Origin of the sequence: Blautia sp. LMAG:89, assembly GCF_008679485.1 — a bacterium.
In the GTDB taxonomy this organism is placed as follows: Bacteria; Bacillota; Clostridia; order Lachnospirales; family Lachnospiraceae; genus Blautia_A; species Blautia_A fusiformis.
The window spans coordinates 173,014-229,080 of the sequence record NZ_NANC01000004.1 but is presented as its reverse complement, the minus strand read 5'-3'; the positions used below and the strand labels follow the sequence as shown (position 1 = coordinate 229,080).

Here is a 56,067-nt window from a genome sequence, read left to right as displayed (position 1 = left end):
TTTGGTGCACGTTATAACTGTACCGATATCTGCGATGGTGAAAGCCAGGGAACAGACGGAATCAACTACAGCCTGGCAAGCCGTGAAATGATCGCAAACATGATAGAGATCCATGCAAATGCAACACCATTTGATGCCGGTGTATATCTTTCAAGCTGTGACAAGGGTGTACCTGGAAATCTGATCGGACTTGCAAGAGTAAATATCCCTTCCGTATTTGTTACGGGCGGAACTATGAACGCAGGACCTGAGATGCTGACTCTTGAGCAGTTGGGAATGTACAGCGCGAAGTTTGAGCGTGGAGAAATCGACGAAGAGAAGCTTGACTGGGCAAAATGCAATGCCTGCCCAAGCTGTGGAGCCTGCTCCTTTATCGGAACAGCTTCAACAATGCAGATCATGGCAGAGGCACTTGGACTTACACTTCCTGGTACAGCTCTGATGCCGTCAACAAGCCCGGATCTTCTTGCTTTCGCAAGAGAGGCAGGAAGACAGGCAGTAAGGATCGCACAGATGGAAAACATGCGTCCTTCGGATATTGTGACTATGGACAGCTTTGAGAATGCGATCCTTGTACACGCTGCAATCTCCGGAAGTACAAACTGTCTGCTTCACATTCCTGCGATCGCACATGAGTTTGGCATTGAGATCACAGGAGATACCTTTGACAGACTGCACAGAAATGCAAGATATCTTCTGGATGTACGTCCTGCAGGACGCTGGCCTGCTGAGTGCTTCTATTATGCAGGTGGTGTACCGGCAATCATGGAGGAGATCAAGGAACATCTCCATCTGGATGTTATGACAGTTACAGGAAAGACTCTCGGAGAAAACCTTGAGGAGCTGAAGAACAACGGATTTTATGAGAAATGCGACAAATGGCTTCAGGAATTTAACAAACGTTACAATGTAAACCTTACAAAGGAAGATATCATCCGTCCATATGACAAGGCGATCGGAACCGACGGAAGCATCGCTGTTCTCCGTGGAAACCTTGCACCTGAGGGAGCTGTGATCAAACACACCGCATGCCCGAAGGAAATGTTCAGATCCGTTCTCCGCGCAAGACCGTTCGACAGTGAAGAGGAGTGTCTGGATGCAGTTCTGAAGCATAAGGTTCAGAAAGGTGATGCAGTATTCATCCGTTACGAGGGACCAAAGGGAAGTGGAATGCCGGAGATGTTCTACACATCTGAGGCAATCAGCAGTGACAAAGAGCTTGGAAAGAGCATCGCACTGATCACAGACGGACGTTTTTCCGGAGCATCTACAGGCCCTGTTATCGGACACTGCAGCCCTGAGGCTGTTGACGGTGGCCCAATCGCACTTGTTGAGGAAGGCGACCTTATTGAGATCGACGTTATGGAAAGAAAGCTGAACATCATCGGGATCGCAGGCGAAAGAAAGTCTATGGAAGAGATCGACCAGATCCTTGCCGAGAGACGTAAAAACTGGAAGCCAAGAGAACCAAAATACAAAAAAGGCGTGCTGAGACTTTTCAGTGAGCATGCTGCAAGCCCAATGAAGGGAGCCTATCTGGAGTATTGATCATGAAACATAAATTTATTACTCTCGGCGAGATCATGCTGCGTCTGACACCGCCGGATTATGAAAAAATCAGAACAGCAACAACCTTTGAGGCAAGATACGGGGGAAGCGAGGCGAATGTAGCCCTTTCCCTGGCAAATCTTGGAATAGATGCTTCGTTTTTTACGGTAGTTCCGGACAACAGTCTTGGAAAAAGTTCTGTACGTATGATGAGAAGCAATGATGTGAACTGTGACAGTGTGGTTTATTCCACAGCGGAAGAAACTCCGACACACCGTCTTGGAACCTATTATCTGGAGACCGGCTACGGGATCCGCCCCAGTAAGGTAGTTTACGACAGAAAACACAGCGCTTTTTCCGAGTATGATTTCAGCAAAACAGATGTGAAAAAACTGCTGAAAGGATATACATGGCTGCATCTGAGTGGAATCACACCTGCTCTTGGAACAAAATGCAGGGATCTGATCTTAAACTGCCTGAAGGCAGCAAAAGAAATGAATATGACCGTAAGCTTTGACGGAAATTTCAGAAGTACGCTGTGGACCTGGGAAGAGGCCAGAGATTTCTGTACACTTTGTCTTCCATATGTAAATGTCCTTTTCGGAATCGAGCCGTACCATATCTGGAAAAATGAAGAAGATCACAGTGCAGGGGATGTAAAGGATGGAATCCCGTTTCAGCCGGATTTTGAACAGCAGGAAAAAGTGTTCCGGGCATTTGCGGACAGATATCCGAATATAAAATGCATTGCAAGACATGTCCGTTTTGCACATAGCTGCAGTGAAAACAGTCTTATGGCATATCTCTGGTTAAACGGAAAGACTTACGAAAGCAAGCGCCTGACCTTCCACATTCTTGATCGTGTCGGTGGCGGAGATGCATTTGTAAGTGGGATCATCTATGGCCTTATGAATGAGTATACACCGGAAGATACCGTGAATTTCGGTGTTGCTGCCAGTGCTGTGAAGCATACGATCCATGGTGATGGAAACATTACCGATGATGTATCTATGATCAGACATGTGATGGAAATGAACTTTGATATAAAAAGATAAAAAGGAAGGGAAATTCAGATGAAAGAGATAGCAGAAAAATTTCAGAAATTTGGTGTGGTTCCGGTTGTAGTGCTGGAAGATACAAAAGATGCAGTACCGCTGGCGAAGGCTCTGGTTGAGGGCGGCCTTCCATGTGCAGAGGTGACATTCCGCACAGAAGCAGCAGAAGAGTCTATCCGTCTCATGGCAGAGCAGTTCCCGGAAATGCTTGTGGGAGCAGGTACCGTACTTACAACAGAACAGGTAGACGCGGCTGTTGGCGCCGGAGCAAAATTTATCGTAAGCCCGGGCTTTGATCCTAAGATCGTAGACTATTGTCTGGAAAAAGACATTCCTGTTTTCCCGGGATGTATCACACCATCTGAGGTTGCACAGGCAGTGAAAAGAGGTCTTAAGGTAGTAAAATTCTTCCCGGCAGAACCGGCAGGCGGAATTTCAATGATCAAGGCTATGGCAGCTCCTTATACAGGAATCCGTTTTATGCCTACCGGCGGGATCAATGCGAAAAACCTTGAGGACTATCTTTCCTGTGACAAAATCCTCTGCTGCGGCGGAAGCTGGATGGTAAAAGGAGATCTTGTGAAGGCAGGAGAATTTGACAAAATAAGAGAACTGACAGCAGAAGCAAAAAAGCTTGCGGATTCCATAAGAAAGTAATCAAACTTAATACACATATTCAATAAAAAAAGCAGAACCCTGCACAACCAGGCAGAGTTCTGCTTTTTTGTCAATTATTGTGAAAATAGATCAATGAAGCAGGATCCGCAGAAGCTTTTTCCGGTTCAACTGCCAGATCAGCGGCAGAATCTGCAGAAGGTTTCTGAAGATCCATTCGGTAAAGATATAAGATTCCACCGAAGAAACCGGGAATCAGTCCGGCGTATCCACCGGCACATAAGATCACAGTCAGCTTCACCATCAGTTCTGTCTGAAGTCCCAGACAAACAAGTAATCCGGCAAGAATTCCGGCTACACTCCATCCAGCTGTCAAAAGTGTAAGAAAAACAGCTGGCGCAGGGGCCTTTTTTTTATTTTGATCTAAGTGATTCCATAGTGTTTTATACATAATCCGTTCCTCCTGTTTTGATGGAATTATACTTCTGCTGTTGTCAGCAACAGTCAGCCATAATATTGATTTCCTTTATCTGTCTGTATTATAGAAAAGAAATGTAAAATACAAATGCGCAGGAATGAAAAATCTTTGTAAAATATAAGTAGAAATTGCATTTTGAATTGAGAACCGATATACTTATAAATATAGTTATTGATAATATTCGATCACAGCCGAAAACATTTTTCTACAGCTGTGATACGTGAGTGAGAGAATTAAAAGGGGGCAGATAAAAGCCCCCTGAAATCATATAGAGAGTAAAGAGGAGGGGTGGAAATGGAGCATACGGAAGAATATGTGAAGCTGGAGAATGTATCCAAAATCTATGGCTCAAAAGAAGTGAAGATCATAGCTGTGGATGAGATCAGTTTCCGGATAAAAAAAGGAGAATTTGTGGTTGTGGTAGGACCAAGCGGTGCCGGAAAGACAACGGTGCTGAATATCCTGGGCGGAATGGATAAGGCCACATCCGGCAATGTCTGGATCGATGGAAAAAATATTGCAAAATATACAGACCGGCAGCTGACCGGATACCGGCGGGAGGATATTGGATTTGTATTCCAGTTTTATAATCTGGTGCCAAATCTGACTGCATTGGAGAATGTGGAGCTTGCTCTTCAGATCTGTAAGGATCCTCTGGATGCCAGGACAGTTCTGGAGGAAGTGGGTCTGAAGGAGAGACTGACTAATTTTCCGGCACAGTTATCCGGCGGTGAGCAGCAGAGAGTTTCCATAGCCAGAGCTCTGGCGAAGAATCCAAAGCTTTTGCTCTGTGATGAACCTACAGGAGCGTTGGATTATCAGACCGGCAAGGCAATCCTGAAGCTCCTTCAGGATACCAGCAGGGAACGTGGCATGACGGTTATTGTCATTACTCACAACTCTGCACTGACACCTATGGCCGACCGTGTGATCAAGATCAAAAACGGCAAGGTTTCCAGGATGACCGAAAATGCACATCCCACACCAGTGGAAGAGATTGAATGGTAGGTGACGGAATGAAAGCATTACACAAAGATTTCTGGATGGAGATCCGGAAAAGCAAAGCACGTTTTATCTCGATCTTTCTGATCGTGGCACTGGGCGTTGCATTTTTTTCCGGGATCCAGGCGTCTTCTCCGGATATGAGATATTCCGGAGATGCCTATTATGAAGCGGCAAAGCTGATGGATCTGAAGATCCAGGGAACACTGGGACTGACTGAGTGTGATGTAAAAGCGGTATCAGACATTGACGGTGTGGAACTGGCTGAGGGCGGTTACTCTACGGATGTTATGAGTGGAGAGGACGATGCCAGGAAGGTTCTTCATCTGGAATCCATCAGCAGCAATTTTAATCTGCTCACAGCAGATGAAGGAAGGATACCGGAAAAAAGCGGCGAGATTTTTCTGGACAAGCCATTTGCAAAGAATCGGGGGTATAAAATCGGGGATACCATATCTGTCAGTGAGGATGGAGACAGTGAGCTTCTGAAAAAAACAACCTATACAGTTGTGGGAATCGGAAGCAGCCCTCTTTATATTTCGTTTAACAGAGGAAATACGACTCTTGGATCCGGTGAGGTCAGCGGTTTCGGGTACATTCTTCCTGAGGATTTTGAGCAGGAAGCTTTTACCCAGATCTATGTTATGGTTCATGAATCCGGGGATGTGATCAGCTATACCGATGCTTACGACAATCTTATCAGGAAAATACAGAAGCGTGTGGAAGGCATTGAAAAAGAACAGTGCAGCCTGCGCTACGAGGAGATCGTCGCAGAAGCCAATGAAAAACTGGATGATGCCAGAAAAGAGCTTGAGGACGGAAAGAAGGAATCAGAGGAAAAACTTGGAAACGCGAAGAAAAAGCTGGATGATGGGCAGAAGAAGTATGAGGATGGAAAAAAAGAGTACGAAGATGGAAAACAGCAGCTCAGCGATGCAAAAAAAGAACTGACCGACGGAAAACAGCAGCTTGCTGACGGAAGAAAGCAGATCGAAGATGGATGGTCTCAGCTTAACAGCGCAAAACAGCAGTTGGAAGACGGTCTGTCCCAGTTAAATGCTGCCAGATCCCAGCTTGCCGACTCCGAAGCACAGATAAATGGGAAGCAGTCAGAGCTGACTGCCGGATATGAACAGCTGACTGCCGCAAAACAGCAGGTAAGTGACGGTGAGGCTCAGCTCCGGGAAGCGGAGAAAACACTGGAAAGCAAGCAGGCTGAGATTGACAGTGGAAGAGAACAGCTGGAAACGGGAAAGAATACGATCAAAGAAACAAAGGCTGCTCTCACCAGTCAGAAAGAACAGTGTGAGGCAGGACTTGTACAGGTTTCCGAGGGAGAATCCCAGATCAGTTCCGGTGAAGAAGCCCTTTCCGGGCAGCAGGCACAGCTGGATGAACTGACCAGTCAGAAAGAGGCATTAAGCAGTCAGGCGGCGGAGCTGCAAGCGCAGTATGACGCCGGTGCGGAAGCAGGAAAAACTGAGGAAGAGCTGGCGGAGCTTTCCACGCAGATCCAGACATTAAATAGTCAGATCAGTGCAATGGAAGAACAGATAAATGCCGGTCAGGCACAGATCGACGGGGCACGGTCAGAGCTTACTGCAAAAAAATCAGAGCTGGCCCGGACAAGAGCTGAACTGGAGAGCAGCCTGGATCAGATCAATGAGGGCTTCAGCCAGATCAAAGAACAGGAAGAAACACTTTCCGGGACAGAGGCACAGCTGAACGAAGGCCAGGAAGAACTGGATAAAGGGAAAAAAGAGCTGGAAACAAAGAAAGCAGAGCTTTCAGCGGCAAAAGAAGAAATTGCGGCAAACCAGGCAACTCTGGATGATGGCCAGAGTCAACTGGATTCGGCCAGAGCCCAGCTCAGCGCAGGGCGGCAGCAGCTGGAAGAAAAACAGGCCCAGTTAAATGCCGGTCAGGCAGAAATCCAGGCCAATACAGAAAAGCTTACCAGCAGTCAGGCAGAACTGGATGCAAATGAACAGAAGCTCCTGGATGGTGAAAAAGAGATCCGGGAAAATGAACAGAAATTAAAAGACGCCAAAAAAGACCTGGAGGACGCCAAAAAGAAGCTTTCCGATGGAAAGAAAGAATATCAGGATGGCAAAAAAGAGGCCGATGACAAAATTGCGGAAGCCCAGCAGAAGATCGAGGATGCCCAGAAAGAGGTGGATGATATTGAAACACCGGAATGGATCATCTCAGACCGCAATGACCTTCCGGAATATTCGGATTTTGGTGATAACGCAGAGCGACTGAAAAACATCGGAAAGGTTTTCCCGATGATATTCTTCCTTGTAGCGGCTCTGATCAGTCTTACCACGATGACACGAATGGTGGAGGAACAGCGAACCCAGATCGGAACCATGAAAGCGCTGGGATACGGAAAAGCATCCATTGCATCCAAGTATCTCAGCTACGCATTTCTGGCTACAGCAGGCGGAAGCGTCGTAGGAGTACTTTTCGGAGAAAAGGTTCTTCCGTTTATCATTATCCAGGCGTATGGAATCATGTACTGGAATATTGGCGATCACATGCAGTTGGATTATGAGTTACAATATGCACTGATCGCTTCCGGGGCAGCGGTGATCTGTACTATGGGCGCTACACTGTTTTCCTGCGCAAAAACCCTGGCAGAAACACCAGCATCTCTGATGCGTCCGCCTGCACCGAAAGAAGGAAAACGGATCCTTATTGAACGGATCAGCTTTATCTGGAAGCATCTGAGCTTTTCCTGGAAATCGTCCATGCGAAATCTTTTCCGTTATAAAAAGCGTCTTTTTATGACCATTTTCGGAATTGCAGGAAGCATGGGACTGATGCTTGTAGGATTCGGACTTTATGACTCCATTATGGATATTGCGATTCTCCAATATGACCAGATCCAGCACTATGATGCCATGGTGATCAATGATGAGGATGCCACAGACAGCCAGGAAAAGGATCTTCTGAAATTTCTGGACGGAAACAGCGAGATCGATCACTATACCCGTGTGCAGCTCACCAAGATGACGGCACCAAAAGAAAAGGGAAGTGTCAGTATCTATGTGTATGTTCCGGAAAATACGGAAAATTTTAAAGAGGATGTAACATTGCGTGACAGAAAGTCCCACGAGCAGTATGAGCTTACCGATGATGGAGCGGTGATCTGTGAAAAAACGGCTTCTCTTATCGGTGTGAAAGCAGGAGACAAGATCATCCTGGAGAAAGACAACAGGAAGTATAAAGTAAAGATCACTGCTGTCACAGAGAACTATATGGGACATTACGTTTACATGACCCCATCCTGCTATGAAAAAACATTCGAAGAGAAACCGGAGTATTCAAGTACAGTATATACTATGAAAGAGGATGCAGAGAGTGATCTGGAAACTCTTGGAAATGCGATCCTGAAATATCCGGCGGCTTTAAGTATCAGCTATACAAGCAGCACAGCAGGTCAGGTAGAGCGAATGCTGGGATCCCTCGGAGCGGTGATCTGGGTCCTGATCATTTCTGCCGGAATGCTGGCATTTGTGGTACTGTATAATCTGAACAACATCAATATCACAGAGCGCCAGAGAGAGCTTGCAACATTGAAGGTCCTGGGATTTTATGATGGCGAGGTTTCCCAGTATGTATTCCGGGAAAATATCCTGCTGTCCTTCATAGGGATCCTGGCAGGCGCAGTGTTCGGAATCCTCCTTCACCGGTATGTGATCACAACCGTTGAGGTAGATGCGGTGATGTTCGGAAGAAATATCAAGCCAATAAGCTTTGTTTACAGTGGAATCATTACCTTTGGGTTCTCCATGTTTGTAAATATGGTGATGCATTTTAAGCTGAAAAAGATCAATATGGTAGAGTCACTGAAGAGCGTGGAATAAAATAATGAAATGCCAGAAAGATCTTCGTATCCGGAAATATGTGAAATCCCAGGAAAAGCAGGCCTCTGTCTTGACAAAAAAAGAAAATTTCATTATAGTAGGAACATGGCAAAGGTGTTGAATAAGAGGAGTATGCAGATCTACGCTGACAGAGAGAAATGCACAGACGCAAGAGAAGCGCAGGCTGAAAGGCATTTTCAGATGGAGGACTGCAGAAGGTAGCTTAGGAGCCGGGAAACTGAAAGCAGAAATGCAGAACAGATGCAGATGCTGCTGTGTAGGTTTTCACGTACCCCGCGTTAAGGGACAAGAGATAGACGGGAATAACAGATGTTTTTTCCGGATAATGAAGGTGGTACCGCGAGAATGATCGCCCTTCGCACATTAGTTATTGGCTTTTGTGTGGAGGGCGTGTTTTTTCTTGCAGAAAACAGGAGCATTTTAAGGTTCCGATAATCAGAAAGATTCAGGAGGAAAACATGAGCAAAGAACTTGCAAAGACTTATGATCCCAAGGGTATTGAGGATCGTCTGTACAAAAAATGGATGGATAACGGATACTTCCATGCAAAAGTTAATCCGGACAAAAAACCTTTTACAATTGTAATGCCGCCGCCCAATGTAACCGGACAGCTGCATATGGGACATGCACTGGATGAGACCATGCAGGATATCCTGATCCGTTTCAAAAGAATGCAGGGCTATGAGGCTCTCTGGCAGCCGGGAACTGACCATGCAGCCATCGCTACAGAGGTTAAGGTAACAGAGAAGCTTCGTAAGGAAGGGATTGATAAGAACGAGATCGGCCGTGACGAATTTATGAAACATGCCTGGGCATGGAAAGAGGAGTACGGCGGAAAGATCATCAATCAGCTGAAAAAGCTGGGAGCATCTGCAGACTGGGAGCGTGAGCGCTTTACCATGGATGAGGGCTGTTCCAAGGCTGTTCAGGAAGTATTTATCCGTCTTTATGAGAAAGGCTATATCTACAAAGGCTCCAGGATCATCAACTGGTGTCCAGTATGCCAGACCTCTATTTCTGATGCAGAGGTTGTACATGAGGACCAGGACGGATTTTTCTGGCACATCAATTATCCTATCGTAGGTGAGGAAGGACGTTTTGTTGAGATCGCGACCACTCGTCCGGAGACACTTCTCGGCGATACAGCAGTTGCTGTAAACCCGGAGGATGAAAGATATAAAGACCTTGTAGGAAAGATGCTGAAGCTTCCTCTTACAGACAGAGAGATCCCGGTTATTGCCGATGAGTATGTTGACAAGGAATTCGGAACAGGCTGCGTTAAGATCACACCGGCACACGACCCCAACGACTTTGAGGTTGGACGCCGTCATAACCTTGAGGAGATCAACATCTTAAATGATGATGCCACCATCAACAGCCTTGGCGGAAAATATGCAGGTATGGACCGTTACGAGGCACGTAAGGCCATGGTAGAGGACCTGAAGGAGCAGGGACTTCTTGTAAAGGTTGTTCCGCACAGCCACAGTGTTGGTACCCATGACCGCTGCGGTACAACGGTAGAGCCGATGATCAAACCACAGTGGTTTGTAAAAATGGACGAAATGGCAAAAGCTGCTATCAAAACTCTGGACGACGGAAACCTTCAGTTTGTTCCGGCACGTTTTGACAAGACTTACCTGCACTGGCTGGAGAATATCCGTGACTGGTGTATTTCCCGTCAGCTTTGGTGGGGACACAGGATCCCGGCTTATTACTGCGATGAGTGCGGTGAGATGGTGGTTGGAAGAGAGATGCCGGAAAAATGCCCGAAATGCGGATGCACACATATGCATCAGGATGAGGACACTTTGGATACCTGGTTCAGTTCCGCACTGTGGCCGTTCTCCACACTTGGATGGCCGGATAAGACACCGGAGCTTGAGTATTTCTATCCTACAGATGTTCTGGTAACCGGATATGATATCATCTTCTTCTGGGTTATCCGTATGGTATTCTCCGCACTGGAGCAGACCGGTGAGACACCGTTCCACCATGTACTGATCCACGGTCTGGTACGTGACTCACAGGGACGTAAGATGAGTAAGTCTCTTGGAAACGGTATCGATCCGCTGGAGGTTATCGACAAATACGGCGCAGATGCCCTTCGTCTGACACTGATGACAGGTAATGCACCTGGAAATGATATGCGTTTCTACTGGGAGCGTGTAGAATCCAGCCGTAACTTTGCAAATAAGATCTGGAATGCTTCCCGTTTCATTATGATGAACCTGGAGGGCAAGACAGTAACAGCGCCGGAAGACCTGAACGCACTGTGCAACGAGGATAAATGGATCCTTTCCAGACTGAACACAGTGATCCGTGATGTTACTGAGAATATGGATAAATATGAGCTTGGAATTGCCGTACAGAAGGTCTATGATTTCCTGTGGGATGAGCTCTGTGACTGGTATATCGAGATGGCAAAGGTAAGACTGTGGAAGGCAGAGGAAAACCCGGCAGCAGCAAACGATGCACTGTGGACACTCCGCACTGCGCTGACACAGGGACTGAAGCTTCTTCATCCGTTCATGCCGTTTATTACAGAAGAGATCTACTGCACACTGCTTCCGGAGGAAGAGTCCATCATGATCTCCGACTGGCCGGTATACAGAGACGAGATGGATTTTGCAGATGCTGAGAAAGCAGTTTCAAGCTTCCAGGAGGTTGTACGTGGAATCCGTAACACCAGAAACGAGATGAACGTACCGCAGAACAGAAAGACCAATATCTATATCGTAGGCAAGGATGCAGAGTGCTGTGCACGTTTTGAGTCCTGCAAGAAATCCTTTACAAACCTTGCGTTTGCAAAAGAGATCCACGTACAGCAGGATAAGAACGGAATCGGTGAGGATGCGGTATCCATCGTTGTGGCAGACGGTGTGGTTTATCTGCCGCTGGAGGATCTGATCGACCGTGAAAAAGAGATCGAACGTCTCACAAAAGAGCAGGAGCGACTTACAAAAGAAATCGCACGCTGCGAGGGAATGCTGAACAATCCGAATTTTGTGAACAAGGCACCTGCAGCCAAGGTAGAGGCAGAGAAGGAGAAACTTGAGAAATACAAAGAGATGAAAGAGAAAGTGAACCTGCAGTTAACACAGATGGTGAAATAACGAAGGAGTGTTTTAATGAAGTGGTGTAACTTTTTCAATAAGATTTCGCTGATACTTCAGGCTCTGGGCTGTGCAGTCCTGTATTTTGTGATCGAGGCCATATGCAGGCACTCGTTCACAGAGGCGTGGACCTACATGACCACAAGGCCGCTTGTATTTGCTTATAATGCAGCGTTTATCTTTACGACGATGCTGATTGTTTATCTCTTCCGAAAGAGAATTTTCTGGCGTATATTTGTGGGCAGCTTATGGCTGTTTCTGGGAATCGTAAACGGTGTGCTTCTTCTCAACCGTGTCACACCGTTTACAGGCCCGGATGTGAAGAATCTGACAGATGGACTCAGTATTGCAAAAAAATATCTGACCCATACCCAGATGACCATAGGTGCAGTTCTTCTGGGGATTGCAGTTCTGATTCTTCTGATCATCCTGATAAGATCGCCGAAGTACAGAGGCAAGCTGAAATATAAGGTAAATATTCCGCTGGTCCTGGTCGGGGTCCTTGCCTTTGGAGGAATCACACAGCTTGCTCTGGAAAAAAGAGTTCTTTCCAATTATTTTGGAAATATTGCCATAGCTTATGAGGATTACGGATATCCTTACTGTCTGGCAACGACGATCTTTAATACCGGAATCAGTGCCCCGAGAGACTATTCCAAAGGCGAGATCAAAAGGATCGAGAAGTCGGAAGAAAATCTTCCGGAAACGAAAGAAGGCAGTCATCCGAATATTCTGTTTTTACAGCTGGAGTCCTTTTTTGATCCTACGCTGGTAAATTATCTGGAGCTGTCAGAAGATCCTATTCCGAATTTCAGAAAGCTGATGAAGGAGTATTCCTCCGGATATTATAAGGTACCTTCCGTAGGAGCCGGAACCGCAAATACTGAGTTTGAATCCATTACCGGAATGAGCCTTCATTATTTTGGACCGGGAGAGTATCCTTACAAGAGTATCCTTAAGGAAACTACATGTGAGAGCGCACCGTATGTTCTGAAGAATCTGGGCTATACTGCCCATGCAGTACATAACAATGAGGCGAATTTCTACGGAAGAAGAAGTATTTTTCCGAATCTGGGATTTGATACCTTCACTTCGGCAGAGTATATGAAGGATGAAAACCAGAAGAACTCGTTGGGCTGGACCAAGGACAGTGTCCTCACCGATGAGATCGTCAAGTGTCTGGATTCTACAGAAGGGCCTGATTATGTATATACTATTTCCGTACAGGGACATGGAGATTATCCTTCAGAACCGGTACTGGAAAATCCGGAGATCACAGTTTCCGGGGCACCTACTGACGAGCTGAACAATAAGTGGGAGTATTATGTAAATCAGATTCACGAGATGGATAATTTTGTCAAGGAGCTTACTGATAAGCTGGAAGATTATCCGGAGGATGTGGTGCTTGTCATGTATGGTGATCACCTTCCAACCATGGGACTGACCGTGGAGGATGTGGAGAATAAATATCTGTTCCAGACAGAGTATGTGATGTGGGATAATTTCGGACTTAAGAAAAAGAAAGAAAATCTTGCGGCATACCAGATGGCAGCAGAGGTTATGGACCGTGTAGGTATCCATGAGGGAAATGTTTTCAAGTATCATCAGGCAAGAAGAAATACCAAAAATTATCAGGTGGATCTGGAGACCCTGCAGTACGATCTTCTCTACGGAAAACAGTATACATATGACGGAGAGAATCCTTTTGAGCGGACAAAGATGCGTATGGGGATCTATGATACCACGCTGGATTCCATTCAGGTTGTGTCTGAGACGGATCACACCTATTATATCCAGGGAACAAACTTTACGCCGTCCAGCCAGGTGAAGATCAACGGAGAATGGTACGATACGGTTTACGTGAATCCTACCAAGCTGATCATTACCGGAAAGGAACTGGATGATTTTGACCGGCTCTCGGTAGTACAGCGAAGCAACAGTTCCACAAGAAAGGCCATGACAAAGAGCCATGACCGGGCGGTCTATGCGCTGCTCGCTGACAGCAAGTGGAAGCTTGACAGTGAAAAGAGCAGTTCTGATACAGGGTCAATGGAGGAAACGGATACAGCGTCAGAAACGGAATCCACAGAAGATTCCGGTGAAGAAAACAGTACAGACAACCAGTAAATGGCATAGAAAAGATACTCCGATACAAAAAATGTCGGATAAAATATTACGATTAGGACTGGACATCTTCCACCACTATTATATAATGGTATCGTAACGAACAGGAGGGGAGAAGCTTTTCTCCCCAAAAGTTCTTTACGAATACATTATAGATAAGTGATGGTTTTTTTTATGAATTACGAAGAAGCAGTTGCGTATATTGAAGATATACCGAGATTTACTACTAAGAACAGCCTGGACCATACCAGAGAATGCTTAAGAAGACTTGGAGATCCGCAGAGGAAATTCCGTGTGATCCATGTAGCAGGAACCAACGGAAAGGGAAGTACCTGTGCTTTTATCACATCGGTCCTTCGGGAAGCAGGATATTCCTGCGGACTTTTTACATCTCCTCATCTGGTGGAGATCAACGAGCGTTTTCAGATCAACGAGGAAGTGATCGATGACGATACTTTCCTTCGTGCTTTTGAAAAAGTTAAAAAGCTTTCCGATGAGCTGGTTGCGGAGGGAAGCTATCATCCCACCTATTTTGAGACACTCCTTCTGATGGGAATGGTGATCTTTGCAGAAGCCGGCGTGGACTATGTAACACTGGAGACCGGTCTTGGCGGACGTCTGGATGCAACCACTGCTGTGGAGAATCCGGCAGCCTGTGTGATCACATCCATCAGCCTCGATCATATGCAGTATCTTGGAAATACAGTTTCCGAGATCGCAGGAGAGAAGGCAGGGATCATGGTGCCGGGTGTTCCGGTGATCTACGATGGAAATGATCCGGATGCGGCCGGAGTGATGCGTGAGCATGCAGAGAAGCTGGGATGTCCATATTATGAGCTGAAACGGGAAGACACAGAGATCCATAAGATCACAAAGGACGGAATCCGGTTTTCTCTTAAGGACGAGACATATGGCGATACCGTATTTGATATACCGTTTATCGCCCGTTATCAGGTTATGAATGCAGCTCTTGCGGTGAAAACCATTCAGGTACTGGAAGATCAGATTCCGGTATCTCTGGAGGCTCTGAAGGCTGGTATGGCAAAAACACGCTGGCAGGGAAGGATGGAAACGGTTCTTCCGGGTGTGATCGTGGATGGCGCACATAACGAAGACGGTGTTGAGAAGTTTGTAGAGACAGCAGAACATTTCCAGAAGGAATTTCCTCTGACTCTGCTGTTTTCCGCAGTGGATGACAAGGACTATACGGATATGATCCGCACGATCTGTAGCAGGATCCGTTTTCGACATGTGATCGTCACACAGGTAGGTGGATACCGTAAAGTTCCGGTAGAAGAGCTTGCGGAGATCTTCCGTGAAGACGGAGTACCGGAAGTGGAAGCAATAGAGGATGTTCCAGCAGCTTTTGAACGGGCAGTAAAGGAAAAAGGTGAGGATGGAATGCTGTTCTGTGTAGGATCCCTTTATCTGGTCGGTGAGATCAAGGCTGTGATCAGGAGGAAAAAATTATGATCGATTACGAAGAGGAACTGAAGAAATTTGAACCATGTCTGGATGTGGCAGATGTAGAAGGTGTCATTTATGACCGGGAGATCACAGATATCATGGATGTACTCCAGGAGATGCTGCGTGAGGTCAAGAGCAACAGACGTGTAAGATAAGGAGAAGTGGATGAACTGCATAAACTGTGGAGCGTTCCTGACGGATACAGATCTGGATTATTGTCCGCACTGTGGAGCCAATGTACTGATCCAGAAGAAGGTGGATTATCTTTCCAAGCTTTATTATAATCAGGGGCTGGAAAAAGCCAGCATCCGGGATCTGTCCGGGGCGATCAGCTGTCTGAAGCAAAGTCTTGCTTATGACAAACGGAATATCCGTGCAAGAAATCTTCTTGGTCTTGTATATTTTGAGACCGGTGAGGTGGTTGCCGCACTGAGTGAGTGGGTCATCAGCAAGAATATCCAGAAGAACCGAAATCTGGCTTCAGAATATATTGCCAGGCTTCAGGCAAACCAGAACAAACTGGAAACAATCAACGAAAGCATCAAGAAATATAACAATGCCCTCGCCATGTGCAGGGAAGGCCATGAGGATATGGCGGCCATCCGCCTGAAAAAGATCCTGTCCCAGAATCCCAAGCTGATCAAGGGGTATCATCTTCTTGCTCTGATCCAGATGAAGAATCAGGAGTGGAATAAGGCGAGAAGAACCTTGAAAAAAGCAGCCAGGATCGACAAGACCAATACCACTACACTTCGTTTCCTGCGTGAAGTTGACGAGCAGACGGGTGTTACCACAAAGATGGAAAAACGGCGTAAGGGCTTGTTTGGAAATGAAAAAAATGAGAATGATAATATTTCAGGAGAAATCGTTGTAAGGCCGTCGTCTTATAAAGAAAGATCAAAGATATCACTTTTCTTTACCACGGTACTTGGATTTGCGGCAGGGGCGGCAGCATTCTGGCTCCTTGTACTGCCGGCTGTGAAACAGGATATTTACAGGCAGGCCAATCAGCAGATCATACAGTACAGTGATTCTCTTTCCAGCCAGAGCGTGGAGCTTACCAAAGCTCAGGGAGAAGCTGCCCAGTCCAGTGATACGGCAGATGCAGTTGCCAAGCAGGCAGAGGAAGAGCAGAAACGCAGTCAGAGCTATGAGGCTTTGTTTAATGCATATACTGCCATGCAGCAGGAGGATCTGGATACAGCGGCGCTGGAACTACAGAAGGTATATGTGGATACACTGTCAGATTCTGCAAAGGGGATTTACAGTACTATCAGCGGAAAGACCGGTGTAAGCGGGATTGAGAGCGGAGCTTCTGACGGAACGTCTAGTGCTGACAGTAGCACAGATGGAACAGCTGAAGCTGGAGCGGATGCCGCAGCTTCGGATGGAGAAGATACACAGAGCTCTGACGGAGATTCCGGAGAAGACAGCAGCTACAGTGACGGAGGATATGAGGATTCCTCTTACGATGGAGGTTATACAGAATAAAAAATATCATAATTCATACAGAGGAGAAACCTCGGATAAGGGGAATGTGCGTTGGCGCATTCCTCTTTTTTTACCCTTTGGTCATGAGAAATGGAATAAAAAATCAAAAATGGGGGAATGATAGAATGACATCAGGTTTTGAAAAATCCGGAACCGTGCTGACTGTACATCTTCCGGCGGAACTGGATCATCCGGCTTCTGATGAGATCCGGAGAGATTCAGACCGGATTATTGGACATAACTATATAAAAAATATGATTTTTGATTTCTCAGAGACCGTTTTTATGGACAGTTCCGGGATCGGTCTGCTGATGGGTAGGTACCGGGCACTTGGCATGAGGGGGAAATGTGTGCAGGTTGTCAATGTGAACAGTCATATTGCAAAGCTTTTACGGCTATCCGGAGTGGGAAAATATATTGAAATCTGTGGAATTAAAAAATCGGCAGGTGAACAGGAGGGTGTTTATGATGGAAAACACAAATGAAATGACGATCATTTTTGACAGCAGACCGGTAAATGAAGCACTGGCAAGAGTTGCTGTGGCTTCATTCTGCACACAGCTGAATCCTACGCTGGAGGAAATTTCGGATCTGAAGACCGCAGTATCGGAGGCAGTGACCAACTGCATCATACACGGGTATGAAGGGGAGATACATAAGATCCGGGTAGAATGTCGTCTCCGGGGGCAGGAGCTTCAGGTAGATGTGACAGATCACGGAGCCGGGATCCCGGATATCAAAAAAGCCATGGAGCCTCTGTTTACCACAAAGGCTGATAAAGACCGCTCCGGTATGGGGTTTACATTCATGGAGGCGTTTATGGATGAGCTTCAGGTGGAATCGGAGGTTGGCCGTGGAACTACAGTGCACATGAAAAAGATCATCAGGAGGTAACTATGGATCGTACTCTTGTCCTCATCGGGCGTGCACACCAGGGGGATAAAGCGGCAAGAGATCTTTTGTTTGAGGAAAATACAGGACTGATATACAGTGTGGCAAAGCGTTTTCTGGGACGAGGGGTGGAGATGGAGGATCTGTTCCAGATCGGCAGCATCGGACTTCTGAAAGCTGTGGATAAGTTTGACATGTCCTATGATGTGAAATTTTCCACCTATGCCGTTCCCATGATCATCGGAGAGATCAAACGTTATCTCAGGGACGACGGGATACTGAAGGTAAGCCGTTCTCTGAAGGAAAACCATTACAGGATCTATCAGGTGAGAGAAGCACTGACACGCCGGCTGGAGCGGGAACCTACGACGGGAGAAATGGCAGAGGAAATGGGAATTTCCATAGAAGAACTGGTAATGACCATGGAATCCGGTGCAGAGGTGGAATCTCTTCACAAAACGATCTATCAGGGTGAGGGAACGGAGATTTCTCTGATGGACAAGCTTCCGGAAAAAGAAAACCGGCAGGAAAAAGTACTGGACAGGATTTTTCTGGAAGAGATACTGGGAACTCTGGAGGCAAAGGAGCGGAGGCTGATCTATATGCGGTATTTTCAGAACATGACCCAGATGGAGATCGCCCATGAGCTTGGCGTATCCCAGGTACAGGTATCCAGAATGGAAAAGAGGATCCTGCGCAGTCTGCAGGAATCCGCAGAGAAAAAATAAAAGAGAGCCATGAGAAATGCTGCTGTTTTCTCATGGCTCCTTTTTGTGGGCAGCAGATTTAGTCAGACTGCTGCTTTTTTATGAAAAAGTACATTTTTGTATTTGGAAAGTGCTCCAAGAAGGATCATACCGATCACACCGGCTGAGATAAATTCGCCGGCTCCTACTGTGAGCATCATAAACGGGATAGGAAGGTTAATGCCATATCCGTAACGAAGCACAAGAGGAACGATCACAATGTTGGAAACGATCGGCGGGATTGGGGCTGTCCATTTGCCTGTATTGCGAAGCTTGTAGGTAAAGAATGCACCGATAAGTGTGGCAATGCTTCCGAAAATGATGTCAACCGGAATCGCACCGCCAAGAAGATTGGCGATGATACATCCCACGAACAGTCCCGGGATGGCAGCCGGTGTGAAGAACGGAAGCACGGTCAGCGCCTCGGAAAACCGGATCTGAACTTCACCGAAGCTAAGTGGCGCGAATACCAGTGTCAGGACAACATATACAGCTGCAATGGCAGCTCCCTGTACCAGAAAATGAGTACCTTTGTTTTTCATGTTTTTTATTCTCCTTTAGTTTTGTTTTACGAGTGGAAGGTCACGAACACTCGGCACATTTATAGGCGGTGACCGCCTTGTAAGCCCTGTACGACCTTGGTTTTTGCGGGCTTTTGCAGCGAAACTGAGTATAGCATAAGGGGCGTGGAAATGCAAGGTACGATCCTGACTATTTGATAACCCTGGCCTGTGTGGACAGACCCTGGCTCTGAAGCAGCTTTTTGTAAGAGGAAAGCCTGCTTGCCGGAACTTTTACGGTCAGTTTTTTGTAATTATTCTGACCTGCTCTTGTGAAGATATATTTACCTGAGCTTTTGGAAGTAAGACGTCCTGTCTGTATGGTGACAGAGGTAAGGGCCTTACAGTCACAGAAAGCTTTCGTGCCGATCACAGAAACTCGGGAACCGATTTTTACAGTACGAAGACTTGTGCATCCCTGGAAGGCTCCGGCACCTATGCTTGTGATATTTCCTGAAATCGTTACCTGTTTCAGGTTTTTACAGTTTTTGAAGGCATTGGCTGCAATGGCTGTGACTTTGTAGGTTTTTCCATTAGCTTTGACAGTGGCCGGAATCTTTGCAGTGACAGTATTGCGTGAACGCGGTCCCTTCAGTGCTACGGAAGTCCCGGTGGCGTTGACTGTGTAGACATTATAAGCATCCCGGAATGTTTTTGCAGTCTGTGGCTTTGGTGTGGCTGCAGGAGTGATCTGGAAATTTAAGGTGATGGTTCCGTAGAAATGGTAATCACCGATGATCTTCAGGGTAGCAGTTCCTGCTTTTTTATTGTTCTGGTATGTCACATGATAATCATTGATGCCAGAAAGCTTTGCTTTTCCAAGAGTTACGGTTGGAACGGGCCTTATGTCAGAGCCTGTATAGGTATATGTTTTTTTGATCCCTGTTACAGCTGCATCGGAAATATTGCATGCATAGCTGATATTGTTTTTCTTGGCATATGTAACTGCGTAAGAGCCGTACGGAGCATGGATCTTGCAAAAATATGCATGAGAGTTGACATACCCGTAGCCGCCCCACACAGCATCCGTTCCAATGCTTTTAACAGTATCAGGTATGTTGATCCTGGATAGCTTGTCACAGTAGGCGAAAGCTTCTTTTCCGATCTTTGTGACCCCTTTCTGGATGTCCACTTCTTTCAGCTCAGGAAGATAAACAAAGGCCCTTTCGGAAATACTTGTGATCCCGGGCTTTATTATTACCTTTCTGATCTGGTTTTTGATAGCTTTCCAGGAGGAATCGCTGTAGAAGGTAAACCAGCCTTTTGTTGAAGAGACCGGGTATCGGTGGTTTTCCTCTGTGGAAATAGAAAGTGGTCCGTAGCCGGAGATCGTAAGGATACCGTTTTTGAAATTCCAGGTTGCGTTGTCACCTGCGATATGGTAAGTTTTTTTGTCAGCTTTTCCGTTGTCGGAATTAATGGAATAAAAGTTCAGGGTGTTGGAGTTTGAAGCATAATAAACGACCCTGGAATCCTTTACCACAGGCTGACAGTCAGAAATCGGAGCAGCTGTTGTAAACTCTTTGCTGAGACTCTTTCCCTTTCCGTCCACAAAAAGATAATGAAGGGTGCTGGAAGAGAGCGGATCGTTAGCGGAAGAGTTTTTCTTGTTATCGTCGGAGACGTATTCTTCCCAGGAAATCATAAAACGGTTGTCATTTATTTTGGTGATCTTTACGCCCGCAAAGCTTTTTCCTCCGCCTGTAAAGTTGGTAAGCTTCCTGGTAGTGGTTGCTTTTTCGGAAAAGTCAGACATTGGTGTGACGGATAGATAAAGGTTATGAGGCGTGTTTTCAGATACCTTATCATATTTGGACTGATCGATGGAAGTGCCAACGCATAATACACTGTCAGAGGAAACAGCCATGCCGTCAACGCTTGCGTAGCAGGCCAGTGCCCACACAGAAGTATGTGAGCCTCCGTATGGCAAAAGCTCTATGGTGGTGCAGGCAAGTGTAGTGCTGTCGTATCTGGAAAGCTTTGTACATCGTGAACCCTCACTCTGCTCCAGTACGTAGAGATAAGAACCTTGTGATTTGATATACTGTGCAAAGGAATGCCACAGATCGCAGGAAACGATCTTTCCTTTCATGGTTGCCTGGTCGATCTCGGCCATAAGGAAGCCCTGATGTCCCTGACCGACAGAGGAATCCACATATCCTTCGTGACCGGTAACAACATAGAGCTTGCCGTTGCTTTCTGTCATTTCCACACAGCCATAGTCAAAGGGCGTGCGGACCTCACCGCCAAAAAGCTCCGGGTTACTGGTAATTGCTGCTGCACCGTTCCGGTTCCAGTTTGTATCGTAGCGGATAACGCGGATGACCTCAGCGGAATCGTTTTCTTTGTTGTTTGTCTGGCCTTCTACCAGATAATATCCGTCAGATCCGGCATAAAAGCCACCCCATAGTGGGAGCTCCATGTTGATCTTGCGCTTGCTTCTGATCTTCAGATCATTATCGTAATATTCAACGCCGACAGAATTTTTCTGGTGGAAGACCCTCATGTATCCGCCGGAAACAGGAATAAGATCAGAGGTACGGCGTAACCTGACATTGAGATTGTCCTGTGCGGTTGGCGTAAGAGAGCCTGCCCGGGCTGTCTGTGGAAACAGGATCAGACAGAAGCAAAGACAGCAGAACAGAAATAGCAGAGATGTTAATTTTTTTAGCTTTTTCATAAGTTTCTCCTTTGTATGTGTTTTTAGATGATCTCCTGTTTAGATTATAATTCATGGGACAGAATTTACAATACAAAATCGGGAGTTATGGAACTCCCGATCCTCAGGATTTCTGTAAATTCTGTTCACAAAAACATCTTGAGGAAATACTGCCGGTGGGCAGTAACATCAGCAGCAGGAACCTTATGGAAACAGGGGCTTTTTTCTTGACAGTTTTTTGTGATATTGATAAAATATATTACAGTATATAGGTTAAAGGGGCATTGGTTTTGATCTAAATCGATGTCTCTTTATTTTATGTATCACACATATTACACCAGGGAGGTAGAAAGATGTTAAAAGTATGGATCGCAGGTGCCAACGGACAGATCGGACGGGCACTGAATGATGTTCTGGATCCAATGCAGATCGAGACTCTGAACACAGATCTTGATGAGCTGGATATCACAGACACAGATGAAGTGATCAACTTCGGTTCCATTAACCGTCCGGATGTGATCATCAACTGCACCGGTATCACAGATACCGATGAGTGTGAGAAGAATCCGGAACATGCATACCGTGTCAACGCACTGGGAGCAAGAAACTTAAGCATCGTGGCAAGAAAATGCGGGGCAAAGATCGTCCAGCTTTCCACAGATGATGTTTTCGACGGAAAGAGCAAAAAACCGTATACAGAGTTTGACGATACCAATCCGCTGACTGTTTACGGCCGTTCCAAGAGAGCCGGAGAGAACTATGTAAAAGAGTTTACACACAAACATTTCATTATCCGAAGCAACTGGGTATACGGAAAAGGCGGAAACAATTTTGTAAACCGTGTGCTGGAGACAGCAGAAAAAGGCCAGGCACTTTCCGTTGCTTCTGATCAGTTCGGATCACCGACCAGTGCCAAGGATCTGGCAAGAATGATCCTGTATCTTATCGATACCAACGAATATGGAACTTATCACGTAACCTGCAGCGGTGTATGCAACCGTTATGAGTTTGCAACAGAGATCCTTCGCCTTGCAGGAAAAGAAATCGAACTGAGATCCGTGCCGACAGAGGAGTCAGATCTTTCTTCTGTCAGACCGCCTTATGCCGTTCTTGATAATTTTATCCTCCGTATCATTGAAGTGTATGATATGCCAGACTGGAAAGCATCATTGAAAGAATATATGGATGAAAGAACGGAGGATTAGGATGAAAGAGAAAAATATAAAAGAGAAAACACAGCAGAAAAAGAAAATGGGCCTTACCACGAAGATCTTTGTGGCGCTGATCGCAGGTGCGATACTGGGAATCATTCTCTGTTACCTGGTTCCTGACAGCAGCTTCAAGAAAGATGTGATCGTGGAGGGAATCCTTTATGTGATCGGACAGGGATTTATCCGTCTGATGAAAATGCTGGTTGTACCGTTGGTATTCTGTTCCCTTGTTTGCGGAAGTATGTCCATCGGTGATACCAAGAAGCTTGGAACCGTAGGTGTGAGAACACTGGTATTTTATCTGGCGACTACAGCTCTGGCTGTTTCGGTTGCTCTGACGGTAGGTAATCTGATCAATCCGGGTGTGGGACTTGATATGAGCTCTATTCAGTCCTCCGCTTCCTCTGTGGAGACTATGGAGGCGACCTCTCTTACGGATACCATCCTGAATATCATTCCGGACAATCCGATCAATTCCCTGGCAAGCGGAACCATGCTTCAGGTTATCGTATTTGCCCTGATCGTGGGTGTGATCCTTGCGAAAATGGGAGAGCGTGCAGAGGCAGTAGCGAACTTTTTCAGCCAGTTCAATGACATCATGATGGAGATGACCATGATGATCATGGCACTTGCACCGATCGGTGTATTCTGCCTTATCAGCAGAACCTTTGCAAACATCGGTTTCAGCGCGTTTATCCCGCTGGCAAAATATATGATCGGTGTTCTCCTTGCACTGGCAATCCAGTGCTTCGGCGTATACCAGATCCTGCTGAAGATCTTCACAGGACTGAATCCGATAAAATTCATCAAGAAATTTTTCCCGGTTATGGCATTTGCATTCTCAACAGCTACATCCAATGCCACGATCCCGATGTCCATTGATACCCTGTCCAAAAAAGTGGGTGTTTCCAAGAAGATTTCTTCATTCACCATTCCTCTTGGAGCTACCATCAACATGGACGGTACCTCTATCATGCAGGGTGTTGCCGTAGTATTTGCGGCACAGGCCTTCGGTATCCACTTAAGTCCGATGGATTATCTGACAGTTATCGGAACTGCAACCCTTGCTTCCGTAGGAACTGCCGGTGTACCAAGTGTTGGTCTTGTTACCCTGACCATGGTATTTAATTCTGTAGGACTTCCGGTTGAGGCAATTGGTCTGATCATGGGTATTGACCGTATCCTGGATATGACCAGAACAGCGGTTAACATTACCGGTGATGCAGTCTGCACAACCATCGTTGCACACCAGAACCGTGCACTGGATAAAAACGTGTTCAACGAATCAAACTAAATATCCGGTTCAAAAAAAGATCCGACTCTGTCGGGTGAGAAAAAAACGAAAAACGGCTGTACATATCGTAAGAGCGATATGTGCGGCCGTTTTTTTTCTGGATCAAGTAAGTCCCCTGCTTATTCTTGTTCCAGAACACCCATGACAGAGGGCAGTTCCAGCTGCTGATAGGTGTGAAGGATCTTTTCCAGCTCAAAGATGGCAGGGGTAAGAAACTTATTCTTGTGATAGACCAGCTTGAATTTCCGGTTCCATTCCCCTGCTTCGTTGCAGAAGACCCGGACTGAACGGTGACGGATCTCATGATGCATAAGACGGATGGACATAACAGAGAGCATCTGGTTATACAGCACTGCGTTCAGCAGTGCCTGCGGACTGTTGGCTTCCCAGGCAGTCCGGATCTTCAGATCATGGCGAAGGGTGTAATCTTCAAAAAGCTGTCTGGTACCGCTTCCATATTCCCGGACTGCAAATTTCTGGTTGTTCAGCTCCTGGTCATGGATGCGTCCTCTGCGGTAAAACGGATGCTTTTTTCCGGCGGCAAGGACCAGGCAGTCGTCGATGATGGGAAGAACGACAAGGTCCGGGGAATGGATCTCACCTTCTACCACAGCAGCGTCCAGCTCAGAACGCAGAAGCTTCTGTTCGATATTTTGCGTGTTGGTGACAAAGGAGTAAACGTCAAGGTCCGGGATTTTTTTCTGCAGATCCAGGATAATGGATGGGGTCAGGCAGGTTCCCACAGTGAGGGTGGAGCCAAGCTTCAGGGTGGAAGACTGTCCCTGGTTCTGCATCAGCTCTTCCAGCTGCTGAAACTGGCGGATCATTTCACGGGCATGGGGAAGAAGAATCTTTCCCCGTTCTGTGAGATAAAGCTTTTTTCCAAGACGTTCAAAGAGAAGGCCGTTATAATGAGCTTCCAGCTCACGGATGGCCTGACTGACTGTTGGCTGGGAAAGATAAAGATGTTTGGCAGCAGCACTCATGGAGCCCTGTTCCGCAACGGCCGCAAAAACAGTGAGATGGCGGATGGTCATATGGAATCTCCTTTTATTGTAAATTGGTATATAGGTAAAACCTATCATTTTTATAAAATAATATCATTTCTCAAATACATCTTCAAGTGGTATAGTAGGAAGTACGTGAAAACGATTTCAACATTGCAAAATACAGGGCAACGATACCGTGGGAAAGTATCGGAATGCCGGTGAGACCAGGAGGAGGAAATATGTCAGCATTAACTGTAAGCAAAGAGGAAGAGAAAAGACTGAAGGGGCAGGGGTTTTTAAATAACCGGGGAACCGATGAATTTTCTGCACGGGTGATCACTGTAAACGGAAAGGTGACAGCGGCACAGCACAGATGTATGGCGGAAGCAGCAGAGAAATTCGGCAACGGAAATCTTACCTACACGACCAGGCTCTCCGTGGAGATCCAGGGAATCCCCTATGAAAAGATCGAAGAGTTTCAGGAATTTATTGCGAAGGAAGGTCTGGAGACAGGAGGAACAGGAGCAAAGGTCCGACCGGTAGTATCCTGCAAGGGAACCACCTGTCAGTATGGACTTCTGGATTCCTATGCAATTTCAGAAGAGATTTTCCAGAGATTCTATAAAGGCTACCGTCAGGTTGCACTGCCGCATAAATTTAAGATCGCAGTAGGCGGATGCCCGAATAACTGTGTGAAACCAAATCTGAACGATGTGGGGATCATCGGACAGAGAATCCCACATTTTGATATTGAAGCCTGCAAAGGATGTAAGAAATGTGCCATTGAAGCAGCATGTCCGAATAAAGTTGCAAAGGTCGTTGACGGGAAACTGCACATTGATGAGGAGCTTTGCAGACACTGCGGAAGGTGTGTGGGAAAATGTCCATTCCATTCCATCCCGGACGGTACCTACGGATTCAAGATCTATATCGGTGGACGCTGGGGAAAGAAAATTTCTCATGGAAAGGCCCTGAACCGGATCTTTACGTCAGAGGAAGAGGCACTGGATGTTATTGAGAAGGCAATCCTGCTTTTTAAGGACCAGGGATTAAAGGGAGAACGTTTTGCCGAGACTATAGAACGAATTGGATTCGAAAATGCAGAAAAACAATTATTGGAAAAAAATCTTCTGGAAAGAAAAATGGAAATTTTGTCCAAATAGAGATATAAAAAAACTTCCTATTATATAATCTGTCTGAAACTGAAAAAATGCGAACAATAATATAAAAAAATTTTATTTCATTTATATAAAATTTTATTATATCACAATATTAACAAAAAACTAAGTGAAAATTCTATTTGAAATATGCAAAATAATGTGATAAAGTATTAACAATACATGAACGGAGGTAAAAAGAGTGGAAAACTACATGTATTTGGTGCCGGTGGCAGCAGTACTGGCACTTTTGTTCGCAGCATACCTTGCAGCGAAGGTCAGCAAGCAGGATGCAGGAACAGACAGAATGAAGGAGATCGCAGGTGCGATCGCAGAAGGTGCCCGCGCCTTCTTAACAGCAGAGTACAAGATCCTGGTTATTTTTGTAGCCGTACTTTTTGTACTGATCGGAATCGGAGTTGGAAGCTGGGTAACAGCAATCTGCTTCGTAGTAGGTGCTCTGTTTTCAACAATCGCAGGATACTGCGGTATGACCGTTGCAACAAAGGCTAATGTAAGAACAGCAAATGCAGCAAAAGAGGGAGGAATGAACAAGGCTCTTTCCATTGCATTCTCCGGCGGTGCTGTTATGGGTATGTGTGTTGCAGGTCTTGGCGCGCTGGGTGTCAGCGTTGTGTATATCATCACAAAGAACGTTGACGTACTTTCTGGATTCAGCCTTGGTGCTTCTTCCATCGCACTGTTTGCACGTGTTGGTGGTGGAATCTATACAAAGGCAGCTGACGTAGGAGCTGACCTTGTAGGTAAGGTTGAGGCAGGAATCCCGGAGGATGACCCTCGTAACCCGGCTGTTATCGCGGATAACGTAGGTGATAACGTAGGTGATGTTGCCGGTATGGGTGCAGACCTTTTTGAGTCCTATGTAGGATCTCTGGTATCTGCCCTTACACTTGGTGCGGTAGCCGGAGCAGTTTCCGGTGTTCTCTATCCGCTGGCTATTGCAGGCTGTGGACTGATCGCATCCATCATTGCAACATTCTTTGTAAAAGGTGATGATAATTCCAATCCGCAGAAAGCCCTCACAAGAGGAAGCTATGTATCTGCAGCACTTGTTATCATCGTGTCCCTGATCCTCAGCAAGACTCTCTTCGGAGACATGAAGGCAGCCATTGCTGTGATCGCAGGTCTTGTTGTCGGTGTCATCATCGGAAACATTACAGAGTATTACACATCTGCAGATTATAAACCGGTTCAGGGAATCGGCGAGCAGTCTGAGACAGGTGCAGCTACAACTATCATCAGTGGTATCGCAGTAGGTATGAAATCTACAGCATTCCCGATCCTGCTGATCTGTGTTGGTATTTTTGTAGCATACGGTGTGGATGGATTATACGGAATCGCTCTTGCAGCAGTTGGTATGCTTTCCACAACAGGAATCACAGTTGCCGTTGACGCGTATGGACCCATCGCTGACAATGCCGGTGGTATTGCAGAGATGTCAGGTCTGGATGAGTCAGTTCGTGAGATCACAGATAAGCTTGATTCTGTAGGTAACACAACAGCAGCTATGGGTAAAGGCTTCGCGATCGGTTCCGCAGCTCTTACAGCGCTTGCTCTGTTTGTATCTTATGCGAATGCAGTAAATCTGGATGCGATCAATATCCTTGCTCCTCGTGTTACGATCGGTATCTTTATCGGTGGTATGCTTACATTCCTCTTCTCAGCCTTCACAATGGAATCCGTTTCCAAGGCTGCTTACAAGATGATCGAGGAAGTAAGACGCCAGTTCCGTGAGAAACCGGGTATCATGAAGGGTACCGAGAAACCGGATTACAAATCATGCGTTGCGATCTCCACAACAGCAGCTCTTCACGAGATGATGCTTCCTGGAATCATGGCGGTCGTTGTTCCGGTTATCGTAGGTGTTGTTCTTGGCGTTGAGGCTCTTGGAGGACTTCTTTCTGGTGCGCTTGTAACAGGTGTACTGATGGCAATCTTCATGTCCAACGCAGGTGGTGCATGGGATAATGCAAAAAAATACATCGAGACAGGTCATCATGGCGGAAAAGGCAGCGAGGCGCACAAAGCAGCCGTTGTCGGCGATACAGTCGGCGATCCGTTCAAAGATACATCAGGGCCTTCCATTAACATCCTGATCAAGCTTATGACTATTGTATCACTGGTATTTGCTCCTCTGTTCTTATCCATCGGAGGACTTCTGTAAATATCATTTCAGAAAAAAAGTAAACCCATATTATATAAAAAAAGCTCTTTGCAGAGAAATCTGCAGGGAGCTTTTTTTGTGCGACAGGCGGCGGAATTGTACGGATATGAGAGTGTGCTCTGGTTATGATTCAGTTTCTGGATTTTCTGTTCGTGCAGCCTGTTCGATCAGTGTCCGGTTTACGTCATCCTCATAGGTCCGCATCTGCACCTGCATAGGTGTGGGATCATCGCTTAGCTTCAGATGCCCGAAATGATTAAAGAAGATCAGTACGCCGAGGCCGATCCCGATGGAGTAGGAAATCTCCAGGATGGTAAAGCCGGAGGAACTTTTTCCCGTAACAAGAGTGTAAAACTGGCTAAAAAGGCTGCCCATATCTACGTCATTATTAAAGGTCATAATGGAAAAAGCGGCGCCGAAAAAGGAAACCAGGCATACAAAAAGGATTTTTACATACCGGAAAATTTTCCCTGTGGCAGAGCTGATGCGGTAGGTGATGATAAAATCCGTTTCCCCGATGGGAGAAATATCAATGGAGGGTTCCAGCTTCTGGATCTTTTTCAGAAGATCTGAGACAGACATCACATAGCGTCCGGGCTTTTTCGCATCCAGAACGATCACAGGCATGACCCGCAGACGATTGAGGATTTTGGGGTCACTCATGGAAAGTGCAGCGATATCCTGAAGATATACATGTGGGTTGGTGACTTCAATGTTCTGATCCAGCTGCAGATAAAGAGTATCACTCATGAGAAAAAACTCCTTTCCCGGAATATTATTTTTTCATTTTTGGACGGAAGAAGAGACTGGCCAGATAAGAGAAGATCAGGGCGGAGGAAACTCCGGCAGCACAGGCAGTGAAGCCTCCTGTAAAAAGCCCAAGGATGCCGTCTTCTTCAATGGCTTTTTTCATACCCTCCCATAATACATGTCCGAAACCGATCAGCGGGACGGAGGCCCCGGCACCTGCAAAATCCACCAGCGGCCGGTAGACGCCAACGGCACTTAACAGGGCGCCGCTACATACCAGAAGTACCATCACACGGCCTGGCATCAGCTTTGTCTTGTCCAGAAGGATCTGGATCAGGGCACAGACAAGGCCGCCGAACCAGAATGCGTTAAAGTAATCCATGCTCATACCTCCATATGCTCGATGACAACTCCGTGGGCAATACCCGGAATACTGTCACCTTCGTTAAAGCTTACTTTGGAAAGAAGCGCTCCTGTTGGTACAAAAAGGATCCGCTTCCATTCTCCGGATACAATCTTCGGAAGGATATAGGAGGCAAGGACTACAGCAGAACAGCCGCAGCCGCTTCCTCCTGCGTGGGTGTCCTGAGAAGGATCGTCATAGATCAGGATACCGCAGTCTTTATGAATGGGAGAAAGCCGGATATTTTGTTCCTCCAGAAGATCCAGGAGAATTTTCTGCCCGATGATCCCCAGATCCCCGGTAAAGACGGCATCATAATCCGAAGGCGTCCGCCCGAAATCCGAAAAGCTTCGTGCAATGGTATCGCAGGCTGCAGGAGCCATACAGCCTCCCATGTTCATGGAATCCCTGAGACCGTAATCCATCACACGGCCGGCAGTAAGGCCGGTGATAGCAGCACAGCCTTTGCCGGAGCGCAGAGGAGCTTTTTCTCCGGGAGGAGATGTACTTAGGATACAGGCACCGCTTCCGGTTACTGTCCAGGTGGCAGAAAACGGCCGCTGGTTTCCGTATCCCAGAGGAAAACGAAATTCTTTTTCCGCACTTGCGAAATGGCTGGAGGTGGCACATAAGACCCGTGTGCCGAATCCGGCGGTCAGAGCAAGGGAACCGAGAGAAAGTGCTTCCCCTATGGTGGAGCAGGCGCCGTAAAGACCGTAAAAGGGAATTCCAAGTCCAGCGGAGCCGAAACAGGTGGCTGATGTCTGAGCGAGAAGATCTCCGGCGAACATCAGATGGATATCTTCGGAGCTCAGTCCGGCTTTGCTTATGGCCTGAGTGGCAGTTTCTTTCTGCAGTGTGCTTTCCGCAGATTCCCAGGTGTCACAGCCAAACATGGGATCTTCACAGACCAGGTCAAAAAGATCTCCAAGAGGACCGTCCGCCTCTTTCTGACTGACGATGGAGGCGGCGCTTTCGATATACAAAGGCTGTGAAAATGCAATGCTGGCTGCGCCAAGTCTGAGATTTTTGCTCATGATATCACCTCCAGGATCTTCAGGATATAATAGATCACACCCAGTCCCCAGGCGCTTAAGATGCCGTAGAGGATCACAGGGCCTGCAATAGTAAAGATCTTGCACCCTATGCCGAAAACCTGTCCTTCTGCCCGGAACTCAATGGCGGATGCAGCCACTGAGTTGGCGAATCCGGTAATGGGAACAAGACTTCCTGCACCGCCGAATTTGCCGATTTTGGGATAAATACCAAAGCCTGTGAGAAGGACGCTTAAGAGAATGAGAAGGACAGAACACCAAGTTCTGGAATCGGAAGCATCTGCACCGAGAGCCTGTGCTGTGTTTAAGATAACCTGTCCAAGAAGACAGATCAGTCCGCCTGTGAGAAAAGCTTTTGCCATATTCAGTGGCAGACTGTGGGTGGGAGTAAGCTGCTTGACATATTGTTCATATTTTTTTTCGTTGATATTTTGCATATGGAAAATCCTTTCGTGAGATGGTAGAGTGACAGTAAGAATTACATCCAGCTCATGGCATAATAAAACAGGGAGCCTAGGGCTTTTCCGGCAGCAATAGAAATTATTACCGGAGAAAGCCCCTGAGAGAGCTTCAGCCGTCTGGCAAAGACGGGAAAGACTTTTGCAATCTCTGCCAGTGCAAGGATCCAGCCGCCCAGGAAAATTCCGAAAAATACTCCGCAGACAGCCAGGAAAAAAGGCCCCAGCGGAATTCTGATCGGAAACAGGGTGACGACGGTTCCGGCAACTGTTCCCAGAAGTGTCAGATCTTCATAAAGAAAAATCTGGTCAGCTGTATGCGTGATACCTGCATAGCGGGGAACAATGGAAAGGCCGATCAGCAGTCCGGAGACACCTCCTGCAACGATGATCCCGGCACAGAAACCGATAAAGCACAGAATCAGCTGTTGAAGCATGGACAGAACCTCCTTGTGGGATTGTATGGGAATAGTATGAGAAAATATAAATTTTTTATGCGAAAATCTTAAAAAACAAGAATATCTGTACATTTACGGACAGAGATAGTATAATAAAAAGGAATATGGACAGCGGCGGACAGGCGCTGTCTTTCTCAATCAAAAGAAAAAACAGTGTCAGGAGGACGGATATGCAGGATGCTTTTTCACGTATGGAATTGCTCGTTGGAAATACAGGTGTAAAAAAACTCAGCAGGGCGAAAATTGCAGTATTCGGTCTTGGCGGAGCCGGATCACAGGTGGCAGAGTCACTTGCGCGCTGCGGTGTGGGGAGTCTGACACTGGTCGATCATGAAAAGATCACATTGACGAATATCGGAAGCCAGGTGCTGGCACTTCATTCTACTCTGGGAATGAGCAAGGTAGAGGCGGCCAAGAAGAGAATCCGGGATATTGATGAGAATATTTTGGTGCATACCTACGAAACCTTTTATAATGAGGAGACTGCGGGAATGTTTGAATTGCGTTCCTTTGATTATATTGTGGATACAATGGGAACACTGTCGTCAAAACTGCTTCTGATCAGCAGAGCAAGGGAGGAACGTGTGCCTGTGATCTCCTGCCTGGACATCGGGGACAAGATAGACCCGTCTAGACTTGAGGTTGCGGATATCAGCAGGACCACAGTATGCCCGGCGGCCAGGATCATAAAAAAAGAACTGCGTAAACAGGGAATACGTAAACTCAAAGTACTGTATTCCAGAGAACAACCGGCAAAAGAAAAGCTTTTCAGACGGAGAAGAACTATGGTGAAGAAGCCTGCCGAAGGAAATATTTCCTTTGTGACAGGGACTGCGGGATATCTGCTGGCGGGAGAAGTTGTGCGGGATATACTGTCAGCCGGAAACGTTTCACACAGCTGACAGCAAATGAGAAATTGAGCGCAGATCACGGACAGATCCAGTTCATGAGTAGGAGTCAAGGCGGAACAGTAATGTCTGCTTTACAGAAATAAAACAGAAAGACTGAGGAAATAAAAAGTGAATTCAGAAATCATAAAAAAGTTCTGCGATCTTCTTGGAGAAGAACGTGTTTTTACAGGCGAAGCAATGAGCCGTCATACAACTTTTAAGATCGGAGGTCCGGCGGATTATTTTCTGATGCCGGATAAAGACACAGATGTGGGGCGTATCGTAAAAATCTGTAAAGAAAGTGCGATCCCTTATTTTATCCTCGGAAATGGAAGTAATCTTCTGGTAGGAGACGGCGGTTACCGTGGCGCGGTTATCCAGATCTACAAAAATATGTCTGCCGTTACCGTAGAAGGAACAGAGATCACCGTACAGGCAGGTGCGCTGCTTTCATCGGTGGCAGCAGCAGCAAAAAATGCAGCTCTTACAGGCTTTGAGTTTGCAGGCGGGATCCCGGGAACTATGGGCGGTGCGGTTGTGATGAATGCAGGTGCCTATGGCGGCGAGATGAAGGATGTTCTCATAGAGGTAACTGTGATGGATGAGGAGGGAGAGATCGTTACCCTTCCGGCAGATAAACTGGAACTGGGATATCGTACCAGCATCATCAAAACCGCAGGTTATATCGTGCTGGAAGCAAAGCTGCAGCTGAAGGAGGGAAATCCGGAAGTGATCCGTGAGACAATGAAAGATCTGACGATCCGTCGTACCACCAAACAGCCGTTGGAGTATCCCAGTGCTGGAAGTACCTTTAAGAGACCGGAGGGATATTTTGCAGGTAAGCTGATCATGGACAGCGGTCTTGCTGGATATCAGGTAGGTGGTGCACAGGTTTCTGAGAAACACTGTGGCTTTGTGATCAATGCAGGCGGTGCAACTGCCAGGGATGTCCGCACGCTGATGGATAATGTCAGGGATATCGTTTATAAGAAATATGGAGTTACGCTGGAACCGGAGGTGAAGTTCCTGGGTGATTTTGAAGCCTGATGACCATTTCTGGTACATCGTTTTCAAAATAATTATACCACTTACTTGTCTGTGGATCCGATCGCACAGACCTAAAAGGCTCAGCGTAGTCCGGCTTTCAGGTACCCAGGATACGAAACAGAGGTAACAGGAATGCGTATGTACGCTTTGCAGATAACGGAAGAAGAAATGGAAAGGAAGAGAGATTATGCGTTTTGTGATCGTTACAGGAGTGTCAGGAGCAGGAAAAACAGCTGCACTTAAAATGTTGGAGGATATGGGATATTTCTGCGTGGATAATCTTCCAATCCAGCTTCTGGAAAAATTTGCTTCCCTTCTTCCTGAGATGCAGAGCGAAAATGTTAGAAATGTGGCTCTGGGGATCGATGCCAGAAGCGGAAGTGCCCTTGATGAACTGGAAGTAGTTCTGGACCGTATGAAGCAGACCGGGTATGATTACGAGATCCTGTTTATGGATGCAGAGGATTCTGTCCTTGTAAAACGCTATAAAGAATCCAGAAGAAGCCACCCGCTGGCAAGAGCAGGGAGAGTGGATGAGGGAATCCGCCTGGAACGTGAGAAAACAAAATTTCTCCGGAAACGTGCGGATTATATCATTGATACCAGCCATCTGCTTACCAGGGAGCTTCGCCAGGAAATCGAAAAGATCTTTGTGGATGACAGAGAGTTCAGCAATATCATGATCTCTGTGCTTTCCTTCGGCTTTAAGTATGGAATCCCGGCAGATGCAGATCTTGTGTTTGATGTGCGATTTCTTCCCAATCCCTATTATGTGGATGAACTGCGTCCTCTGACAGGCCTTGACGATGAAGTGTTCAATTATGTGATGGCCAGTGATACGGCGAAAGCCTTCGCGGACAAACTGGAGGATATGATCCGTTTTCTGATCCCTAACTACATTAAAGAAGGGAAAACAAGCCTTGTGATCGGTATCGGATGTACAGGGGGGAAACATCGTTCTGTTACGATTGCCAGAGAACTTTTTTCCAGGCTTTCCAAATCGGATGAATACGGCATCCGCCTGGAGCACAGGGATGCGGAGAAGGACAGACTTCTGAAAAAATAACTGCCGCGATGAAAAGGGTGGCAGGGAAACAGTAAAAGAGGGTTCGGGATGTCATTTTCAGGAAAAGTCAAAGAAGAACTTGCAGGACAGCTTAGTCTGGCCAGGCACTGTCAGGTGGCAGAACTGGCGGCACTGCTCTGCGGCTGCGGCCGTGTGGAAAAAATGTCGGATGGAAACAGAAAACTATGGATCCAGACAGAAAATGAAGCAGTTGCAAGAAAAAGCTTTACATTATTGCGAAAAACCTTTAATATAGAGACAGCGATTGTTATCCGGGAAGGGTCTCATCTCAAACGGGGTAAGGTATATCTTGTTGAGGTTACGGATCCTGCCAGAACAGAGGAAGTACTGCAGGGGACAAAGCTTTCTGTGGATAACGAAACCGGTTTACTTGAAATGGATAATTCGCTTGTGGTTCAGATGAACTGTTGCAAGCGGGCATTTATTCGCGGTACTTTTTTGTCGTCCGGTTCGATCAGTGATCCAGAGAAAGGGTATCATTTTGAGATCGTGTGTCCGGACAGCAGGAAAGCAGAACAATTACAGGGGATTATCCGCAGTTTTCACGTAGAAGCTAAAATTGTGGTGCGCAAGAAATCATATGTGGTCTATGTGAAGGAAGGCGCGCAGATCGTTGACATGCTGGCAGTCATGGAGGCGAACGTAGCCCTTATGGATCTGGAGAACATCCGGATACTTAAGGAAATGCGTAACACGGTAAACCGTAAGGTGAACTGTGAGGCTGCGAATATCAATAAAACGGTAAATGCGGCAGTGAGACAGGTGGAAGATATACAGCTGATCAGTAGAACTATCGGCTTTGAGAGCTTAAGCGATGGACTGGCACAGATAGCCAGGCTGAGACTGCAGTATCCGGATGCCACACTGAAAGAATTAGGTATGATGTTGAATCCGCAGGTGGGCAAATCAGGTGTGAATCACCGGCTTCGCAAGCTGAGTGAGATCGCAGATGAGCTGCGGGAGAACAAGGAGGAGCTATTATGATTAAAAAACCAATCACTATCAACTTATCCACTGGACTGGAGGCAAGACCTGTAGCACAGCTTGTTCAGGTGGCAAGCCAGTTTAACAGTGAAATTTATGTTGAGATTGGCAAAAAAAGAGTCAATGCAAAGAGCATTATGGGAATGATGACCCTGGGACTTGACGCTGGAGAAGAGATTACACTGTCTGCCAACGGTGATGATGAGAATGCAGCGATGGAGAGTATTGAACAGTATTTAAGCAACCAGTAATCAGTTGGGACAGAGCAGTCCGCGGAAAAGGGTAGATTCCTGCGGATGTGGAATATAAAGGGATACAGACGGAAAGGAAGACCGATTCCCGCTGTATCCCTTTCCGCTTCAAAGTACCTACAAATATGAAAGAGGAAGATTACCTATGTCAAAAGTATTGAAATTTATCGTACATTTTGTTGTGATATGCACACTGATCTGTGTACTGGGACTTGTTCTTCCGCCGTTCTTCGGGGTGAGAACAGTGATCGTGGATAAATCCGATAAGGCAACGAACCTCCCAGTCGGATCTGTTACATATGCGATCCCGGAGAAGAGTTCTGCGATCAGCGCAGGTACTCCGATCCTTGTACAGAAAGATTCCGAGACATATAAATATACGATCACCAATCTCGATGCCTCCAAGGGAACCGGAACAGTAACAGATCAGTCCGTTTCCGGAGGAAAGACTTTTACCATTAAGGTTGGAGATTATGTTCCAAAAGTTGTAGTTACCATTGGCTATGTGGGATATCTTATGGTGGCTACAGAAAGTATTGAAGGCCTGATCATCCTTGGTCTGGTCGTATTGTTCCTGATCATCCTGTATGTGATCGCAGAGCTCTGGAAGAAAGAGCCGGATGATATTGAGGAAGATGTGAACGATCCGGAACCGGGTTATGTGAAGTCCAGGAAAGAACTGAAGCAGGAAGAAAAAGCACGTGCCAGAAGAATGAAGGAAGAAGAAAAAGAGATCATTCAGGAAGAAAAGGCACGAAAACACAAAAATAAAAAAGCAGATAAGCGTAAGGTCCGTACGGGCGGTTTCGTAGATGAGATTGACGAAGAGGATGTTACAGGCTATTCGGAGAATAAAAAGAAGGCTGCCATACAGCAGACTGCACAGACTGCCGCAAGTGAAGCTCATGCGGAACTTAAGAAAGAGATTGCAGCAGCCACTTCAGAAGAAGCAGATATGCTTTCCAGACTGGAAATGGCAGAACGTACGGTTGAAGAAAACAGAAAGCCGCATCCGGCCGGAAAGGTCGAAGAGGTTCCGGAAGAGGAAGAGGAGCCGGTTACCATTGGAAGCCTTGCGATGCCGTCTTATTCCGCAGCGCAGCTTGCAAGCCGCGTAAAGAAGGCCGGTGATGCACCGGATATCGTTAAGGATGACATCACGAAGGTTACACTGTTTGATTACTCGGATATCATCAGTGGTGATGTGGACGATATGGAAGAATAAAATAAGTACCTATTATATAAGAAGAAAATGGTTCAGAAATGAGCCATTTTCTTCTTTTTTAAAAAAAATCAAAAAAATTTAAAAAAAAGGCTTGCATTCTGAAGAATCATCGTATATACTAATCCTTGCTGTGACATTGATAGCTATGAAGCGCGAGGTTGCTGCCACACTGGCAGGTTTTCCGTGGAGCGAATGTCAAGTTAGGAAACTGACGACAAGTCACTGTACAAAGTTCAATAACCATCTTGGGATGGGACGTGTGTGCAAATATACCATGACACACACGGAGATGTGTACAGTCGCCGCTTGTCGTACTGCTATATAAGTACGAATAGGAGGAGACTTTTTTTATGGCAAATCAGGTAATGAGAATCACATTAAAGGCATATGATCATCAGCTCGTTGATGCATCTGCAGCAAAGATCATCGAGACAGTAAAGAAGAACGGAGCAATGGTAAGTGGACCGGTTCCGCTTCCTACTAAGAAAGAGGTTGTTACAATCTTAAGAGCTGTTCACAAATACAAAGATTCCAGAGAGCAGTTTGAGCAGAGAACACATAAGAGACTTATCGATATCCTGACACCAACTCAGAAAACAGTAGATGCACTTTCCAGACTGGAAATGCCGGCTGGTGTTCACATCGATATCAAGATGAAAAACCGCTAATAATGTCATTTGACATTAACTATATGATTACCGAATGGTAATCCGCTATAAGGAGGAAGAAAGAAATGAAGAAAGCTATTTTAGCTACTAAAGTCGGAATGACTCAGATCTTCAATGAAGATGGAATGTTAATTCCGGTAACTGTTTTACAGGCAGGTCCTTGCGTTGTAACTCAGGTTAAAACTGAGGAGAACGATGGATACACATCAGTTCAGGTTGGCTTCGGCGAGATCAGAGAGAAACTGGTCAACAAACCGGAGAAAGGCCACTTTGACAAAGCTGGTGTAGCTGTAAAGAGATTTGTAAAAGAGTTCAGATTTGACAATGCCGGCGAGTATGAGGTTGGACAGGAGATCAAGGCTGATATCTTTGCAGCAGGAGATCATATCGATGCTACTGCAGTTTCCAAAGGTAAAGGCTTCCAGGGCGCCATCAAGAGACATGGCCAGTCCAGAGGACCTATGGCTCACGGTTCTAAATATCATCGTCATGCAGGTTCCAACGGCGCTTGCTCCGATCCGAGCAAGGTTTTCAAAGGAAAACATATGCCAGGTCACATGGGACATGTTCAGGTAACTGTTCAGAATCTTGAGATCGTACGTGTAGATACAGAAAATAACTTACTGTTAGTTAAGGGTGCTGTTCCAGGACCTAAGAAATCTTTGGTTACAATCAAAGAGACAGTAAAGTCCTTATAATAGGAAAGGAGGAGCATCAGAATGGCTAATGTAACTGTTTATAATATGGAAGGCAATGAAGTTGGCACAATGGAGCTGAATGACGCAGTATTCGGCGTTGAGATCAACGAGCATCTCGTTCATCTTGCAGTTGTTCGTCAGCTTGCAAATAACCGTCAGGGAACTCAGAAAGCGAAAACTCGTTCTGAGGTAAGAGGCGGCGGAAGAAAACCGTGGAGACAGAAAGGAACAGGTCATGCAAGACAGGGTTCCATCCGTGCACCACAGTGGACAGGCGGCGGTGTTGTATTCGCTCCGGTTCCGAGAGATTATGAAGTAAAAATGAACAAGAAGGAAAGAAGAGCAGCTCTTAAATCCGCTCTGACATCCAAGGTTCAGGATAATAAACTTGTTGTTGTTGACAGCCTTGCACTTGCTGAGGTTAAGACAAAAGAGATGCAGAAGGTTCTTACAAACCTGAAAGCAGAGAAAGCTCTTGTAATCACAGCTGACAACGATCAGAACGTAGTTCTTTCCGCAAGAAACATCGCTGACGTGGAAACTGCAACACCGGCTACAATCAACACATACGATGTTATGAAACACAACACCGTAGTTGTTACAAAGGATGCCGTTGCATCTATCGAGGAGGTATACGCATAATGGCAAGTATTCAGTACTATGACGTAATCATCCGTCCGGTTATCACAGAGAAATCCATGGCAGACATGGGTGAGAAGAAATATACATTCCTTGTACATCCGGAAGCTAACAAGACTCAGATCAAAGAGGCTGTTGAGAAGATGTTCGAGGGAACAAAAGTTAAGAGCGTAAACACCATCAACAGTGATGGAAAGAAAAAACGCCGTGGAATGGTAGTTGGAAAAACTGCTAAGACTAAAAAAGCTATCGTAGCTCTTACAGAAGAGAGCAAAGATATCGAGATTTTTGAGGGACTTTAATTAACAGATAAGTCCGAATATGTGCACGAAAGCACGAGAACAAATTCGAAAGGAGAAACATCATGGGAATCAAAAGCTATAACCCATATACACCGTCAAGAAGACATATGACTGGTTCCGACTTCTCTGAGATTACAGCTGCAAAACCAGAGAAATCCCTCGTTACTTCCCTTAAGAAGAACGCTGGACGTAACAATCAGGGTAAGATCACTGTAAGACATCAGGGTGGCGGAAGCAGAAGAAAATACAGAATCATCGACTTCAAGAGAAGAAAAGATGGAATCCCTGCAACAGTTAAAACAATCGAGTACGATCCGAACAGAACAGCTAACATCGCTCTGATCTGCTACGCAGATGGCGAGAAAGCTTACATCCTCGCTCCAGAGGGACTTAAAGTAGGCCAGAAGGTTTACAATGGTCCGGAAGCTGAGGTTCGTGTTGGAAACTGCCTCCCACTGGAGCTTATCCCGGTTGGTACTATGGTTCACAACATTGAGCTTCATCCTGGAAAAGGCGGACAGATGGTTCGTTCTGCAGGAAACGGCGCACAGCTCATGGCTAAAGAAGGAAAGTACGCAACACTTCGTCTTCCTTCCGGTGAGATGAGAATGGTTCCGATCGTATGCCGCGCAACTGTTGGTGTAATCGGAAACGGAGATCACAACCTTATTAACATCGGTAAAGCCGGACGTAAACGTAACATGGGTATCAGACCTACAGTTCGTGGTTCCGTAATGAACCCGAATGACCATCCACATGGTGGTGGTGAAGGTAAGACCGGTATCGGACGCCCAGGTCCTTGCACACCGTGGGGCAAACCTGCTCTCGGCCTGAAGACCAGAAAGAAAAACAAACAGTCCAACAAGTACATCGTAAGAAGACGCGATGGAAAAGCATTATCGAAATAATAAGGAGGAGAAAGCATGTCTCGTTCACTGAAAAAAGGACCTTTTGCAGACCAGAGCTTACTTAAAAAAGTAGACGCTCTTAACGCTGCAAATGATAAATCCGTAATCAAAACTTGGTCTCGCCGTTCCACAATCTTCCCGTCTTTCGTAGGACACACAATCGCTGTTCATGACGGAAGAAAACATGTGCCGGTATATATCACAGAGGATATGGTAGGACACAAACTTGGTGAGTTCGTTGCAACAAGAACTTACAGAGGACACGGAAAAGACGAGAAGAAGTCCGGAGTACGCTAGTCATCAGATTTATAACTGCCCGCTGTCAATTTAAGACAGCTGGCAGATAACTTAGATATCGAATTTAAGAAAGGAGGCACTTTAAGATGGCAAAAGGACATAGAAGCCAGATAAAGAGAGCCAGAAATGAGAATAATAGAGAGACAAGGCCGTCTGCAAAGTTATCTTATGCAAGAATTTCTGTTCAGAAAGCCTGCTACGTATTAGATGCGATCCGTGGCAAAGATGTACAGACAGCACTTGGTATCCTGACATACAATCCGAGATACGCTTCCAGCGTGATCAAAAAACTGCTTGAGTCAGCAGTAGCAAACGCTGAGAACAACAACGGAATGAACGCAGACAACCTTTATGTTGCAGCATGCTATGCAGATAAGGGACCTACAATGAAGAGAATTCAGCCGAGAGCACAGGGTAGAGCTTACAGAATCGAGAAGAGAACTAGCCATATCACAGTTGTGCTTGATGAAAGGTAAGGAGGAAAAGCATGGGACAGAAAGTTAATCCGCATGGCCTTAGAGTCGGAGTTATCAAGGATTGGGATTCCAGATGGTATGCAGAAGACAAGTTTGCTGACTACCTGGTAGAAGACTACAACATCAGAACATTCCTTAAAAAGAAATTATACAGCGCAGGTGTTTCCAAAATCGAGATCGAGAGAGCATCTGACAGAGTTAAGATCATCATCTACACAGCAAAACCTGGTATCGTAATCGGTAAGGGCGGCGCAGAGATCGAGAAAGTTAAAGCTGAGCTTCAGAAATACACAGACAAGAAGCTTATCGTTGACATCAAAGAAGTTAAGAGACCGGACAAAGATGCACAGCTGGTTGCTGAGAACATTGCTCTTCAGCTTGAGAACCGTATTTCCTTCAGACGTGCTATGAAGTCCACAATGCAGAGAACAATGAAGGCTGGCGCTAAGGGAATCAAGACTTCCGTATCCGGACGTCTCGGCGGAGCTGATATGGCTCGTACAGAGTTCTACAGCGAGGGAACAATCCCGCTTCAGACACTTCGTGCAGATATTGACTATGGCTTTGCGGAAGCAGACACCACATACGGTAAAGTTGGTGTTAAGGCATGGATCTACAATGGTGAGATTCTTCCGACAAAAGGAACTAAGGAAGGGAGCGATAAATAATGTTAATGCCAAAAAGAGTAAAACGTCGTAAACAATTCCGTGGCTCCATGAGAGGAAAAGCCCTTAGAGGCAATGTTATCAACTATGGTGATTTCGGTCTTGTTGCTACTGAGCCATGTTGGATCAGATCTAATCAGATCGAGGCAGCCCGTGTTGCTATGACCCGTTACATCAAACGTGGCGGTAAAGTTTGGATTAAGATTTTCCCGGATAAACCGGTAACAGCTAAACCAGCTGAGACTCGAATGGGTTCCGGAAAAGGCGCTCTGGAGTACTGGGTAGCAGTAGTAAAACCAGGTCGTGTTATGTTTGAGATTGCAGGCGTGTCCGAAGAGGTTGCCCGTGAAGCATTACGTCTTGCAATGCACAAGTTACCATGTAAATGTAAAATCGTTTCTCGTGCAGACTTAGAAGGCGGTGATAACAGTGAAAATTAATAAGTTCGTGGAAGATTTAAAAGCAAAGTCAGTTGCAGAACTGAATGAAGAATTAGTAGCTGCTAAAAAAGAGCTTTTCAATCTGAGATTTCAGAATGCAACAAACCAGTTAGACAATACAGGACGAATCAAAGAGGTTCGTAAAAATATTGCCAGAATCCAGACAGTAATCACTGAGCAGGCAAACGCTTCCAAATAGGACAGGAGGACATAGATCGTGGAAAGAAATCTGAGAAAAACCCGCGTGGGTAAGGTTATCAGCGACAAAATGGATAAGACCATCGTAGTTGCAATTGAAGACCATGTAAAACATCCTCTTTACAAAAAAATCGTGAAGAGAACATATAAATTAAAAGCTCATGACGAGAACAATGAGTGCAACATCGGAGATACCGTTAAGGTAATGGAGACCAGACCGCTGTCCAAGGACAAGAGATGGAGACTGGTTGAGATCGTAGAGAAAGCTAAATAAGGAGGAAACCAGTATGATTCAGCAGGAAACTAGACTGAAAGTTGCCGACAACACTGGTGCAAAAGAAATCCTTTGTATTCGTGTTATGGGCGGCTCTACAAGAAGATATGCAAACATCGGTGACACAATCGTTGCTACGGTTAAAGATGCAACACCAGGCGGCGTTGTTAAAAAAGGTGACGTTGTTAAAGCTGTAGTTGTTAGAACTAAAAAAGGCGCTCGTCGTAAAGACGGATCTTACATCCGTTTCGATGAAAATGCTGCCGTAATTATCAAGGATGACTTAACTCCGAGAGGAACACGTATCTTTGGACCAGTTGCCAGAGAGCTTCGTGAGAAGAAATTCATGAAGATCGTTTCCTTAGCTCCGGAAGTATTATAGGAGGGTGCCGAATGTCAGCTATGAAAATTAAAAAAGGTGATACTGTAAAGGTAATCGCTGGAAAAGATAAAGGTAAGGACGGAAAGGTCCTTGCAGTTAACGTAAAAGACAACACAGTAGTTGTTGAGAACGTAAACATGGTTACAAAGCACGCTAAACCGTCCGCAGCTAATCAGAACGGTGGAATCGTGACAAAAGAAGCTCCGCTTCATATCTCCAACGTAATGCTCGTTGTAGACGGAAAAGCTACAAGAGTTGGATTCAAGATGGATGGAGACAAAAAAGTTCGTGTTGCCAAAGCAACAGGAAAGACAATCGATTAATTAAGAGAGGAGGCATATAAAGGTGAGTAGATTAAAAGATCTTTACAAGAACGAGATCATGGATGCCATGACCAAGAAATTCGGATACAAAAACGTAATGGAAGTGCCAAAACTCGAGAAAATCGTTGTTAACATGGGTGTTGGCGAGGCAAAAGAGAACGCTAAACTTCTTGACGCTGCAATTGCAGATATGGAACTTGTTACAGGACAGAAAGCAATCGCTACAAAAGCTAAAAAATCTGTCGCTAACTTCAAAATCAGAGAGGGTATGCCGATCGGATGTAAAGTTACTCTGAGAGGCGAGAAGATGTATGAGTTCGCTGATCGTCTTATCAACCTTGCTCTTCCACGTGTACGTGACTTCCGTGGTGTTAACCCGAACGCATTCGACGGCAGAGGAAACTATGCTCTTGGTATCAAAGAGCAGCTGATCTTCCCAGAGGTTGAGTACGATAAGGTTGATAAAGTAAGAGGAATGGACGTTATCTTCGTTACAACTGCTAAAACAGATGAAGAGGCACGCGAATTACTGACATTATTCAACATGCCATTTGCTAAATAGGAGGAAAAGATTCATGGCTAAGACAGCAATGAAAATTAAACAGCAGCGTAAAGCTAAATTCTCCACAAGAGAGTATACTCGCTGCAGAATCTGTGGCCGTCCACATGCATACCTGAGAAAATACGGAATTTGCAGAATCTGCTTCCGTGAGCTGGCATACAAAGGTCAGATCCCGGGTGTTAAGAAAGCTTCCTGGTAGGCCGAGGCGAAAGCAACTTTTTAATCATTTAAATAATATTCACACGACATGTAAAGTCTGAAGAAAGAGGAGGAAACTTACATGACAATGAGCGATCCGATCGCAGATATGCTTACAAGAATCCGTAACGCAAATACTGCAAAACATGACACTGTAGACGTACCGGCATCCAAGATGAAAATTGCTATCGCAAACATCCTTGTAGATGAGGGATACATCGCAAAATATGATCTGGTTGAGGATGGAGTTGTTAAAACTCTTCACATCACACTGAAATATGGTGAGGACAAAAACCAGAAGATCATCACAGGACTTAAGAGAATCTCCAAACCAGGTCTTCGTGTATACGCAGGCAAGGATGAGCTTCCGAAGGTTCTTGGTGGACTTGGTATCGCAATCCTTTCCACAAACAAAGGCGTTATCACTGACAAAGAGGCTCGTAAGCTTCAGGTTGGTGGCGAGGTACTTGCATTCGTTTGGTAGGCCAAAGCCGCTTAACGAAGCAGTCATATAGCTTTTAAACTGAAAACAGAGAGGGCATGGGCCCTCTCCGACAATCTAAGTAAGGAGGACAAATTTATGTCACGAATCGGAAGACTTCCGGTTGCAATTCCAGCTGGCGTTGAGGTTACAGTCGCAGATGGAAACGTTGTAACAGTAAAAGGACCTAAGGGAACACTTGAGAGAGCACTCCCGACAGAGTTAGAGATCAAAGTTGAAGACGGTCATGTAGTTGTAACAAGACCGAACGACTTAAAGAGAATCAAAGCCCTTCACGGCTTAACAAGAAGCCTTATCCACAACATGGTTGTTGGTGTAAGCGAAGGATACAAAAAAGAGCTTGAGGTTAACGGTGTTGGTTACAGAGCTGCTAAGCAGGGCAAGAAACTTGTACTTAACCTCGGATATTCTCACCCGGTAGAGATGGAAGATCCAGAAGGTCTTGAGTCCACAGTTGACGGAAACAAGATCATCGTATCTGGTATCAGCAAAGAAAAAGTTGGCCAGTACGCAGCTGAGATCAGAGACAAGAGAAGACCTGAGCCATACAAGGGCAAGGGAATCAAGTACGTTGACGAAGTTATCAGACGTAAAGTCGGTAAGACCGGTAAGAAATAATTAAGGAGAGTGAGAATATGATTAACAAAGCATCCAGAAGCGAAATTCGCGAAAAGAAGCATAGAAGATTACGTCATCATTTAAACGGAACTGCAACTACTCCTCGTCTGGCAGTATTTCGTTCCAACAAGCACATCTATGCACAGATTATTGATGACACAGTTGGTAAAACTTTAGTATCCGCTTCTACTCTCCAGAAGGACGTAAAAGCAGAGCTTGAGAACACTGATGATGTACAGGCTGCAGCAAAAGTTGGAACAGTGATCGGTAAAAAAGCTGTTGAGGCTGGTATCGAGAGCGTTGTTTTCGACAGAGGTGGATATATCTACCACGGAAAAGTTAAAGCACTGGCAGATGCAGCAAGAGAAGCTGGACTGAAATTCTAAGAGGAGGAAAAGAACACATGAAACGTAATCTTATTGATGCTAGTCAGTTAGAGTTAGAAGATAAAGTAGTATCAATCAAGCGTGTTACCAAGGTTGTTAAAGGTGGTCGTAACTTCCGTTTCACAGCTTTAGTTGTTGTAGGTGACGGCAATGGACACGTTGGTGCAGGTTTAGGAAAAGCAGCAGAAATTCCGGAGGCGATCCGCAAAGGTAAAGAGGACGCTATGAAGAAGCTTGTTACTGTTGCAAGAGACGAGAACAATTCCATTACACATGACTTCATCGGAAAATTCGGAAGCGCTGAGATGCTTCTGAAGAGAGCTCCGGAAGGTACTGGAGTTATCGCCGGTGGCCCGGCACGTGCCGTAATCGAGCTTGCAGGTATCAAAAACATCCGTACAAAATGTATGGGTTCCAGAAATAAACAGAACGTAGTTCTGGCAACAATCGCAGGCCTGAGCCAGTTAAAGACTCCGGAAGAGGTTGCAAAGCTCCGCGGAAAATCTGTAGATGAGATTCTGGGTTAAGGAGGATATGGAAATGGCAGATACAATCAAGGTTACACTGGTAAAATCTCCAATCGGTGCAGTACCGAAACACAAAAAAACTGTAAAAGCTATGGGTCTTACAAAGATGCATAAAACAGTTGAGATGCCAGACAACGCTGCAACCAGAGGAATGATTCAGCAGGTGCAGCACCTGGTAAAAGTAGAAGATTAAGGAGGTGCCAGAATGGAATTATCAAACTTAAGACCCGCAGAGGGTTCCAAGCATAGCGATAACTTCAGAAGAGGCCGTGGACATGGTTCAGGAAACGGCAAAACTGCTGGTAAAGGACATAAAGGACAGCTTGCTCGTTCCGGACATAAGAAACCGGGATTCGAGGGAGGTCAGATGCCTTTATACAGACGTCTTCCTAAGAGAGGTTTCACTAACAGAAACTCTAAAGAAATTATCGCAATCAATGTAGACGTTCTCAATCGTTTTGAGGATGGCGCAGAGGTTACAGTTGACAGCTTACTTGCAAGCGGTGCAATCTCCAAGATCGGTGATGGTGTTAAGATCCTTGGAAACGGCGAGCTTACAAAAAAACTTAATGTTAAAGTAAACGCTGTCAGCGAGACTGCAAAAACAAAAATTGAAGCTGCTGGTGGTACAGTAGAGGTGATCTAATGTTTGAGACTCTTAAGAGTGTTTTCAAAGTAAAGGAAATGAGAAGAAAGCTTCTCTATCTGATCTGGATGATATTCGTGATCAGAATCGGATCCCAGCTTCCTGTACCGGGAGTCGACAGTGACTTCTTTAAGCAGTGGTTTGAATCTAATACCGGTGACGCATTCAATTTCTTTGATGCGTTCACCGGCGGTTCCTTTACTCAGATGTCAATTTTCGCATTGAACATCACACCTTACATTACTTCTTCCATTATCATTCAGCTTCTTACCATTGCCATTCCGGCACTGGAAGAGATGCAGCGTGACGGAGAAGAAGGAAGAAAAAAGCTTACAGCAATCACACGTTATGTAACGGTTGGTCTTGCTCTGTTTGAGTCTGTTGCCATGGCAATCGGATTTGGACGTCAGGGTATGATCCCGAACATGAGCTTCCTTAAAGGAATCGTAGTTGTTGCAAGTTTAACAGCGGGTTCCGCAATGCTTATGTGGCTGGGCGAGCGTATTACAGAGAAGGGCATTGGAAATGGTATTTCCATCGTCCTGACTATCAATATCGTGTCCAGGATCCCGAGTGATATGTCCCTTCTTTATGAGAACTTCGTCAAGGGCAAAACAATTGCAAAAGGAATGCTTGCAGCCTGCATCATTGCTGTGATTATTCTGTTTGTTGTAGTGCTCGTACTTATCCTCAACGGAGCAGAGAGAAGAATTCCGGTTCAGTATTCCAGAAAGATGGTTGGACGTAAAATGATGGGCGGTCAGTCCACAAACATCCCGCTCAAGGTAAATACTGCCGGCGTTATCCCGGTTATTTTTGCTTCCTCTATCATGTCTTTCCCGTCGATCATTGCTCAGTTCGCTGGCAAAGGAAACGGAACGGGCATCGGAAGTGAGATCTTAAGAGGACTTTCCTCCAATAACTGGTGTAATCCAAGTCAGATCCAGTACAGCTGGGGTCTGATTGTGTATGTGGTACTTTGCGTATTCTTCGCATACTTCTATACATCAATTACCTTTAATCCGTTGGAAGTAGCCGATAATATCAAAAAGCAGGGCGGTTTTATCCCAGGCATCCGTCCGGGAAAACCGACTTCAGATTATTTGACTAAAATCCTGAATTATATTATATTTATAGGTGCAGTAGGTCTTGTTATCGTGGCCGTTATACCGTTCTTCTTCAACGGTGTGTTCGGTGCGGATGTTTCCTTCGGCGGTACATCTATCATCATCATCGTAGGTGTTATCCTGGAGACCGTTAAGCAGGTGGAATCTCAGCTGCTTGTACGTAATTACAAAGGCTTCCTGAACTAATTGAAAATGAAGGTTGCGGTGCGAAAGTGTCGCAGCCTTGATTTGTAAACAGGACTGTCTGAAAATCAGGCAGAAAACAGGAAAATGGAGGGTATGCTATGAGAATTATTATGTTGGGTGCACCGGGGGCAGGTAAAGGTACTCAGGCTAAGAAAATTGCGGCGAAATATGGGATTCCGCACATCTCCACAGGAGATATTTTCCGTGCTAACATCAAAAACGGTACCGAGCTTGGAAACAAAGCAAAAACTTACATGGATCAGGGACTTCTTGTTCCGGATGAACTGACCTGCGACCTTGTTGTTGACAGAATCCAGCAGGATGACGCAAGGGAAGGGTATGTTCTGGATGGTTTCCCGAGAACAATTCCGCAGGCAGAATGTCTGACAGAGGCTCTGAACAAACTTGGAAGCAAAATTGACTATGCGATCGATGTGGATGTGCCGGATGATAACATCGTGAAACGTATGGGCGGACGCCGTGCATGTGTGAAATGTGGTGCAACTTATCACGTTGTATTTGCAGCACCGAAGACAGAGGGGGTCTGCGATACCTGTGGTGACAAGCTTGTACTCCGTGATGATGACAAGCCGGAAACAGTTCAGAAGCGTCTGAATGTTTATCATGAGCAGACACAGCCATTGATTGACTATTACACCACACAGGGTGTTTTGAAGACGGTAGACGGAACCAGGGATCTGAATGAGGTATTCCAGGAGATCGTTGACATCTTAGGAGAATAAGAATGTCCGTAACAATTAAGACACAGCATGAAATCGAACTTATGAGAGAAGCAGGCCATCTTCTTGAGAAGGTGCATGACGGTTTGATCCCTTACATCAAACCGGGTGTCAGCACCAAAGAGATTGATAAGATCGGAGAAGAAATGATCCGGTCTATGGGCTGTATTCCGAACTTTCTGAACTACGGAGGTTTTCCGGCTTCTTTCTGCATCAGCCTGAATGATGAGGTTGTGCATGGAATTCCATCCGAGGAGAAGATTATCCAGGACGGGGATCTGGTTAAGATCGACGCCGGCCTGATTTATAAGGGCTACCATTCTGACGCAGCACGTACCTATGCGGTAGGTGAAGTATCCAAAGAAGCACAGCAGCTCATTAAGGTTACAAGAGAGTGCTTTTTTGAAGGACTGAAAATGGCAAAAGCCGGAAATCATTTAAATGATATTTCCAAAGCCATCGGAGCCCACGCAGCGAAATACCGTTATGGTATTGTACGTGACCTTGTAGGACATGGAATCGGAACTCATCTTCATGAGGATCCGCAGATTCCAAACTTCCCGCAGAAGCGCAGGGGCATCAAGCTCCTTCCGGGAATGACCCTGGCCGTCGAGCCCATGATCAACCTTGGTCGTGCGGACGTGGCATGGCTGGACGATGAGTGGACAGTGGTAACCATGGATGGTTCACTTTCCGCCCATTATGAAAACACGATCCTCATCACCGATGGGGAACCAGAGATTCTGACGCTTACGAATCTGTAAGCAGCAATTGTTGTCATGACATAGGAGGTAAAAAATGTCAAAAGCAGATGTGATCGAAGTAGAAGGCACTGTTCTGGAGAAACTGCCTAATGCGATGTTTAAAGTGGAACTGGAAAACAAACATGTGGTACTTGCACATATCAGTGGCAAGCTCCGTATGAATTTTATCCGTATTCTCCCGGGAGATAAAGTAACGATCGAACTTTCTCCGTATGATCTTTCCAAAGGAAGAATCATCTGGAGAGATAAATAAGAAATATTGTAAAAGACGACCTGGTGGCGTTAAGCTGCCGGGTCTTTTTTTGCCTTTTCTGCAGAAAAAGAATTTGAAGTGGAGTTTATCACTCACATTTTTTTACGTTTCTCAGGCAGCGATACAATTGCTTCCTGGTCTGATTACGAAGTGGAGAAACCGGATACACTCTAAGAATGTAGAATAATTGGAAATCAGTGTAAAACTTAAACTTGTTGACAAACTGTGAAGTGAGTGTATTCAGGATATGCAGCAAATCGAAAATCCCAGCTTTACGAATATTATAAGATAAAACATAAAAATCCCTCGGAAATGATTAAAAAATCATTTTTCGGGGGATTTGTTTATGCAGATAATTTTTTATTTTACTTATGTTATCACCTTATCATCCGATCCCGCCCAGCACAACACCAAGGATCAGCACCAGAAAGCACACCGGAATATAAAGATATTTACACACCGGGTAAAAATATTTCGTGAATGGTTTCGCACAGCCTTTGCTGACCTGGCTTTCCACATAGCTCCGGCCGAAGATCCAGAAGAACATGATCCCTGCAAGTCCTGCGCCAAGAGGACAGATATAGATGGAAAGCACATCCATCCAGTCAGAAACAATGCCCTGGATAAGAAGCGAAACCACAACGCCGATCACGGCGATCACCATGCAGGAAGGAATCCTGCCAAGACCTGTTTTTTCCTGAACTGTGGCAATAGGAGCTTCATAAAGGTTCATAAGCGAGGTCATGCCTGCAAGGAACACAGCTACGAAAAAGATGATGGCAATGATCCGTCCGCCAGGCATGGTTTTGATCAGGTGCGGCAGGTAGATGAACAGAAGTCCGGGACCGCCCTGGTCAAGCTTGGCACCTGTGGTAGCCATGGCCGGAATGATAACAAGTGCTGCCAGCATAGCAGCCAGAGTATCAAAAAGGGCTACCCTTGCAGCAGATGCAGGGATATCTTCGCTGTCCGGAAGATAAGATCCGTAGATCAGTGTACCGTTGCCTGCAACAGACAGGGAGAAAAATGCCTGTCCAAGTGCGAAGATCCAGGTGGAAGGCTTTGCCAGAACTTCCGGCTCCACGCGGAAGATATAGCGGTATCCGGCAGCAGCTCCCGGCTGAAATGCAACGTAGATGCCAAGGATCACAAACAGAATAAAGAAGATGGGCATCATCACTTTATTGGCTTTTTCGATACCACTTCCAACGCCGTACATCAGGATAAACATGCAGATCACAAGAGCAGCCAGCTGCCAGAGATTATTTCCCCAGGCAGAAGCCATGCCTCCGAATTTGGCGCCAAAGGACTCAATATCTGCCGGTGCCAGGGTAGATCCTGTAAAGGTTCCGAGCATATATCGGAAGATCCATCCCATAACAACCGTATAACCGATAGCCATGGCCAGTGCACCGATCACCGGTATCCAGCCCAGTGTTTCGCCCAGCCTTCGTCTGCATTTGGTTTCACAGGCCATGCCGAAAGCGTCAATGGGCCCGGAACGTGTCCCGCGGCCAAAGCTCATCTCACCGATCACCCCGGTAAAGCCGATCAGTGCCACAAAAATAAAATACGGGATCAGGAACGATCCCCCGCCATACAGGGAAACTCTGGTGGGAAACATCCAGATATTTCCCATTCCAACCGCAGACCCGATGCAGGCCAGAATGAACCCCCAGCGGCTGTTAAAAGATTCTCGTTTTTTCATAAAAATAAAATTTCCTCTCTCCGTTGATCGTTTCAGTATAACATAATTTTGGAAAATAGGAAACTGCAGCATCTATACAGATCTAGGCGGATATTTGTGAGTCACATTTGTCACCTGCTCATAACCGTATAGCTGCGAAGCAGTTATGAGCTGGGCTCATCGGCGCAGGGCATTATCATAAAATCGAAAATAATCCGGTCTGTGCCGTGACTGGGTATACTCAAACATCACACCGTCACTGTTATAAGTCTGGCTGGACACCACAGCCACGCAGTTATAATCCTTTACATTCAGATGAAGATATTTTTCATCAATTTCTGTAACCTTTTCCACAGTCATGATACGTTTGCTGTTGACAATGGTCATATGAAGCACCTGTTCCAGATATTCATAGATGGAATGACTGGCAATCTCGGCAGTAAGGCCGGGAACGGATTCCTTCAGAAAATAATTATGGTTGATGATCAGCGGGATATCTTCAAGATAATGGATACGCTGAATATAATATACTTCTGCACCAGCGGGGAATCCTGTGTAAGCTGACTGATTTTTGCTGATACAAAGCTCTGTAAAAAGAGCCACCTCCGTATGGGCATTCTGACCGTTCCTTGCAGCAGATTCCTTGAAGGTTTCGATCTCTCCGATGGTGAAAGCAGTCTTCTCGTTTGGACGGTAGATATTGCGGACACCTTTTCCCTGCATGGTCTGTACATAGCCGTCACTGACAAGAAGACTGACCGCACGGCGCAGGGTATTGCGGGAACAGCCGTAAGTCTGGATCAGAGTGTTTTCGGAAGGCAGAAGCTCCTGATAGGCAAAGGTGTTGTCCTCTATTTTCATTTTCAGATCTTTATAGATATCTTCGTAAATACTTTTGGGCATTTCAATTCTCCATTCATGTTCGGTCAAAAATATATAGCAGGATTTATGATTTCTGGAATAATTATAAAAGATTTTCCCGGTAAGTGCAATGTAAATACTGTGAAATGTTTAAACAAGTTACAGAGCATATTGATATGTTATGAGGATAGTATGAGAAATATAGATGAAATCAATTTGCGGCCATTCAAAATCATGATACTGGATTTCGAACGCATATAAGCTGTAAGCGCCAGAGGGGCTTACGCGTAAACAAAAAAGGAAATGTGACAGTGTAAAAACAGATCACATTTCCTCTTATTTTATCAAAGCTAAAATAAAGTCAGGCCTCTTTTTTCTTATAGGAAAGATTCCTGAAGTTGCTGCCGTCAGAAGCTGTGCTTCGGGTAACTGCCGGTGTATCGGCTGCGGTATTCCGGTCTGCACTGATCAGCCATACAGCATAGAAGGCAGGAACCAGACAGAGCCATACGCCTGAGAGACCGCAGGTCATATACAGGATCAGAGACAAAGCTGCACCTGTATGAAAAGAAAGCAACGTCATTCCGTAGAATTTTGCTTTATCGCACTGTGCGCTGTCCTTTTTCATAAGGAACTGAGTGACAGCTGTGGTGAACTGGCGAAGGTTGTTGGTGGAAAAGATCGTGGAGCTGTTATATCCGCCGGGAGCCTTGAAGGTACACCACTGGAAAGGCATTGCAAAGAACACGGGGTAAAGAGCCACAACCGGAGACATTCCGGAAGGAAAGAATCCCAGGAGCAGGATCGCAAAGATATCGATCCCGATACTGATAAAACGAAGATCTGCGGAAAAATGCTCTGGGATCCAGACCGTAAGGATAACAGCAGCCATATATATGAGAAGCGCACCCACACGCAGAAGCATATCCGAAAAATTCCTGCCTATGAGATCCCGCACAACACCAATAAGATTGGCTGTCTGGGCATTGCCGAAAAGATCTGCTCTTGACACAATGGCATAAAGCCCCAGGTATCCACCGATAAAAGATAAGGTGTAATGTATCAGAAAACGATATTTCATTTCCGTATGCATATGTAAAGATTCCTTTCATTAAAATAGGCAGATTCCATATGTCTGCCGGACTTTGCCACCCATTATAATACAGTCTGTAAAAAAAATCAAAAATTTTTTAAATTTTTCTTGCATTTCAGGAAAACAGGTGTTAGTATATATTTCAAGCGCGCAAATACTGTGTATGAGTGCGCCTGTGAAACTGCAGATATGAGACTAATTTACGGAAGGAGGATTTCCAGTGAAAGTAAGATCATCTGTAAAGCCGATCTGCGAGAAGTGCAAGGTCATTAAGAGAAAGGGATCCATCAGAATCATCTGTGAGAACCCGAAGCACAAACAGCGTCAGGGTTGATTTCCATATCGGAACTTCTTTGGAATGTTTGTGAAACGTGCGGCTGCAGTATGAAACACCCGGCAGGGTTGTTCTACTGAACAGATAATAAGCATGTATTGCCTAATACCGAGAGGCAACAGCGGTTAAGATCCGCAATTTCGGAAAGGCTGTGATTCGCCAATTACAGCTGGGTGTTTTACCGAGGCACCCCAATTAGGAAACTTGAAAAGAAAGAGGCAGGTCGATATGTCCCATTTCACCTTGCGAGAGCAAGTGACATACGATATGCGGAACTTTCAGAAACAGAAAATGGAGGAAACAGTACATGGCTCGTATAGCTGGTGTAGACTTACCAAGAGAGAAACGTATTGAAATCGGTCTTACCTATATTTATGGAATTGGTAGACCAAGCGCAGACAAAATTCTTGCTAAAGCAGAGGTTAATCCTGACACACGTGTCAGAGATCTGACTGATGACGAGGTTAAGAGACTGAGTGCTGTTATTGATGAGACAATGACAGTAGAAGGTGATCTGAGAAGGGAAATCGCCCTTAACATTAAGAGACTGCAGGAGATTGGATGCTACAGAGGTATCCGTCATCGTAAAGGACTCCCGGTTCGTGGTCAGAAGACTAAGACAAATGCGAGAACTCGCAAGGGACCGAAGAGAACTGTTGCAAACAAGAAGAAATAATTTATAGATATAACTAATTAATTTCAATAAAAGGAAAGTGTAGGTTAGTTTTAAAATGGCAAAAGTTACAAAGAAAACGACAAAACGTCGTGTCAAGAAAAACGTTGAACACGGACAGGCACACATTCAGTCTTCCTTCAACAATACAATCGTCACACTGACAGATAACGAAGGAAACGCTCTTTCATGGGCAAGTGCCGGTGGTCTTGGATTTAAAGGTTCAAGGAAATCTACCCCTTATGCAGCACAGATGGCAGCAGAGACTGCAACAAAGGCTGCTTTAATTCATGGATTAAAAACAGTAGACGTTATGGTAAAAGGCCCGGGCTCAGGCCGTGAAGCTGCAATCCGTGCGCTTCAGGCATGCGGACTTGAAGTAACCAGCATTCGTGACGTAACTCCGGTTCCTCACAACGGATGCCGTCCACCAAAACGCAGAAGAGTCTAATTAGGAGGTAGTTGAAATGGCAGTAAATAGAGTACCTGTTCTGAAAAGATGCAGATCCCTTGGCCTGGATCCGATTTACTTAGGAATTGATAAGAAGTCCACAAGACAGTTAAAACGTGCAAACCGCAAGGTGTCTGAGTATGGTCTTCAGTTAAAAGAGAAACAGAAAGCAAAATTTATCTACGGAGTTCTTGAGAAACCTTTCCGTAACTACTACAAGAAAGCCGACAGAATGCAGGGCCAGACAGGTGAGAACCTTATGGTTATGCTTGAGAGCAGACTTGACAACATCGTTTTCCGTATGGGATTTGCCAGAACAAGAAGAGAGGCTCGTCAGATCGTAGATCACAAGCACGTACTTGTTAACGGAAAATGTGTAAACATTCCGTCCTACCTGTGCAAAGCAGGAGACACAATTGAGATCAGAGAGAAGAGCAAAGGCTCTGAGAGATATAAAGGAATCCTTGAGATCACTGGCGGAAGACTTGTTCCGGAGTGGATCGACGTTGATCAGGAGAACCTGAAGGGTGTAGTTAAAGAGCTTCCTACAAGAGAGCAGATCGATGTTCCTGTAAACGAGATGCTTATCGTCGAGCTGTATTCTAAATAATTAGTAACTGTTTACTGTGTCTACAGTTATAAAAATTGGTAATACCCTCGAATGTTGATTAACCCAGAAGGAGGGAACCTTATAGTGTTTGATTTCAATAAACCAAAAATCGAAATAACCGAAATATCCGAAGATAAGAAGTTTGGAAGATTCGTTGTAGAGCCTCTGGAAAGAGGTTATGGTACTACCCTTGGCAATTCTTTAAGAAGAATTATGCTGTCCTCCCTTCCGGGAGCTGCAGTAAGCCAGGTGAAGATCGATGGTGTACTTCATGAATTCAGCTCCATTCCGGGCGTGAAGGAAGATGTGACCGAAATCATCATGAATCTGAAATCTCTTGCCATTAAGAATCACAGCAGTGACAATGAGCCGAAGACCGCATACATTGAGTGTGAGGGCAAAGGTGTTGTTACAGCAGCTGATATCCAGGCAGATCAGGATATTGAGATCATGAACCCGGATCAGGTGATCGCAACCCTGAACGGTGGAAAAG

General features: G+C 45.7%; 65 protein-coding genes (2 of these 65 cut by a window edge). 53 read left to right on the top strand and 12 right to left on the bottom strand.

The window, feature by feature from the left end; all coding sequences use genetic code 11:
- The 3 genes in view from ilvD to CCC70_RS05120 are tightly spaced (at most 18 nt apart) and all read left to right on the top strand, a layout consistent with a single transcriptional unit that may run on beyond the window.
- Positions 1 to 1,548, top strand: the 3' portion of a protein-coding gene (gene ilvD / locus CCC70_RS05130; protein ID WP_278635216.1) for a dihydroxy-acid dehydratase. The gene continues 198 nt to the left of window position 1, outside the view; the window shows 1,548 of its 1,746 coding nt (coding positions 199-1,746); the start codon falls outside the window, past its left edge; its stop codon occupies positions 1,546 to 1,548.
- 2 nt (positions 1,549 to 1,550) lie between these two features.
- Entirely contained in the window at positions 1,551 to 2,603 is a 1,053-nt protein-coding gene (locus CCC70_RS05125; RefSeq protein WP_287084385.1) for a sugar kinase, read from the top strand.
- Positions 2,604 to 2,621: 18 nt separating this feature from the next.
- Positions 2,622 to 3,260, top strand: coding sequence for a bifunctional 4-hydroxy-2-oxoglutarate aldolase/2-dehydro-3-deoxy-phosphogluconate aldolase (locus CCC70_RS05120; RefSeq protein WP_021650734.1), 639 nt, complete (start codon positions 2,622 to 2,624; stop codon positions 3,258 to 3,260).
- A gap of 70 nt (positions 3,261 to 3,330) precedes the next feature.
- Here the strand turns inward: CCC70_RS05120 and CCC70_RS05115 are convergent, their stop codons facing one another.
- A complete protein-coding gene (locus CCC70_RS05115; RefSeq protein ID WP_186582114.1) occupies positions 3,331 to 3,669 on the bottom strand; it encodes a hypothetical protein in 339 nt (112 codons plus the stop codon).
- 321 nt (positions 3,670 to 3,990) lie between these two features.
- On the opposite strand from CCC70_RS05115, the gene CCC70_RS05110 reads away from it, so the two are divergent.
- The 10 genes from CCC70_RS05110 (at position 3,991) to CCC70_RS05065 (ending at position 18,405) form a co-directional block, all read left to right on the top strand.
- Complete coding sequence (locus CCC70_RS05110; protein WP_186582113.1) at positions 3,991 to 4,704, top strand: ABC transporter ATP-binding protein; 714 nt, start codon at positions 3,991 to 3,993, stop codon at positions 4,702 to 4,704.
- Between the two features lie 8 nt (positions 4,705 to 4,712).
- Positions 4,713 to 8,570 (top strand): FtsX-like permease family protein, encoded by a 3,858-nt coding sequence (locus tag CCC70_RS05105; protein ID WP_287084384.1) that lies wholly within the window; start codon positions 4,713 to 4,715, stop codon positions 8,568 to 8,570.
- A gap of 479 nt (positions 8,571 to 9,049) precedes the next feature.
- Positions 9,050 to 11,704: a valine--tRNA ligase gene (locus tag CCC70_RS05100; RefSeq protein WP_118752599.1), complete on the top strand. Its 2,655-nt coding sequence runs from the start codon at positions 9,050 to 9,052 to the stop codon at positions 11,702 to 11,704.
- A 15-nt stretch (positions 11,705 to 11,719) separates the two neighbouring features.
- Positions 11,720 to 13,831, top strand: a complete 2,112-nt coding sequence (locus CCC70_RS05095; RefSeq protein ID WP_287084383.1) for an LTA synthase family protein — start codon at positions 11,720 to 11,722, stop codon at positions 13,829 to 13,831.
- Between the two features lie 171 nt (positions 13,832 to 14,002).
- Positions 14,003 to 15,301 (top strand): bifunctional folylpolyglutamate synthase/dihydrofolate synthase, encoded by a 1,299-nt coding sequence (locus CCC70_RS05090; protein WP_114002463.1) that lies wholly within the window; start codon positions 14,003 to 14,005, stop codon positions 15,299 to 15,301.
- Entirely contained in the window at positions 15,298 to 15,450 is a 153-nt protein-coding gene (locus tag CCC70_RS05085; RefSeq protein ID WP_015526890.1) for a hypothetical protein, read from the top strand. Before CCC70_RS05090 ends, CCC70_RS05085 begins: the two co-directional genes overlap by 4 nt.
- A 10-nt stretch (positions 15,451 to 15,460) precedes the next feature.
- Entirely contained in the window at positions 15,461 to 16,786 is a 1,326-nt protein-coding gene (locus tag CCC70_RS05080; protein WP_287084382.1) for a hypothetical protein, read from the top strand.
- A 125-nt stretch (positions 16,787 to 16,911) separates the two neighbouring features.
- Positions 16,912 to 17,271, top strand: coding sequence for an anti-sigma factor antagonist (locus CCC70_RS05075; protein WP_044961012.1), 360 nt, complete (start codon positions 16,912 to 16,914; stop codon positions 17,269 to 17,271).
- The gene (gene spoIIAB, locus CCC70_RS05070; protein WP_015526893.1) at positions 17,255 to 17,680 is read left to right on the top strand and encodes an anti-sigma F factor; all 426 of its coding nucleotides are present in this window, start codon (positions 17,255 to 17,257) and stop codon (positions 17,678 to 17,680) included. Before CCC70_RS05075 ends, spoIIAB begins: the two co-directional genes overlap by 17 nt.
- 2 nt (positions 17,681 to 17,682) lie before the next feature.
- Positions 17,683 to 18,405 (top strand): SigF/SigG family RNA polymerase sporulation sigma factor, encoded by a 723-nt coding sequence (locus CCC70_RS05065; RefSeq protein WP_021650746.1) that lies wholly within the window; start codon positions 17,683 to 17,685, stop codon positions 18,403 to 18,405.
- 62 nt (positions 18,406 to 18,467) lie between these two features.
- On the opposite strand, the gene CCC70_RS05060 is transcribed toward CCC70_RS05065, so the two are convergent.
- The gene (locus tag CCC70_RS05060; RefSeq protein WP_015526895.1) at positions 18,468 to 18,965 is read right to left on the bottom strand and encodes a QueT transporter family protein; all 498 of its coding nucleotides are present in this window, start codon (positions 18,963 to 18,965) and stop codon (positions 18,468 to 18,470) included.
- 169 nt (positions 18,966 to 19,134) lie between these two features.
- Positions 19,135 to 21,663 (bottom strand): leucine-rich repeat domain-containing protein, encoded by a 2,529-nt coding sequence (locus CCC70_RS05055; RefSeq protein WP_287084381.1) that lies wholly within the window; start codon positions 21,661 to 21,663, stop codon positions 19,135 to 19,137.
- 332 nt (positions 21,664 to 21,995) lie between these two features.
- On the opposite strand from CCC70_RS05055, the gene rfbD reads away from it, so the two are divergent.
- A complete protein-coding gene (gene rfbD, locus CCC70_RS05050; protein WP_186582084.1) occupies positions 21,996 to 22,847 on the top strand; it encodes a dTDP-4-dehydrorhamnose reductase in 852 nt (283 codons plus the stop codon).
- A 1-nt stretch (position 22,848) separates the two neighbouring features.
- Positions 22,849 to 24,147, top strand: coding sequence for a dicarboxylate/amino acid:cation symporter (locus CCC70_RS05045; RefSeq protein ID WP_287084380.1), 1,299 nt, complete (start codon positions 22,849 to 22,851; stop codon positions 24,145 to 24,147).
- Between the two features lie 119 nt (positions 24,148 to 24,266).
- Here CCC70_RS05045 and CCC70_RS05040 read toward each other — a convergent pair whose 3' ends face one another.
- On the bottom strand, positions 24,267 to 25,184 hold the full coding sequence (locus tag CCC70_RS05040; RefSeq protein WP_173738842.1) for a LysR family transcriptional regulator: 918 nt from the start codon (positions 25,182 to 25,184) through the stop codon (positions 24,267 to 24,269).
- A 191-nt stretch (positions 25,185 to 25,375) separates the two neighbouring features.
- On the opposite strand from CCC70_RS05040, the gene CCC70_RS05035 reads away from it, so the two are divergent.
- Together CCC70_RS05035 and CCC70_RS05030 are read left to right on the top strand one after the other, a co-directional pair.
- Positions 25,376 to 26,299, top strand: coding sequence for a 4Fe-4S binding protein (locus CCC70_RS05035; protein WP_278603799.1), 924 nt, complete (start codon positions 25,376 to 25,378; stop codon positions 26,297 to 26,299).
- Between the two features lie 196 nt (positions 26,300 to 26,495).
- The gene (locus CCC70_RS05030) at positions 26,496 to 28,478 is read left to right on the top strand and encodes a sodium-translocating pyrophosphatase (RefSeq protein ID WP_044961021.1); all 1,983 of its coding nucleotides are present in this window, start codon (positions 26,496 to 26,498) and stop codon (positions 28,476 to 28,478) included.
- A 123-nt stretch (positions 28,479 to 28,601) separates the two neighbouring features.
- On the opposite strand, the gene CCC70_RS05025 is transcribed toward CCC70_RS05030, so the two are convergent.
- From CCC70_RS05025 to CCC70_RS05005, 5 genes are read right to left on the bottom strand one after another with little or no spacing between them, the layout of a single operon-like run.
- On the bottom strand, positions 28,602 to 29,228 hold the full coding sequence (locus tag CCC70_RS05025; RefSeq protein ID WP_118512999.1) for a stage V sporulation protein AA: 627 nt from the start codon (positions 29,226 to 29,228) through the stop codon (positions 28,602 to 28,604).
- Between the two features lie 25 nt (positions 29,229 to 29,253).
- Positions 29,254 to 29,610 (bottom strand): SpoVA/SpoVAEb family sporulation membrane protein, encoded by a 357-nt coding sequence (locus tag CCC70_RS05020; protein WP_059085334.1) that lies wholly within the window; start codon positions 29,608 to 29,610, stop codon positions 29,254 to 29,256.
- Positions 29,611 to 29,612: 2 nt separating this feature from the next.
- Positions 29,613 to 30,668: a stage V sporulation protein AD gene (locus CCC70_RS05015; RefSeq protein WP_110103644.1), complete on the bottom strand. Its 1,056-nt coding sequence runs from the start codon at positions 30,666 to 30,668 to the stop codon at positions 29,613 to 29,615.
- Positions 30,665 to 31,123 (bottom strand): SpoVA/SpoVAEb family sporulation membrane protein, encoded by a 459-nt coding sequence (locus CCC70_RS05010; protein ID WP_059085336.1) that lies wholly within the window; start codon positions 31,121 to 31,123, stop codon positions 30,665 to 30,667. The genes CCC70_RS05015 and CCC70_RS05010 overlap by 4 nt, the downstream gene beginning before the upstream one ends.
- Before the next feature lie 41 nt (positions 31,124 to 31,164).
- Positions 31,165 to 31,581, bottom strand: coding sequence for a stage V sporulation protein AB (locus CCC70_RS05005; protein ID WP_015526908.1), 417 nt, complete (start codon positions 31,579 to 31,581; stop codon positions 31,165 to 31,167).
- 191 nt (positions 31,582 to 31,772) lie between these two features.
- Here CCC70_RS05005 and CCC70_RS05000 point away from each other — a divergent pair, with 191 nt between their 5' ends.
- From CCC70_RS05000 to infA, 31 genes are all read left to right on the top strand, one after another.
- Entirely contained in the window at positions 31,773 to 32,504 is a 732-nt protein-coding gene (locus CCC70_RS05000; protein WP_186582080.1) for a tRNA threonylcarbamoyladenosine dehydratase, read from the top strand.
- 117 nt (positions 32,505 to 32,621) lie between these two features.
- Positions 32,622 to 33,539, top strand: coding sequence for a UDP-N-acetylmuramate dehydrogenase (murB, locus tag CCC70_RS04995; protein ID WP_278603798.1), 918 nt, complete (start codon positions 32,622 to 32,624; stop codon positions 33,537 to 33,539).
- Positions 33,540 to 33,726: 187 nt separating this feature from the next.
- The gene (gene rapZ, locus CCC70_RS04990) at positions 33,727 to 34,605 is read left to right on the top strand and encodes an RNase adapter RapZ (RefSeq protein WP_015526911.1); all 879 of its coding nucleotides are present in this window, start codon (positions 33,727 to 33,729) and stop codon (positions 34,603 to 34,605) included.
- 48 nt (positions 34,606 to 34,653) lie between these two features.
- Positions 34,654 to 35,610, top strand: coding sequence for a DNA-binding protein WhiA (gene whiA, locus CCC70_RS04985; protein ID WP_015526912.1), 957 nt, complete (start codon positions 34,654 to 34,656; stop codon positions 35,608 to 35,610).
- Entirely contained in the window at positions 35,607 to 35,861 is a 255-nt protein-coding gene (locus CCC70_RS04980; RefSeq protein WP_015526913.1) for an HPr family phosphocarrier protein, read from the top strand. The genes whiA and CCC70_RS04980 overlap by 4 nt, the downstream gene beginning before the upstream one ends.
- Before the next feature lie 145 nt (positions 35,862 to 36,006).
- Positions 36,007 to 37,086, top strand: coding sequence for a hypothetical protein (locus CCC70_RS04975; protein ID WP_022427085.1), 1,080 nt, complete (start codon positions 36,007 to 36,009; stop codon positions 37,084 to 37,086).
- A 350-nt stretch (positions 37,087 to 37,436) separates the two neighbouring features.
- Positions 37,437 to 37,754: a 30S ribosomal protein S10 gene (gene rpsJ / locus CCC70_RS04970; RefSeq protein WP_015526916.1), complete on the top strand. Its 318-nt coding sequence runs from the start codon at positions 37,437 to 37,439 to the stop codon at positions 37,752 to 37,754.
- A gap of 65 nt (positions 37,755 to 37,819) precedes the next feature.
- Positions 37,820 to 38,452: a 50S ribosomal protein L3 gene (gene rplC / locus CCC70_RS04965; protein ID WP_015526917.1), complete on the top strand. Its 633-nt coding sequence runs from the start codon at positions 37,820 to 37,822 to the stop codon at positions 38,450 to 38,452.
- A 21-nt stretch (positions 38,453 to 38,473) separates the two neighbouring features.
- A complete protein-coding gene (rplD, locus tag CCC70_RS04960; protein WP_015526918.1) occupies positions 38,474 to 39,094 on the top strand; it encodes a 50S ribosomal protein L4 in 621 nt (206 codons plus the stop codon).
- Positions 39,094 to 39,393, top strand: a complete 300-nt coding sequence (gene rplW, locus CCC70_RS04955) for a 50S ribosomal protein L23 (RefSeq protein ID WP_015526919.1) — start codon at positions 39,094 to 39,096, stop codon at positions 39,391 to 39,393. Before rplD ends, rplW begins: the two co-directional genes overlap by 1 nt.
- Before the next feature lie 62 nt (positions 39,394 to 39,455).
- Positions 39,456 to 40,301 carry a 50S ribosomal protein L2 gene (rplB, locus tag CCC70_RS04950; protein WP_015526920.1) on the top strand — a complete coding sequence of 282 codons (846 nt, stop codon included), beginning with the start codon at positions 39,456 to 39,458 and terminating at the stop codon, positions 40,299 to 40,301.
- Between the two features lie 15 nt (positions 40,302 to 40,316).
- Positions 40,317 to 40,598, top strand: a complete 282-nt coding sequence (gene rpsS / locus CCC70_RS04945; protein ID WP_015526921.1) for a 30S ribosomal protein S19 — start codon at positions 40,317 to 40,319, stop codon at positions 40,596 to 40,598.
- Between the two features lie 86 nt (positions 40,599 to 40,684).
- Positions 40,685 to 41,074 (top strand): 50S ribosomal protein L22, encoded by a 390-nt coding sequence (gene rplV, locus CCC70_RS04940; RefSeq protein WP_015526922.1) that lies wholly within the window; start codon positions 40,685 to 40,687, stop codon positions 41,072 to 41,074.
- A gap of 11 nt (positions 41,075 to 41,085) precedes the next feature.
- Entirely contained in the window at positions 41,086 to 41,742 is a 657-nt protein-coding gene (gene rpsC, locus CCC70_RS04935) for a 30S ribosomal protein S3 (protein ID WP_015526923.1), read from the top strand.
- The gene (rplP, locus tag CCC70_RS04930; RefSeq protein WP_015526924.1) at positions 41,742 to 42,179 is read left to right on the top strand and encodes a 50S ribosomal protein L16; all 438 of its coding nucleotides are present in this window, start codon (positions 41,742 to 41,744) and stop codon (positions 42,177 to 42,179) included. The genes rpsC and rplP overlap by 1 nt, the downstream gene beginning before the upstream one ends.
- A complete protein-coding gene (gene rpmC / locus CCC70_RS04925) occupies positions 42,169 to 42,378 on the top strand; it encodes a 50S ribosomal protein L29 (RefSeq protein WP_021650762.1) in 210 nt (69 codons plus the stop codon). The genes rplP and rpmC overlap by 11 nt, the downstream gene beginning before the upstream one ends.
- An 18-nt stretch (positions 42,379 to 42,396) precedes the next feature.
- Positions 42,397 to 42,651: a 30S ribosomal protein S17 gene (gene rpsQ / locus CCC70_RS04920; protein ID WP_021650763.1), complete on the top strand. Its 255-nt coding sequence runs from the start codon at positions 42,397 to 42,399 to the stop codon at positions 42,649 to 42,651.
- A gap of 13 nt (positions 42,652 to 42,664) precedes the next feature.
- Positions 42,665 to 43,033: a 50S ribosomal protein L14 gene (gene rplN / locus CCC70_RS04915; RefSeq protein WP_019162495.1), complete on the top strand. Its 369-nt coding sequence runs from the start codon at positions 42,665 to 42,667 to the stop codon at positions 43,031 to 43,033.
- An 11-nt stretch (positions 43,034 to 43,044) separates the two neighbouring features.
- Positions 43,045 to 43,356 (top strand): 50S ribosomal protein L24, encoded by a 312-nt coding sequence (rplX, locus tag CCC70_RS04910; RefSeq protein WP_021650764.1) that lies wholly within the window; start codon positions 43,045 to 43,047, stop codon positions 43,354 to 43,356.
- A gap of 22 nt (positions 43,357 to 43,378) precedes the next feature.
- Entirely contained in the window at positions 43,379 to 43,918 is a 540-nt protein-coding gene (rplE, locus tag CCC70_RS04905) for a 50S ribosomal protein L5 (protein ID WP_021650765.1), read from the top strand.
- Between the two features lie 13 nt (positions 43,919 to 43,931).
- Positions 43,932 to 44,117, top strand: coding sequence for a type Z 30S ribosomal protein S14 (locus CCC70_RS04900; protein ID WP_015526927.1), 186 nt, complete (start codon positions 43,932 to 43,934; stop codon positions 44,115 to 44,117).
- Between the two features lie 81 nt (positions 44,118 to 44,198).
- Positions 44,199 to 44,600 (top strand): 30S ribosomal protein S8, encoded by a 402-nt coding sequence (gene rpsH / locus CCC70_RS04895; RefSeq protein WP_015526928.1) that lies wholly within the window; start codon positions 44,199 to 44,201, stop codon positions 44,598 to 44,600.
- Positions 44,601 to 44,696: 96 nt separating this feature from the next.
- On the top strand, positions 44,697 to 45,236 hold the full coding sequence (gene rplF, locus CCC70_RS04890; RefSeq protein ID WP_015526929.1) for a 50S ribosomal protein L6: 540 nt from the start codon (positions 44,697 to 44,699) through the stop codon (positions 45,234 to 45,236).
- A gap of 17 nt (positions 45,237 to 45,253) precedes the next feature.
- On the top strand, positions 45,254 to 45,622 hold the full coding sequence (gene rplR, locus CCC70_RS04885; RefSeq protein ID WP_015526930.1) for a 50S ribosomal protein L18: 369 nt from the start codon (positions 45,254 to 45,256) through the stop codon (positions 45,620 to 45,622).
- Positions 45,623 to 45,639: 17 nt separating this feature from the next.
- A complete protein-coding gene (rpsE, locus tag CCC70_RS04880) occupies positions 45,640 to 46,149 on the top strand; it encodes a 30S ribosomal protein S5 (protein WP_015526931.1) in 510 nt (169 codons plus the stop codon).
- Positions 46,150 to 46,162: 13 nt separating this feature from the next.
- Entirely contained in the window at positions 46,163 to 46,342 is a 180-nt protein-coding gene (gene rpmD, locus CCC70_RS04875) for a 50S ribosomal protein L30 (RefSeq protein ID WP_015526932.1), read from the top strand.
- A gap of 12 nt (positions 46,343 to 46,354) precedes the next feature.
- Positions 46,355 to 46,795, top strand: coding sequence for a 50S ribosomal protein L15 (gene rplO / locus CCC70_RS04870; RefSeq protein ID WP_015526933.1), 441 nt, complete (start codon positions 46,355 to 46,357; stop codon positions 46,793 to 46,795).
- Complete coding sequence (secY, locus tag CCC70_RS04865; RefSeq protein WP_015526934.1) at positions 46,795 to 48,108, top strand: preprotein translocase subunit SecY; 1,314 nt, start codon at positions 46,795 to 46,797, stop codon at positions 48,106 to 48,108. Before rplO ends, secY begins: the two co-directional genes overlap by 1 nt.
- Positions 48,109 to 48,206: 98 nt before the next feature.
- Positions 48,207 to 48,851, top strand: coding sequence for an adenylate kinase (locus tag CCC70_RS04860; protein WP_015526935.1), 645 nt, complete (start codon positions 48,207 to 48,209; stop codon positions 48,849 to 48,851).
- 2 nt (positions 48,852 to 48,853) lie between these two features.
- Positions 48,854 to 49,612: a type I methionyl aminopeptidase gene (map, locus tag CCC70_RS04855; RefSeq protein WP_015526936.1), complete on the top strand. Its 759-nt coding sequence runs from the start codon at positions 48,854 to 48,856 to the stop codon at positions 49,610 to 49,612.
- Positions 49,613 to 49,646: 34 nt separating this feature from the next.
- Positions 49,647 to 49,865: a translation initiation factor IF-1 gene (gene infA / locus CCC70_RS04850; RefSeq protein WP_005428560.1), complete on the top strand. Its 219-nt coding sequence runs from the start codon at positions 49,647 to 49,649 to the stop codon at positions 49,863 to 49,865.
- Between the two features lie 385 nt (positions 49,866 to 50,250).
- Here infA and CCC70_RS04845 read toward each other — a convergent pair whose 3' ends face one another.
- From CCC70_RS04845 to CCC70_RS04835, 3 genes are all read right to left on the bottom strand, one after another.
- Positions 50,251 to 51,573 carry a sodium-dependent transporter gene (locus CCC70_RS04845; RefSeq protein ID WP_287084379.1) on the bottom strand — a complete coding sequence of 441 codons (1,323 nt, stop codon included), beginning with the start codon at positions 51,571 to 51,573 and terminating at the stop codon, positions 50,251 to 50,253.
- A gap of 156 nt (positions 51,574 to 51,729) precedes the next feature.
- Positions 51,730 to 52,455 carry a UTRA domain-containing protein gene (locus tag CCC70_RS04840; RefSeq protein WP_287084378.1) on the bottom strand — a complete coding sequence of 242 codons (726 nt, stop codon included), beginning with the start codon at positions 52,453 to 52,455 and terminating at the stop codon, positions 51,730 to 51,732.
- 319 nt (positions 52,456 to 52,774) lie between these two features.
- A complete protein-coding gene (locus CCC70_RS04835) occupies positions 52,775 to 53,506 on the bottom strand; it encodes a YoaK family protein (protein ID WP_287084377.1) in 732 nt (243 codons plus the stop codon).
- Positions 53,507 to 53,726: 220 nt separating this feature from the next.
- On the opposite strand from CCC70_RS04835, the gene rpmJ reads away from it, so the two are divergent.
- The 5 genes from rpmJ to CCC70_RS04810 all read left to right on the top strand — a co-directional run.
- Positions 53,727 to 53,840 (top strand): 50S ribosomal protein L36, encoded by a 114-nt coding sequence (gene rpmJ, locus CCC70_RS04830; protein ID WP_003022746.1) that lies wholly within the window; start codon positions 53,727 to 53,729, stop codon positions 53,838 to 53,840.
- 307 nt (positions 53,841 to 54,147) lie between these two features.
- Positions 54,148 to 54,516 (top strand): 30S ribosomal protein S13, encoded by a 369-nt coding sequence (gene rpsM / locus CCC70_RS04825; protein WP_008707282.1) that lies wholly within the window; start codon positions 54,148 to 54,150, stop codon positions 54,514 to 54,516.
- A 55-nt stretch (positions 54,517 to 54,571) separates the two neighbouring features.
- A complete protein-coding gene (gene rpsK, locus CCC70_RS04820; RefSeq protein ID WP_015526942.1) occupies positions 54,572 to 54,964 on the top strand; it encodes a 30S ribosomal protein S11 in 393 nt (130 codons plus the stop codon).
- A 16-nt stretch (positions 54,965 to 54,980) separates the two neighbouring features.
- Positions 54,981 to 55,574, top strand: coding sequence for a 30S ribosomal protein S4 (gene rpsD / locus CCC70_RS04815; protein WP_015526943.1), 594 nt, complete (start codon positions 54,981 to 54,983; stop codon positions 55,572 to 55,574).
- An 84-nt stretch (positions 55,575 to 55,658) separates the two neighbouring features.
- A protein-coding gene (locus tag CCC70_RS04810) for a DNA-directed RNA polymerase subunit alpha (RefSeq protein ID WP_059085345.1) crosses the window boundary here: on the top strand, positions 55,659 to 56,067 show its 5' portion. 551 nt of this gene lie beyond the right edge of the window; 409 of the gene's 960 nt are visible here — the first part of the coding sequence; its start codon is at positions 55,659 to 55,661; its stop codon lies off the right edge, out of view.

Coding starts and splice junctions, on each gene's coding strand:
- CCC70_RS05125 (WP_287084385.1), top strand. CDS start 1,551: ATGAAACATAAATTTATTACTCTCGGCGAGATCATGCTGCGTCTGACA.
- CCC70_RS05120 (WP_021650734.1), top strand. CDS start 2,622: ATGAAAGAGATAGCAGAAAAATTTCAGAAATTTGGTGTGGTTCCGGTT.
- CCC70_RS05115 (WP_186582114.1), bottom strand. CDS start 3,669: ATGTATAAAACACTATGGAATCACTTAGATCAAAATAAAAAAAAGGCC.
- CCC70_RS05110 (WP_186582113.1), top strand. CDS start 3,991: ATGGAGCATACGGAAGAATATGTGAAGCTGGAGAATGTATCCAAAATC.
- CCC70_RS05105 (WP_287084384.1), top strand. CDS start 4,713: ATGAAAGCATTACACAAAGATTTCTGGATGGAGATCCGGAAAAGCAAA.
- CCC70_RS05100 (WP_118752599.1), top strand. CDS start 9,050: ATGAGCAAAGAACTTGCAAAGACTTATGATCCCAAGGGTATTGAGGAT.
- CCC70_RS05095 (WP_287084383.1), top strand. CDS start 11,720: ATGAAGTGGTGTAACTTTTTCAATAAGATTTCGCTGATACTTCAGGCT.
- CCC70_RS05090 (WP_114002463.1), top strand. CDS start 14,003: ATGAATTACGAAGAAGCAGTTGCGTATATTGAAGATATACCGAGATTT.
- CCC70_RS05085 (WP_015526890.1), top strand. CDS start 15,298: ATGATCGATTACGAAGAGGAACTGAAGAAATTTGAACCATGTCTGGAT.
- CCC70_RS05080 (WP_287084382.1), top strand. CDS start 15,461: ATGAACTGCATAAACTGTGGAGCGTTCCTGACGGATACAGATCTGGAT.
- CCC70_RS05075 (WP_044961012.1), top strand. CDS start 16,912: ATGACATCAGGTTTTGAAAAATCCGGAACCGTGCTGACTGTACATCTT.
- spoIIAB (WP_015526893.1), top strand. CDS start 17,255: ATGGAAAACACAAATGAAATGACGATCATTTTTGACAGCAGACCGGTA.
- CCC70_RS05065 (WP_021650746.1), top strand. CDS start 17,683: ATGGATCGTACTCTTGTCCTCATCGGGCGTGCACACCAGGGGGATAAA.
- CCC70_RS05060 (WP_015526895.1), bottom strand. CDS start 18,965: ATGAAAAACAAAGGTACTCATTTTCTGGTACAGGGAGCTGCCATTGCA.
- CCC70_RS05055 (WP_287084381.1), bottom strand. CDS start 21,663: ATGAAAAAGCTAAAAAAATTAACATCTCTGCTATTTCTGTTCTGCTGT.
- rfbD (WP_186582084.1), top strand. CDS start 21,996: ATGTTAAAAGTATGGATCGCAGGTGCCAACGGACAGATCGGACGGGCA.
- CCC70_RS05045 (WP_287084380.1), top strand. CDS start 22,849: ATGAAAGAGAAAAATATAAAAGAGAAAACACAGCAGAAAAAGAAAATG.
- CCC70_RS05040 (WP_173738842.1), bottom strand. CDS start 25,184: ATGACCATCCGCCATCTCACTGTTTTTGCGGCCGTTGCGGAACAGGGC.
- CCC70_RS05035 (WP_278603799.1), top strand. CDS start 25,376: ATGTCAGCATTAACTGTAAGCAAAGAGGAAGAGAAAAGACTGAAGGGG.
- CCC70_RS05025 (WP_118512999.1), bottom strand. CDS start 29,228: ATGAGTGATACTCTTTATCTGCAGCTGGATCAGAACATTGAAGTCACC.
- CCC70_RS05020 (WP_059085334.1), bottom strand. CDS start 29,610: ATGGATTACTTTAACGCATTCTGGTTCGGCGGCCTTGTCTGTGCCCTG.
- CCC70_RS05015 (WP_110103644.1), bottom strand. CDS start 30,668: ATGAGCAAAAATCTCAGACTTGGCGCAGCCAGCATTGCATTTTCACAG.
- CCC70_RS05010 (WP_059085336.1), bottom strand. CDS start 31,123: ATGCAAAATATCAACGAAAAAAAATATGAACAATATGTCAAGCAGCTT.
- CCC70_RS05005 (WP_015526908.1), bottom strand. CDS start 31,581: ATGCTTCAACAGCTGATTCTGTGCTTTATCGGTTTCTGTGCCGGGATC.
- CCC70_RS05000 (WP_186582080.1), top strand. CDS start 31,773: ATGCAGGATGCTTTTTCACGTATGGAATTGCTCGTTGGAAATACAGGT.
- rapZ (WP_015526911.1), top strand. CDS start 33,727: ATGCGTTTTGTGATCGTTACAGGAGTGTCAGGAGCAGGAAAAACAGCT.
- whiA (WP_015526912.1), top strand. CDS start 34,654: ATGTCATTTTCAGGAAAAGTCAAAGAAGAACTTGCAGGACAGCTTAGT.
- CCC70_RS04980 (WP_015526913.1), top strand. CDS start 35,607: ATGATTAAAAAACCAATCACTATCAACTTATCCACTGGACTGGAGGCA.
- CCC70_RS04975 (WP_022427085.1), top strand. CDS start 36,007: ATGTCAAAAGTATTGAAATTTATCGTACATTTTGTTGTGATATGCACA.
- rpsJ (WP_015526916.1), top strand. CDS start 37,437: ATGGCAAATCAGGTAATGAGAATCACATTAAAGGCATATGATCATCAG.
- rplC (WP_015526917.1), top strand. CDS start 37,820: ATGAAGAAAGCTATTTTAGCTACTAAAGTCGGAATGACTCAGATCTTC.
- rplD (WP_015526918.1), top strand. CDS start 38,474: ATGGCTAATGTAACTGTTTATAATATGGAAGGCAATGAAGTTGGCACA.
- rplW (WP_015526919.1), top strand. CDS start 39,094: ATGGCAAGTATTCAGTACTATGACGTAATCATCCGTCCGGTTATCACA.
- rplB (WP_015526920.1), top strand. CDS start 39,456: ATGGGAATCAAAAGCTATAACCCATATACACCGTCAAGAAGACATATG.
- rpsS (WP_015526921.1), top strand. CDS start 40,317: ATGTCTCGTTCACTGAAAAAAGGACCTTTTGCAGACCAGAGCTTACTT.
- rplV (WP_015526922.1), top strand. CDS start 40,685: ATGGCAAAAGGACATAGAAGCCAGATAAAGAGAGCCAGAAATGAGAAT.
- rpsC (WP_015526923.1), top strand. CDS start 41,086: ATGGGACAGAAAGTTAATCCGCATGGCCTTAGAGTCGGAGTTATCAAG.
- rplP (WP_015526924.1), top strand. CDS start 41,742: ATGTTAATGCCAAAAAGAGTAAAACGTCGTAAACAATTCCGTGGCTCC.
- rplN (WP_019162495.1), top strand. CDS start 42,665: ATGATTCAGCAGGAAACTAGACTGAAAGTTGCCGACAACACTGGTGCA.
- rplX (WP_021650764.1), top strand. CDS start 43,045: ATGTCAGCTATGAAAATTAAAAAAGGTGATACTGTAAAGGTAATCGCT.
- CCC70_RS04900 (WP_015526927.1), top strand. CDS start 43,932: ATGGCTAAGACAGCAATGAAAATTAAACAGCAGCGTAAAGCTAAATTC.
- rpsH (WP_015526928.1), top strand. CDS start 44,199: ATGACAATGAGCGATCCGATCGCAGATATGCTTACAAGAATCCGTAAC.
- rplF (WP_015526929.1), top strand. CDS start 44,697: ATGTCACGAATCGGAAGACTTCCGGTTGCAATTCCAGCTGGCGTTGAG.
- rplR (WP_015526930.1), top strand. CDS start 45,254: ATGATTAACAAAGCATCCAGAAGCGAAATTCGCGAAAAGAAGCATAGA.
- rpsE (WP_015526931.1), top strand. CDS start 45,640: ATGAAACGTAATCTTATTGATGCTAGTCAGTTAGAGTTAGAAGATAAA.
- rpmD (WP_015526932.1), top strand. CDS start 46,163: ATGGCAGATACAATCAAGGTTACACTGGTAAAATCTCCAATCGGTGCA.
- rplO (WP_015526933.1), top strand. CDS start 46,355: ATGGAATTATCAAACTTAAGACCCGCAGAGGGTTCCAAGCATAGCGAT.
- secY (WP_015526934.1), top strand. CDS start 46,795: ATGTTTGAGACTCTTAAGAGTGTTTTCAAAGTAAAGGAAATGAGAAGA.
- CCC70_RS04860 (WP_015526935.1), top strand. CDS start 48,207: ATGAGAATTATTATGTTGGGTGCACCGGGGGCAGGTAAAGGTACTCAG.
- map (WP_015526936.1), top strand. CDS start 48,854: ATGTCCGTAACAATTAAGACACAGCATGAAATCGAACTTATGAGAGAA.
- infA (WP_005428560.1), top strand. CDS start 49,647: ATGTCAAAAGCAGATGTGATCGAAGTAGAAGGCACTGTTCTGGAGAAA.
- CCC70_RS04845 (WP_287084379.1), bottom strand. CDS start 51,573: ATGAAAAAACGAGAATCTTTTAACAGCCGCTGGGGGTTCATTCTGGCC.
- CCC70_RS04840 (WP_287084378.1), bottom strand. CDS start 52,455: ATGCCCAAAAGTATTTACGAAGATATCTATAAAGATCTGAAAATGAAA.
- CCC70_RS04835 (WP_287084377.1), bottom strand. CDS start 53,506: ATGCATACGGAAATGAAATATCGTTTTCTGATACATTACACCTTATCT.
- rpsM (WP_008707282.1), top strand. CDS start 54,148: ATGGCTCGTATAGCTGGTGTAGACTTACCAAGAGAGAAACGTATTGAA.
- rpsK (WP_015526942.1), top strand. CDS start 54,572: ATGGCAAAAGTTACAAAGAAAACGACAAAACGTCGTGTCAAGAAAAAC.
- rpsD (WP_015526943.1), top strand. CDS start 54,981: ATGGCAGTAAATAGAGTACCTGTTCTGAAAAGATGCAGATCCCTTGGC.